Raw genomic sequence first — 41409 nt, 5'->3', positions numbered from 1 at the left:
TGCGTTCTCGGATATGAAGCGCAGACTGGAATGCCATCATGGTATGAGTAGGGGTAATAAGATAAGGTTTATTAAGGATTATTTTGCTAGAAAATGAATTTGCGGCAGTAAATTTGTTACTTAGTGCGTTGCTTCTCTGATTTAGCAGTAAATTTGTTACTTACGCCGCAGATTGTGCCTTGGCGGCAAACCGTCGGATTCGATATCCCCTCCCCTCTTCCACAGCACCCGGCAGCGCAGGCCGCGCTTTTTCAGACGGCCTGCGCCATGAAGGCCAAAAGGCCGTCTGAAAGCGGCTTTTCTGCTCTGTCTGCCGTGTTGGCGCTCCGCGCAAACGGCGGTGTGAATCTCCATTCGCTTCGGCTGCCTTTATTTGTCGGCAGGCGGCTTCCGCGTCATAAAAGACTCACGTTCCCAATGGCATCCACGCCGAGAGATGCCGTTTCGCTGCATCGGAATCACGGAGTTTGCCAAGCCCCCGCCCGCACCCTATCCGCCTGCCCCCTTTGTTCAAACAAAAGGCCGTCTGAAAACCCGAAACTGGGTTTTCAGACGGCCTTTTGCGTTCGGCGGACAGGTTTTACATATCGCCGTAGTTCGGCCCGCCGCCGCCTTCGGGGCAGATCCAGGTGATGTTCTGCGTCGGGTCTTTGATGTCGCAGGTTTTGCAGTGGATGCAGTTGGCGGCGTTGATGTGCAGGCGCGGGCTGCCGTTTTCTTCGTGGATTTCGTATACGCCTGCGGGGCAGTAGCGGGTTTCGGGTGAGGCGTATTCTTTGTAGTTGACGTCTATCATCGTCTGCGGGTCGCGCAGAAGGAGGTGGGAGGGCTGGTCTTCTTCGTGGCTGACGTTGGCGAGGAAGACGCTGCTAAGGCGGTCGAAGGTGAGGACGCCGTCGGGTTTGGGGTAGGCGATGGGGCGGCAGGCGGCGGCTTTTTTCAGGCTGCCGTGGTCGGTGCCGTGGTGTTTGAGCGTCCACGGGGCGCGGCCTTTGAGGATGTATTGTTCGAGGCCGGTGTAGGCGAAGGCCGGCCACATGCCCCATTTGAAGGAGGGGCGGATGTTGCGGGCGGCGTGGAGTTCGCGGTAGAGCCAGCTTTGTTCGAACAGGTTTTGGTAGGCGGCGGCTTCTTTGCCGTTTTGCGCGTTTTCGCCTTCGTTATCGAGCACGGGGAAGACGGCTTCGGCGGCGAGCATGGCGGATTTGATGGCGCAGTGGATGCCTTTGATGCGGGGGACGTTGAGAAAGCCTGCGGCGTCGCCGACGATGGCGGCGCCGGGGGCGGTGAGTTTGGGCAGGCTTTGCAGGCCGCCTTCGGCGAGGGCGCGCGCGCCGTAGGCGAGGCGGCGGCCGTCTGAAAAGACGGGGGCGATAGCGGGGTGGGTTTTGAAGCGTTGGAATTCTTCAAAGGGGGAGAGGTAGGGGTTTTGGTAGTCGAGGCCGACGACAAAGCCGACGGCGACGCGGTTGCCGTCGAGGTGGTAGAGGAAGGAGCCGCCGTAGGTTTTGCTGTCGAGCGGCCAGCCGGTGCTGTGGATGACGAGGCCGGGGCGGGCGTTTTCGGCTTTGATTTCCCAGATTTCTTTGATGCCGAGGCCGTAGGTGGGCGGCTGGCTGTTTTGGTCGAGGTTGAAGCGGCGGATGAGTTGTTTGGTGAGCGAGCCGCGGCAGCCTTCGGCAAACAGGGTTTGTTGTGCGTAAAGCTCCATGCCGGGTTGGAAGTTGCCGGTGGGTTGGCCGTCTTTGCCGACGCCCATGTCGCCGGTGGCGATGCCTTTGACCGAGCCGTCGGGGTGGTAGAGGATTTCGGAGGCGGCGAAGCCGGGGTAGATTTCGACGCCGAGCGCTTCGGCCTGTTCGGCCAGCCAGCGGGTGAGCAGGCCGAGGCTGATGATGTAGTTGCCTTCGTTGCGGAAGCTGGGGGCGGTGGGCAGTTTGAAGGCGCGTTTTTCGGTGAGGAAGAGGACGCGGTCTTCGCTGACGCTGCGGCTGACGGGTGCGCCGCGCTCCTGCCAGTCGGGGATGAGTTCGTTGAGGGCTTTGGGGTCGAGAACGGCGCCGGAGAGGATGTTGGCGCCGACTTCGGAGCCTTTTTCGACGATGCAGACGCCGATGTCGCGGCCGTTTTTGGCGGCAAGTTGTTTGAGGCGGATGGCGGCGGAGAGTCCGGCGGGGCCTGCGCCGACGATGAGCACGTCGTAAAACATGCTGTCGCGTTCGATGGTGTCCATGTTGTTCCTGAATATCGGTGTGTTTTGTCGTTATGGTTTGCTGCGGAAAAGATTTCAGACGGCCTGAGTCCCTCCGTAAGGGGATTGAGGCCGTCTGAAAGGGGATTGAGGCCGTCTGAAAATCAGCGTGTGTTTTTCATCAGACGCTGTTTCTCGCGTTTCCAGTCGGCTTCTTTCAGGCTTTGCCGTTTGTCGTGCTGCTTTTTGCCTTTGGCCAGGCCGATGTCCATTTTGATGTAGCCGCGTTTGTAGTGCAGGTTCAGCGGTACGAGGGTGTAGCCGCTGCGTTCGACTTTGCCGATAAGCTTGTTGATTTCGCCCTGTTTGAGCAGCAGCTTGCGCGGCCGGACGGGATCGGGTTTGACGTGGGTGGAGGCGGTGGGCAGGGCGGTGATGTGGCTGCCGACGAGGTAGAAGGCGTCTTTTTTCCAGTGGATGTAGCTCTCTTTGAGCTGGACGCGGCCGGCGCGTATGGCTTTGACTTCCCAGCCGTCGAGTACCAGTCCGGCTTCGATTTCGTCTTCGATAAAGTAGTCGTGATAGGCTTTTTTATTATTGGCAATGCTCATTTTTCCAACTCGCTTATTTTTGCAGGCGGGCATTGTAGCAGAAAGCGCTTTGCGGCACGGGTTTGCCGCTGTGTCGGATAGTGATAGACATATTCTATTATTTCGCCGTTTGCCGATTGTTTTTGCGGGATATAATGCCGTTTTTTTTTAATGGAGGCTGGTGCTGTGAACGGACAGCGCAAATGGATTACGGCCGCCGTGTTGCTGTTGGCGTTTGCCGCCGTGAAGCTGGCGGCTCTGCATTGGTGGACGCAGCGGCAGCCCGCCGCCGTGGAGGTGGCGGCCTGCGACATCGCGACGGGCTGCACGCTGCCCGGCGGCGCGGTGCTGCGTTTTGCGCCCGCCGCCGCCTTGCAAAAGCCGTTTGACATTGTGCTCGACGGGGCGGACGGCGCACGCGAAGTGTCAGTGAGCTTTTCCATGCGCGATATGGACATGGGCTTCAACCGCTACGATTTACGGCGCGACGCGGCGGGCAGATGGTCGGCCGCCGCCGTGCGCCTGCCGTTGTGCACCGAAGCGCGGCACGATTTCTCGGCCGACGTGGCGGTAGACGGCAGGGTGTACAGCGTGCCGTTTTCGGCTTACTGACCGTTGCGGATACGGCAGAAAGCCGTCTGAAAAAAGCTTTTCTGTTTTTCAGACGGCCTTATAGGGGCTGTTGACAATCAGCCTTGCGGCTGCGTTTGCTATGGAATTCATTTTTTAAATTCGGAAAGTCATGATGCAAAAATCAATATTGCCGGCTGTTTTGCTTGTTAGCGCCTGTATCCCCATACGTGTCGTCTCCGAATACAGTCCTGATGTTTATAATAATTACACGGTAATACAGGGCATTCAGAAATACGGCAGCATGGGACACACCGATATAGTCAAAAGAAAGAAAGAAAGACGTTTTAGATTGCGGAGTAAGAAAATTAAACAATGGAACCTTAGATGTAAACGTCAAATATCCCGATATGTCTGACGAGCAGGTGGATATACGAAGAAACGCTATATACAAGTGCCTAAACCAGAAAGGGTATGCAATCATCAGCCCGTCGAATTGCACTGACAAAGGCAAATCCTTAGGGCGTGTTGACATTCAACATTTTGGCAACTTTTCCGTTCTAAAACGACATCTGCTTCGTTAAAAACACTCGCCAATGGGCGGCATTGGCTCGTGTTTTCGCCTTGCATCTGCCATTTTATGCCGAAAAATCCGCTTCAAAAGTTGAATGTCAACACACCCTAGGCATTTGTAATTGACACATCATCACTGTGGGCAAGCGCAGCGCGGGTTATACGTAGGGTGTGCCGCCCCGCGTCGCACACGCTCCATGCGATACCTGCCGCGCCAAAGGCCGTCTGAATGTCCCAAACCTGCTTTTAATTGCACGGGAGTTCGTTTTCGGAAACGTCATTCCTGGGCAGGCGGGAACGGCCTTTAAGTGTCTGCCCGCACGGTTTCCCGCAAAACCCCAAACCGCGTGCGTCGCGGGGCGACTCTTTACGGTATGCGGGCTATTCTTTCCAAAGTTTGAACAAAAACACAATCAGCCACAGTAGTAACACAATCAGCCACAGTAGCAATGGAATCCAAATACTGAGCAGGAAATCAAACAGTTTCCGGCCAAGACTGTTATACCCGTATACAGCAGTAAGCGTGGCGGCATCACCCGGATGGGTGTAGGAACGAACAGGGCTGACGTAGGTTTCGCCCTCATCTCCAACCACTCTTGAGCCGTCGCCCAGCAAACGGGCGATGTCGATCATCAGAGCCAGCAACGTATCATCCGGACCGATGGCCAATAGTTCTCTGTTTCCTTCATCACACACTTCGTAAAACAAAGTACGTTCTTGATCGTCGGCACGGTAAAAATACTGTTGGCCGCTATCGTCGGTATCGGCGTAAAAATCGAAATTTTTCCGCAGCCATGCGGCCAATGCCTGAGGCCGGTTAAGCATTTTCGCTGATGCAGCAGTATCCTTTGCAGTATTAATAATTCTGACATGGTAACCCATCAATTTTCCTTCATCTGAAATTCACAGCAAACGCAACCTGCATGCAGGCCAGTTCTGTGTTAAGGCCGTCTGAAAGCCCTTGTTCGGTTTTCAGACGGCCTTCTGCCATGTGTACGGGGTTCGGCTGTGCCTTATCGTCTTGCCTTCGCGCACAAAACGGCGGTTTAAGGTTTGACGGTTTGGCCGTTGATTTTCAGGCCGGTGAGTTTGAGGTTGTAGCTTGTGCCGTTGTCGATGTAGCTGATTTTGGCGGGGATGTTGCCGAAGGCGGGGGCGAATGAATAGTTGACGGTGTCGTCGCCGCGTTTGACGGTGTAGTTTTCGACGGTGGTTTTGCCGCCGGCGAAGGCGTATTGCGCCGAGCCGGTTTTGTTCAGGCCGCCGATGTTGTAGATGCGTTTACCGTTGGTGATTTTGATGCCGGCGGGCAGTTTGCCGTCGGTGGCGGCCAGCTGCCAGGCGAGGGCGAAGAGGTCGAGGATTTGGCCGGCGGCGTTTTCGGTTTGCTGTTCGCCCGCTTTGCCGTAGGTGATTTTGCCGCCGCCGAATTTGGCTTCGGCATAGGTTTTGCCTTTGCGGATGTCTTTGTAGTAGGAGGGGTGCAGGGCGTTGCCGCTGACGGTGCCGCCGCTTTCGAAGCGGAAGTTGTAGAGAGGGACTTTGATAACGGAGACGATTTTGTAGGCGTTGCCGCTGCGGGTAAAGGTCATGGTGGCGGGCACACCGTAGGGGCCGCTGTATTGCAGCTCGGCGTTTTGCGGCAGTTCGGCGGCTTGGGCGCAGGCGGCGGCAAAAAGGACGGCGGCGGTAAGTTGTTTCGGTTTCATGTGGTTTCCTCTCGGTTGGGGCAGGCATTGTCGGCGGCGGCACGGGTTTTGTCAAAAAGGCCGTCTGAACAGTATGTTTCAGACGGCCTTTGCTTTCGGGCTGCGCTGATGGCAGACAGGGGGTGTTTTTTGTTTTGCCAAACAGGCGGGAGGCCGTCTGAAATGTTTTCTGTGTGAGCACAGGGCGTTTTCAGACGGCCTTTTTTTGTTTTCAGACGGCCTCTTGATGCCGCAGGCGTTCGGCCAGGGTTTTTGCCGCTTCGCTTCTTTCTTCGCGGCTGGCTTCGGGGGCTCCGGTGTTGAGCGACGACCAGCGCGGGCGGCTGCGGGCTTTTTGCAGCTCGGGCGGCAGTTTGCGCGGCGGCCAGGGGGTTTTGCCGCTTTTTGGGGAAACGGGTGTCTGCGCCGCGTGGCCGCGTGTTTGCAGGGCGTGCAGCAGGTCGAGGGCGCGGGCGGCGAGCAGGGTGAGGGTTTCGGGGTCGGTGTGCAGGGTTTGGCGGCCGCTGAGTTTGTCGGAGATGTCGTTCATGTTGGGCAGAACGCCGCCGAGCAGGCTGCCGATGGCGGTGCCCAGTCCGAGCGAGCCGCCGAGGGTGGCGATGTCGATGCCTAAGCCGATGGCGGCGCCTGCGGCGGCGCCCGTGCCGGTGCGGATGCCGTATTCTTTGAGCAGGGCGCTGTCGAAGGGGTCTTGGCGGAAGGCTTTGAGCGCCCAGCCGCCGCTTTCGGCTTCGCTGTGGTAGAAGCGGTAGAGGTGCAGGAGGCGCTGTTGGAATCCGCTTTCGAGGCGGCGGACGGCTTCCTGCATGGTGTGCAAAACGGGGGCGGGGTCGTCGTGTTCGCCGGTTTCCTGTTTGTAGGCGGCGGCATCGAGCAGGAATCCGGCGATTTCTTCTCTGGCTTGTTTGTCGAGGCTCTGCCATTCGCGGCGGCGCATTTGGACAAGCCGGGTGAGGATGTTGTTGTCGGGCAGCATGGTGGCGAGGCTCTGCCACAGGCGCATTTCGCCTTCAAAATCGAAGGCGACGGTATCGAAGCCGCAGGTGACGTGGAGGTTGCGGCGGGCGAGCATGTCGTTCCAGGCGGCGGTGTCGCGTTCGGCAGTGAAGTTGAAAACGGGCATCACGGGCTTGGCGCACCAGGAGAGGACGGTGAGTTCGTCTTTGTATTTGCCCAGCACGGGTTCGCGCGCGTCGATAACATAAAGCGCGGCGTCGCTGTGCAGAAGCTGGCGCAGGACTTTGGCTTCCTGTGCAAATATGTCTTCGGCTTCGGGCGAGGCGAGAAACCGTTGCAGGCGCTCGATGCCGTCGGCGCGTGCGGAGGTGTGGGTTTCCAGCCAGTCGAGCACGCCGCCCGCGTCTTCGAGGCCGGGGGTGTCGTAGAGATAGAGGAGGGTGTCGCCGCCATCGGCAACGGCGGCGCGTTCGACATGGCGGGTGGTGGCCGAGGCGTTGGCCACTTCGCCGAAGGCGCTGTCGCGCAGCAGCGTGCGCAGGAGGGAGGTTTTGCCGGTGTTGGTGTGGCCGACAACGGCAAGGGAAAGCGGAGTGTGTTCGGTCATGGCGTTTTCAGACGGCCTCAAAGGGCGGCATTGTCGGAAAAAGCGCCGCACTTGGCAACGCCCCGCCGCAGGAAGGCTTGAATAAGCGGCTTTGCGCCAAATATCGGCCGTATCGGACGGACAGGCCGTCTGAAAACACAAAACACACGGAACAAACCATGGCCGCCGCCAGAAGCCTCACCGACAACGAAATCCGCGCCGCACGCCTCTTTTTCGGCAGCCATCTCGACTATGCCGCCGTCCGCATCCGCTGCGGTTTTCCCCTGTTGCCCGACCTGTCTGCCGCCGTATCACCCGACGGCCGCATCTATTTCCCGCGCCGCCACTACCTGCCCGACTACACGCAGGCAGGCAGCGGCTATCTCTTGTGGCTGATACACGAGCTGACCCATGTCTGGCAGTGGCAGCACGGTTTCCACACCTGGCTCGGCGGCCTGATACTGTCCGCACAGGGCGGCTACTCCCGCCGCCGCGCCTACCGCTGCCCGCCACCCGAGCGCATCGCCACCTTCGCCTCCCTCAATATGGAACAACAGGCCGAAACCGCCGCCTGCTGCTTCGCCCTGCTGGCGGGAACCGCCCGCTACAGCCCGCAGGAAGAAAGCGGATACCGCCGCCTCGCCGCCGAATTTGCCGCCCAGTCCGACGCATTCCGCCCGCTGCCGCGCTATTTCTGCCGTATCGGGAAAATTAAATAACAAGACAAATTATACATTTAGCCAAATTCTGTAAAATTTCCACCGACAAGTGTTTGACAAAATCCAAACAGCCGCTATAATGCGCACTTCTTCCCCGATAGCTCAGTCGGTAGAGCGACGGACTGTTAATCCGCAGGTCCCTGGTTCGAGCCCAGGTCGGGGAGCCAAATAAAGAAAAAAGCCTGATTGAAAAATCAGGCTTTTTTCATTTCCACACCGTTATTCCGTATATTCCGTAAAACATCAGGCAGAAGGCCGTCTGAAAACAAGCGCCGCAGGCACTGCCGCTGTTTTCAGACGGCCTTCTACCGTTTTGTTTGCCGCCAAGCCAGACCAAATCCGCAACAATTTCAGTTAAGCTTTGTAAGTAAGCGCGTGCTTTGTTTTAAGTCGGCGCCGTCTGAAAGATAATGCGCGCCGCTATCATTTTATATGCCTTACAAACCGAGAAAGAAAAAATATGACAACAAATCAGAGATTAGCCGTTTTGCCGCTGATGGTGGCCGCCGCCTTTGCCTGTGCCGACGATAACGCCGTGCAGGAGCAGGAAGCGGGCGGTTTGCAGGAAGTGACCGTGCGTGCCGACGCCAACCGCGTCCGTGCCGCCAAGTCCTACTCCATCGCCAGCGACGGCGATTTGCGCGACCGTGTGAATTTGGGTTTGCTCGGCCGCGCCAATGCCTTCACCGCGCCGATTACCGTGATGAACTACGATGAAAAAGTATTGGAAAACAACGCGTCGCGCACGCTGGTGGACACCATCGCCAAAACCGACGCCTCGGTAATGCAGTTCGGCGGCGAAAGCAACACGCTGCAAGGACTGTATGTGCGCGGCCTGCAACTGGATGCCAAACAGTTCAGCATCAACGGCCTGCCCGGCCTCTATTCCTACTGGCATACGCCCACCGCCAACGTGGCCTCCGCGCAGCTGATTAAAGGCGCGTCGAGTTCCACCACGGGCATGGACCCCGAAGGCGCAACCGGCTCTTCCGTCAATATCGAAACCAAAAAAGCGTCCGACGAGGGCAACCGCAAAATCGGCTTGGGCTGGTTCGGCAAAAGCCGCCCGCAGGCTTCATTTGATTTCGGACAGCGTTTCGGCGCGAATAAAGAATGGGGCGTACGCTTTGCCGGCAAATACCGCCACGGCAACACCCCGCGCCACGGCTATAAGGAAGACAACCAGGAATTCGGCCTGAACGCCGACTATCGCGGCGAAAAACTGCGCGTGGCCTACGACTTCATGTATAACCACCGCAACACCGAAGGCAGCCGCGCCCGTTTCCAAGACATGCAAAACTACGCCTTCGCCTTCCCCAAAGCACCCGACGGCAAAATCAATCTGGTGCCGAGCTGGCAGGAGCAGACCACCCGCACCGTTACCAACATGGCCACCTTCGAGTACGACACCGACTGGAACATGCAGCTCTCCGGCGGTATCGGCTATATGGAATCGAAATACGAAGGCGGCTTCACCCAGCTTCGGATGGTCAACCCGGCCACAGGCCAATACTCCGCAGCCGCCGCCACACCGTGGGACATCCGCTCGCGCACCACCAGCGGCACGCTCAAAGCACGCGGCGAATTCGACACCGGCCCCGTCGTACACAACTGGGCAGCCTCGTTCGACTATGTTTCCCGTTCGCGCGACCACAAAAGCGGCCCGGGCAATTACGGCGACCGATTGCGCGGCCACACCATTTATGCGCCCGATTTCTCCGGCATTACGCACAATATCGTGTCTGCCACCCGCCAAACCGTCGACATGAAACAGACCACCCCGAGCATTGCCGTATCCGACACTTTGGGTTTCAACAACAACACCATCCGTCTGACTTTGGGCGGACGCTACCAGTGGGTGAAACAGGACGACTACCGTACCGGCGACAAAAACAGCAAAAAACGCTTCGGTCCGATGCTGGCGGCTTCGTGGGTGCCCTCGCCGGATTTCGTGGTGTACGGCAACTACATGGAAGACCTCGAACCGGGCGAAGTGGATGAAGAAGGCAACGCCTCCAAACCCCGCGTCAGCAAACAAATCGAACTGGGCGTGCGCAAAAACTGGGGCGACATCGTCACCTCCGCCAACATTTACCAAATCACCCGCCCGGGCTACTGGCGCGGCAACACGACAAGCGGCACGGATTACGCCCGCCTCAACGCGGCAGGCTTGGCCAAAGCCGGCGAGGAACACGGCAAAGAGCGTTACCGCGGCCTGGAACTCAACGCCTACGCCAACCTGCTGGGCAAAACCCTGCGCCCGAGTATCGGCATGAGCTTCATCCGCTCCGACCTGATCGACTTCCCCAAATGGGACGACAACATCGTCCGCAAAGGCCACCAGGTCACCAGCCCGAAATTCATTGCCAAAGCGGGCGTGGAATGGGACACCCCGTTTGCCAAAGGCCTGACGCTCAACGCCAACGTGCAGCACTACGGCAAGTCCTATCAGGATGCCGAGCAGAAATACAAACTGCCCGGCTACACGCTGGTCGACGTCGGCGCGCGCTATAAAACCAAATTCGGCGGCAACACACTCACCGTCGGCACAGCCGTGGAAAACCTGTTCAACAAAAACTACTGGCAGATCCAGCGCGGCCGCTTCGACCGCAGCTTCGCCGTCGTCGGCCTGCCGCGCACCTACTGGCTGAAAGCCGAATTGGAGTTCTAAGAGCTTCGTCCGCAGAGCGCAAGAGGCCGTCTGAAAACCCGAAAACGGATTTTCAGACGGCCTTTTCCTATACAGCGGCCTGCCCGCAACCCTTTCGGAAACGCCACTCCCGCGTCGGCGGAACGGTCTCACGCCGCGAAATGAAAAAAACGGTAAAGGCCGCGTTCTGCGCTACAATGCCGCCTGTCCATTTTCGTTTTCAGACGGCTTTTGACGATGAAAAAACTCCTCTTTTTCCTGCTGCTTTTAACCGTTGCCGCCACCGTGTTGCTGTATGCCGTGCCGCAGCACCTGATCCGACAGGAAACCGCCGCCGCGCAGGCGGATTTGTCCCTGCTTGCAGCAGAGCCGGAAACGCAGGGGAAAAACGGCATCGACGCCCTGTGGCTGCTCGCCTACCAAACCGAAAACGACGCCGAACGCGCCGCCCTGATGAAAGAACACGGCGCGGCGGTGCAAAAACACGGAGCCCTATCCACCCTGGCCGACCGCGCCCTGCCCCAACCCGAAAACGGCGAACTCAAATGCGGCAACAGCGGCCGCGAATGCCTGGCTGCCGTGCGCGAGAACACGGCGCAATACCGCGAAGCCGTGCGCAAATACGCCGCCCTGATCGGCAACATCGGCCGCCTGTCCGACTACGACACCTTCGCCCGACGCGGCTGGCCGAACGACGAAGACAATTTGGGCACTATCCCCCTGCCGCCGATGCAGCATCTCTTTCACACCGCGCCCGCCGCCGCCCTCGACTGGACGGAAGACCGCAACGGCGAAGCCATCACCCAAACCTGCCGCGGCATCCGCACCGGCCGCGCCCTGCTCACAGGCCGCCCCGGCCTGCTGTTCCCGATGATAGGCGCTGCCCTGATCCGCCAAAACACCGGCCTGGCCGCCGCCATGCTGGCAGAACAGCCCGATTGGGCAAACCGTCTGCCGCAGGAATGCGACGGCGTGTTCGCCGTGCCCGACGCGCAGCAGCAGAGTATCTGTCCCGCCGTGCGCGACGAATTCCGCTCCCTCGCCAATCTTTACCATCTAATGGAAAAATCGCCGCTGTCGGCTTCCCTGTCCACCGCAACCAATCTGTCCGAAACCGATTTGGCCGACGATGGCGAAACCGGTTGGCGCAAAATCCTGATGCCCGTGCCCACCTTCAACGCCGCCCACGCCACCGCCCGCAGCGCGGGCTACTACGCGCCCGCCTGCCGCCCCGCTGCCGCTGACACTTTGGCGCAGGATCGGGCATTGGCATGGCCTGCGCCAACACACGGCGGCGTCAAAGAAAAATGGGCGTGTCTGGCCGACGCGCAGGGCTGCATCCTCGCCGACATCGGCACACCCGACTTTTCAACCTACGCCCGCCGCATGCAGGACACCGCCATGCAGCAGCGCGCCTTCCAAGCCGCCCTCGCCCTCCACCGCCTGCCTGCCGAACGCCGCCGCGCCGCGCTGGATGAAACGCTGGCCGCGCATTCCACCCCGTCGCGCAAACTCGTCTGGCAGGAAGACACGCGGAGCATAGGTTTCGAGCGCTACGAAAAACGCCAAAACGGCATCGCGGCGGAAGACATTCCCGTTGCCATCAAATAGGCTTTCAGACGGCCTTTTATGGCCAGAGGCCGTCTGAAAGTACAGCCAAAACCACCAAAAGGAGACAATATGAAACTGCAACAACAACACTTCCTCAAACTCACCGACTACACCGCCGACGAAGTCCACGCCCTGCTGGACTTGGCCGCCGAACTGAAAGCCGCCAAAAAAGCCGGACGCGAAGAACAGCGGCTGCGCGGCAAAAACATCGCCCTGATTTTTGAAAAAACCTCCACCCGAACCCGCTGCGCCTTTGAAGTGGCGGCACGCGACCAGGGCGCGGGCGTCACCTATCTCGAACCGGGCGGCAGCCAGATCGGCCACAAAGAAAGCATCCGCGACACCGCCCGCGTCCTCGGCCGCATGTTCGACGGCATCGAATACCGAGGCTACGGCCAAAACGTTGCCGAAGAGCTGGCGCGCTACGCGGGCGTGCCCGTGTTCAACGGCCTCACCGACGAATTCCACCCCACGCAAATCCTTGCCGACCTGCTCACCATGCGCGAACATTCCGCCAAACCGCTGCGGGAAACGGCCTATGCCTACGTCGGCGACGCACGCTACAACATGGGCAATTCCCTGCTGCTCTGCGGCGCGCTGATGGGCATGGACGTACGCATCGGCGCGCCGAAAACCCTGTGGCCGTCTGAAAACGTGATCCGGCAGGCGCACGCGCTGGCAGAACAAAGCGGCGCTCGCCTGCTGCTGACGGAAGACCCGCAAGAAGCCGTTGCAGGCACCGATTTCGTCCACACCGACGTGTGGGTGAGCATGGGCGAGCCGAAAGAAATGTGGCAGGAGCGCATAGACCTGCTGTGCGGCTACCGCGTCACCTCCGAACTGATGGCCGCCTCGGGCAACCCGCAGGTGAAATTCATGCACTGCCTGCCCTCCTTCCACAACCGCGACACTAAAGTCGGCGAATGGATCTACGAAACCTTCGGCCTAGACGGCGTGGAAGTAACGGAAGAAGTGTTTGAAAGCCCGGCCAGCATCGTTTTCGATCAGGCCGAAAACCGTATGCACACCATCAAAGCCGTGCTGGTGGCGCTGCTCGCCAAATCCAAATAAGGCTGCGGCAGACAAAGGCCGTCTGAAACCGAGAAAAGGGTTTCAGACGGCCTCTGCCGTTTTATGACACAAAATCCGCTTCAAAATTTGATTGTCGGCAACCTCTACCGCCATTGCCGCAAATATCGGTTCACATCAAACCGGTGCGGTTTGCCGGGGTGTCGGCGCAGATAGTCGCGTGCTTGAAGCAGTTTGCCGCGCACCCAGCGGCGCAGCGGGGTTTTCTTAACATGATTGCCGAGCGAAAGCGCGTCGTAGCCGTTGACGGCGAAACGCTGTTTGCCGTCCGCGCTGACCAGAAAAAAAGCGTCATCGTGGGCATCACCGTCGGGGTCAAAGCCTCGCAGCACATAGTAAGACAGGGCGGCAGAGGGGCGTTCCACGATTTCAAATTTCAGTGCCAGTTTGGCGGCATCTTCTGGCGAATCAACATAATAGCGGGACAATGCCTGCAACACGGGCTGTTGGTTGAAGTAGTCTGCGATGCGCTGCTCGGCGGACGTGTAGGCAAAGGGGTTGGGGTAGTATTTGCCGCCGATTTTCACGTCGTCTGCCGCTGTTTTCAGGCTACTTCCTGTTACCGCTTCGCCGCACTGGTTGATGATTTCGCTGACGGCATCGGGCGCGGCGGGGGCGATTGTCCAATGTTCGTCGTCTGTCCATGCTTTTTGCCAGCCGCCGCGATACACGGTGGCGTAGCCGTGTTCAAACGGGGTGGCGAAATCCCACTGCGCGGGTGTGGCGCGGCTGCCGTCGCGGCGCACAAAGCCGACGCGCCCGTTTTCCACATAGCGGCGCATGCCTTCCTGCCAGTAGTCGCAGCTGTTGTCGTAGAGTAGCGGCGAGTAGAGATATTGCCCGCTGCGGCTGTACACATCGCCCGCATCGGTGGCGAGTGTGCCTTTGCGGTCTTCTTTGTGCTGCTCGGAATAGCAGAGTTCTATGGTGTGGTCGCGGATAGGTGTTTTTTGCTCGGCGAAATTTTCCACAAGCGGCGCAAACATGGGTTTGGGTGTAATCACAATGCGCCCCGATGCGGTTTTTACGCCGACTTTGCCTGCTTGGACGTAGTAATACAGTGGCTCGGCCGGGGCGGCGGTGGTGGGGGCTGTCATGGCAAGGAGTAAGGCGGGCAGGAGAGTGGGTTTGATGTTCATGGCGGTTTGTCCGTTTGCTTGGCTGAATTATAGAGGAGAGGGTTTTCAGGCGGCCTTTGTGCGGCTGGGATGGCAAGGGCTGCCGAATCGCGGATACAGATGAGGGACAGCCTGAAAACGCCTCAAAAAAAGCAGCCTGAAAGACTGCCTGCCAGTGTAAAAACGGTGGCGGTATGTCTTTCAGGCTGCTTTTGCGTCAGGCAAACACCAAACGGCCGTCTGCTGCTTTCACATGAATCGTGCTGTCGGGCGCGTATTTGCCTTCGAGCAGTGCTTTGGAAAGCGGGTTTTCGATTTCCGATTGGATGGCGCGTTTGAGCGGGCGTGCGCCGTACACGGGATCGAAACCGGCTTCGGCAATCAAATCCAAGGCGGCATCGTCCACTTTCAGGTGCAGGTGCTGCGCTTCCAAACGTTTTTCCAAGCCTTTGAGCTGGATTTTCGCAATGTTGCGGATATTCTCCTGATCCAGTCCGTGGAACACGACCACTTCGTCGATACGGTTGATCATTTCGGGGCGGAAGTAGGCTTTCACTTCTTCCATCACCGCTTCTTTCACGGCTTCGTAGTCCTGCGTACCCATTTGTTGGATGTGCTGGCTGCCGATATTGGAAGTCATGACGATGACGGTGTTTTTAAAGTCCACGGTGCGACCTTGTCCGTCGGTCAGGCGACCGTCATCCAATACTTGCAGCAGGATGTTGAACACGTCGGGATGGGCTTTTTCCACTTCGTCCAGCAGAATCACGCTGTACGGTTTGCGGCGCACTTGTTCGGTCAGGTAGCCGCCCTCTTCGTAGCCGACATAGCCCGGAGGCGCGCCGATGAGGCGGGCAACGGCGTGTTTTTCCATGTATTCGGACATGTCGATGCGGATGAGGTGGTCTTCGCTGTCAAACAAGAAGCCTGCCAAAGCTTTACACAACTCGGTTTTACCCACGCCGGTCGGGCCTAGGAACAGGAAGCTGCCGTAGGGTTTGTTCGGATCGGCAAGACCGGAGCGGCTGCGGCGGATGGCATCGGACACGGCACGCACGGCTTCGTCTTGACCGACCACTCGGCGGTGCAATACTTCTTCCATTTTCAGCAGCTTGTCGCGTTCGCCTTCCATCATTTTGGACACAGGAATGCCGGTCATGCGCGATACGATTTCGGCCACTTCGTCCGCGCCGACTTCGGTGCGGAAGAGTTTGTTTTGTTTTTTGCCGTCAGGGTTACTTTCCGCCGCCTGCAACTGCGCACCCAATTTCGGCAACTCGCCGTATTCGAGTTCGGAGGCGCGGGCGAAGTCGCCTTGGCGTTTGGCCTGCTCGATTTTGACTTTGATGTCGTCCATCTGTTTCTTGATGTCGGCGGTACTGGAAGACGCGGCTTTTTCGGCTTTCCAGATTTCGTCCAAATCGGCGTATTCTTTTTGCAAGCCGTCGATTTCTTCGTCTATCAGTTCCAAACGTTTTTTGCTGGCGTCATCGCTCTCTTTGGCAACGTGCATTTTTTCCATTTTGAGCTGGATGATTCGGCGGTCGAGTTTGTCCATCTGCTCGGGTTTGCTGTCCAGCTCCATTTTGATGCGACTGGCGGCTTCGTCAATCAAATCAATCGCTTTATCGGGCAGGAAGCGGTCGGTAATGTAGCGGTCGCTCAATTCTGCGGCGGCAACGATGGCGGGGTCAGTGATGTCGATGCCATGATGAATTTCATAGCGCTCCTGCAAACCGCGCAAGATGGCGATGGTGTCTTCCACGCTGGGTTCGCCGACCAATACTTTTTGGAAGCGGCGTTCGAGTGCCGCGTCTTTTTCGATGTATTGGCGGTATTCGTCCAAGGTGGTCGCGCCGATGCAGTGCAGTTCGCCGCGCGCCAAAGCCGGTTTCAACATATTGCCCGCGTCCATTGCGCCGTCGGTTTTGCCTGCGCCGACCAAAGTATGGATTTCGTCGATGAAAATCAGGGTGTTGCCGTCGTCTTTCGCCAAATCGTTCAACACGCCTTTCAGACGCTCTTCAAATTCGCCGCGGTATTTCGCGCCGGCAATCAATGCCGCCAAATCCAAAACCAGCAGGCGTTTGTTGCGCAGGGATTCGGGCACTTCGCCGTTGACGATGCGCTGTGCCAAGCCTTCGACGATAGCCGTTTTACCCACACCCGGTTCGCCGATCAGTACGGGGTTGTTTTTGGTGCGGCGTTGCAATACCTGAATCGCGCGGCGGATTTCGTCGTCGCGGCCGATAACGGGGTCAAGTTTGCCGTCTCGGGCGCGCTGGGTCAGGTCGAGCGTGTATTTTTTCAGCGCATCGCGTTGGTCTTCGGCATTGGCATCATTCACGTTTTGTCCTCCTCGTACCGCGTCAATCGCGGCGTTGATGTTTTGTTCGGTCGCGCCGGCTTCTTTCAGGATTTTGCCGGTGGCGTCGTTTTGCTGCACCAGCGCGAGCAGGAATAATTCGCTGGCAATGTAGGCATCGCCGCGTTTGACGGCGGCTTTGTCCATTAAATTCAACACTGCCTGCAACTCGCGGCTGGGCATGATGTCGCCGCCCTGGCCGGATACTTTGGGCAGGCTGCTTAAATATGCGTTGAGTTTTTGTTTGGCCAGCGGCACGTTCACGCCCGCGTGTGCGAGCAGCGCGGCCGCGCCGCTGTCGGCATCGTCGAGCAGGGCTTTGAGTACAAAGCCCGCTTCCAGATAGCTGCTGTCGGCAGCCAGAGCCAGGCTTTGGCCTTCTTGCAGGGCTTGTTGGAATTTGGCGGTTAATTTGTCGAATCTCATAGGGTCTCCTTGATAAAGGGCAGTTTTGTCATGGCACGCTATATAGGGCGGTCTGTGGATAAGTCAAGCGTTAAGATAGGTAAACTGTGGATAAGTAGGCCGCCTGAACAGGTTTTAAAAACTTGCCCGCCGCTTTCAGACGGCCTACCATCGCGCTTTTTCTTCCACGCGACACATCATGAAATACGACTTCACCCTGCCTTCCTCCTCCGGCCAAGACTTCCGCGCCGCCGACCATCTGCCCCTCGTCCTCTATTTCTACCCCAAAGACAGCACCCCCGGCTGCACCACCGAAGGGCTGGAATTCAACGCCCTGCTGCCCGAGTTTGCCAAACTCGGCTACACCGTCGCCGGCATCTCGCGCGACGGCGTCAAATCGCACCAAAACTTCTGCGCCAAACAGGGCTTCAATTTCGAGCTGCTGAGCGACGCCGACGAAACCGTCTGCCGCCTGTTTGACGTCATCAAACTGAAAAAGCTCTACGGCAAAGAGTCCTACGGCATCGAACGCAGCACCTTCGTACTCGACAAAAACGGCGGCATCGCACACGAATGGCGCAAAGTCAAAGCCGCAGGACACGCCGCCGAAGTGCTCGCCGCCCTGCAAGGCAAAGAGGCCGTCTGAAAGCCATGAGCGAGACCATCGAACGCCTGCTCGACCACCTCTGGCTGCAAGACCGCCTGAGCCAAAACACCCTCGCCGCCTACCGCCGCGACCTCGCCAAAGTATCGGCGCGGCTGGCAGAACAGGGGCTGGACTGGTTTAACGCACAAAGCAGCGACCTTGCCGCCGCCGTCTACCATCCCGACGAAAGCCCTCGCTCGCAAGCCCGCGCCCTCTCCGCCTGCAAACGCCTCTACGGCTGGCTGACCGACACCGGCCAAACCGCCGCCGACCCCTGCGAACACCTCACCGCCCCCAAGCGCGAAAAAAAACTGCCACCCCTGATCGGCGAAGCGCAAATCGACGCCCTGCTCGCCGCTCCCGACACCGGCACACCCCACGGCCTGCGCGACAAAGCCCTGCTCGAACTCATCTACGCCACCGGATTGCGCGTCAGCGAAGCCGTCCGCCTGACACTGAACGAAGCCGACCTGCAACGCGGCCTCGTCTCCACCCTCGGCAAAGGCGGCAAACAGCGCATCGTCCCCATGGGCGAAGAAGCCGTTTACTGGCTCGAACGCTATCTGGCCGAAGCCCGCCCGCAGCTGTTAAAAGACGCCCGCCGCGACGAAATCTTCGTCAGCCAGAAACGCGTCGGTATCAGCCGCCAGCTTGCCTGGATGATCGTCGAAAAACACGCCGCCGCCGCAGGCATCCGCCACCTCAGCCCGCACGGCCTGCGCCACGCCTTCGCCACCCACCTCGTCAACCACGGCGCCGATTTGCGCGTCGTACAGCAGCTGCTCGGCCACGCCGACATCACCACCACCGAAATCTACACCCATGTCGCCGCCGAACGCCTGAAAACCATCGTCGACGAACACCACCCGCGTTCTTCATAGCAAAAGGCCGTCTGAAAAGCCCTTTACGGCATTTTCAGACGGCCTCATTTGCCCCCGTCTGCAAACATTCCTATAATCCGCAACTTTCCAACCAAGCCGCGCCACAAGCGGCAAAACCACAAGGACACCGACCATGACCGACCTCACCGCCTGGCAGAGCGCCCCGCTTAACGACATCACCGCCCACATCGTCCCCCGCTACCACGAAACCCACCGCAGCCAGCTTGCCGACATGATCGAGCAGGGCGAACAGCTCGCCGAAAGCAACCCCGACTTCCCCGAAGACTTCGTCCCTCTCGTGCAGGCCATCCAAAACGAGCTGCTCAGCCACATGATGAAAGAAGAGCGCATCCTCTTCCCCATGATCGAAAACGGCGCGGGCAGCGGCGCGGCCATGCCCATCCGCATGATGATGCACGAACACGGCGACCACCAGGGTGCCATCGGCCAACTCGCCGCCGTCACCGGCAACTTCACCCCGCCCGAAAACGCCTCCGAAGAATGGCGGCAGCTTTTCGCCCTCGCCAAACAGTTTGCCGACGACTTGGCCGACCACATCGAACTGGAAGACAACATCCTCTTCGCCCGCACACTCGCCGCATAAACCCCAAAGGCCGTCTGAAACCCTTTCAGACGGCCTTTTTGCCAAACCTCACAGCGTGTCCCACGCGAATACGGCCCACCCCGAAAGGCCGTCTGAAAACGAAGCTTCAACGGAGTGAAAACAGCCTCCGCCCAGCCGAATGAGAAAGGAAAAACCATGCCCGCCGCCGAATCCCTGCTGAAAACCCAATGCCTAATAAACGGACAATGGCGCGACGCCGACAACGGCCGCACCATTGCCGTCACCAACCCCGCCAACGGCGCAACCATCGCCACCGTGCCCGACATGGGCGCAGCCGAAGCCCTGGTGGCCGTTGCCGCCGCCCAAGCCGCGCAAAAAGACTGGGCTGCACGCCCCGCCGCCGAACGCAGCCGCATCCTGCGCCGCTGGTTCGACCTAATGACCGAACACCAAGACGCCCTCGCCGCCATCCTCACCGCCGAACAGGGCAAGCCGCTCTCTGAAGCCAAAGGCGAAATTGCCTACGGCGCATCCTATGTCGAATGGTATGCCGAAGAAGCCAAGCGCGTGTACGGCGACACCATCCCCGCCCTCAACGCAGGCCAGCGCATCACCGTCATCCGCCAGCCCGTCGGCGTGTGTGCCGCGATTACCCCGTGGAACTTCCCCAACGCCATGATCGCCCGCAAAGCCGCGCCCGCCCTGGCCGCAGGCTGCACCTTCATCGTCCGTCCCGCCTCGCAAACCCCGCTCTCCGCCCTCGCCCTGGCCGAATTAGCGCAACGCGCGGGCATACCCACAGGCGTGTTCAACGTCATCACCGGCGATTCCCGCGCCATCGGCGGCGTGCTGACGGGCGATGCGCGCGTACGCAAATTCAGCTTCACCGGTTCGACCGAAACCGGCCGCAAACTGATGGCGCAGTGCGCCGCCACCGTCAAAAAAGTATCGCTCGAACTCGGCGGCAACGCCCCCTTCATCGTCTTTGACGACGCCGACATCGACGCCGCCGTGCAAGGCGCAATCGCCGCCAAATTCCGCAACGCCGGACAAACCTGCGTCTGCGCCAACCGCTTCTACATCGAAAGCGGCGTCTACGACGAGTTCGCCGCCAAATTCGCCGCCGCCGCAGGCCGTCTGAAAACCGGCGACGGTATGCGGCCGGACACCGACATCGGCCCCCTGATCGACGAAGCCGCCGCCGCCAACGTCCGCCGCCTGCTCGACGATGCCGCCGGCAAAGGCGGCAGACTCCTGTGCGGCGGCCTTTCAGACGGCCTCTTCTTCCCGCCCGCCGTTATCGCCGACGCCGCGCCCGACATGGCCGTGTCGCGCGAAGAAATCTTCGGCCCCCTCGCCCCGCTGTTCCGTTTCGAGCACGAAGAAGAAGCCGTGCGCCTGGCCAACGACACCGAATACGGCCTGGCCGCCTATGTCTACACCCGCGACGCCGCCCGCCTCGTGCGCGTGTCCGAAGCCCTCGAATACGGCATGGTCGCCGCCAACACCGGCATGCTCTCCAACGCCGCCGCCCCCTTCGGCGGCGTGAAACAGTCGGGCATCGGCCGCGAAGGCTCGCGCTACGGTTTGGACGAATATCTGGAAATGAAATACATCGTTGCGGGCGGCATAGAAGCGGTTTGAAAACCTGTGAGACCGTCTGAAAGCGCAGCTTCGGCGCAGCCAAAATCATGAGGCCGTCTGAAAAACTGCCAAAACAGTTTTTCAGACGGCCTCAAACCTGTGCAAAGCCTATTCGCCCTGCTCTCCTTCTTTTTTCACCGTCGGAGCGGGCCCCAAACCGAGCCGTTTTTCATAATCCGACAACTCCTTGTGATCCTTCTCTTCCATGCCGAAAGCACTCGCGTTCACCCATACCACCAACACGGCCACCACAATGGAGCACGCTGACATAATAGCCCAAAACATATTTTTCCTCTTTTGATTGTGTGTCAAACCAGCCGCGCATTTTACGCCGATAAGCGCCCGCCGCCAAACCCGCTATAATCCGCCGCTTTCCAACACCGGTACTGTTTCCATGAACCTGCAAAAAGCCCTCGTGATTTTCTCCGGCGGCCAAGATTCCACCACCTGCCTTTTCCAAGCCATCGACACCTACGGCCGCGAAAACGTCGAAACCATCACTTTCCAATACGGCCAGCGCCACGCCGTCGAACTCGAACGCGCACAATGGATCGCGCAGGATTTGGGCGTAAAACAAACCGTACTCGATTTGAGCCTGATGCAGCAGATTACCCGCAACGCGCTGATGGACGACACCGCCGACATTCAGACGGCCGAAAGCGGCGTGCCCAACACATTCGTCGACGGCCGCAACGCGCTCTTTCTGCTCTACGCCGCGATTTACGCCAAAGGGCAGGACATACGCCACATCATCGCAGGCGTGTGCGAAACTGATTTTTCCGGTTATCCCGACTGCCGCGACGTGTTCGTCAAATCCATGAACGTCACCCTCAATCTGGCGATGGATTACAGCTTCCAAATCCACACGCCGCTGATGCACCTCACCAAAGCGCAAACGTGGGCGCTGGCCGACCGCCTCGGCCGCCTCGACTACATCCGCACCCACACCCACACCTGCTACAACGGCATTATCGGCGGCTGCCACGAGTGCCCCAGCTGCGTATTGCGCGAACGCGGGCTGGCGGAGTATCTGTCAGGGAAAGAAGCCTGAAACAGACAAAAAACCAAAGAAGCAGACCGGCGGACGGGAAAATTCTGACAACTGGAAACGGAAGGCGGCGGACGGCCAAGACGGAAAAAAGGGAATAGAGAAACGGGCGTAAAGCCTGATATATCGGGCGTTTGGTTTACGGCATTAGATGGCGTTAGATGTAAAAAAACAGCCCGAAAAGTTGGGCTGTTTTCTTATGTTGGTGCCGACAGCGAGACTTGAACTCGCACGATCTAGGATCACTACCCCCTCAAGATAGCGTGTCTACCAATTTCACCATGTCGGCTGGAAAGGGAATTATTTTTTTGTTTCATCAGCATTACCCGCAGGTACTGCCGATTGTGTTTTCGCAGGTGCGCTTTGCTGCACGTTGCTGAAATCTATCTGCCGTTTTCCCGAGTGGCTGTATATATAAGTCATAGCCAAGCAGGTGGCAAAAAATACGGTTGCGGCGATGGCGGTGCTACGGCTAAGAAAGTTGCTGCTACCAGCAGAACCGAATACGCCCTGGGCACTGCCGCTGCCTCCTGAGAAAGTAGCCCCGGCATCTGCGCCTTTACCGTGCTGCATCAGAACGAGCAGGATAACGGTAAGGCCGGCAAAGCCGTTTAAAATCATAATCAGGGTTTTGAATGCTTCCATAATTTCAGGCTTGTTCGGCTGCGTGGACAATGGCGGCGAAAGATTCGTAGGAAAGCGATGCTCCGCCTACCAATGCACCGTCTACATGCGGTACACCGAATATTTCGGCGGCGTTTTTTTCGTTGACGCTGCCGCCGTAAAGAACGCGAACTATAGCATCGCTGCCGCACATTGACAACACTTCGCTGTAAATAAACGCGTGCATTTGTGCAATTTGTTCTTTACTCGCGACTTTTCCCGTGCCGATTGCCCACACGGGTTCGTAGGCGATGGCAAAATTACGGGTGTTGAGGCCTTTTAAGACGGAAAGCTGGTAGATGACCGCTTCTTTTTCGCGGCCGTCTTCGCGCTCTTTGAGGCTTTCGCCGACGCACAAGAGCGGCGTGAGGCCGGCGGCGAGGACGTTTTCGATTTTCAGGCGCTGGGTGTCGTTTTTTTCGTTGAAATAGAGGCTGCGCTCGGAGTGGCCGATTAAGACGATGTTGACGCCGATGTCTTTGAGCATTTCGGCGGACACTTCGCCGGTGTAGGCGCCGCTGCCGGGGAAGCGGCTGACATCTTGGGCGCAGGTGCGTACGGAGTTGTTGGTGACGGACTGCAAAGCCTGACGAACCTGTTGCAGGTATACGGCGGGCGGTGCAATGCCGATGCACACGTTTTGCTGCGGCGGCAGATTGCGCAGCTCGTGCAGCAGCATATCGTTGTTTTGCAGGCGGCCGTTCATTTTCCAGTTGCCGACCACCCATTTTTTGTTCCACATGTGCAAATCTCCTAATTTTGAGGGCGCGCGATTGTACCCGAATTTATTCGAAAATCCGAACAGGCCGTCTGAAAGCCTGTTTTCAGACGGCCTGTTCGGTTTTTTCAAAAAGCGCCACAAGACCGATTGCCGACGTATCCGACGCGTTCAATAAAACTCCGCTTCGCCTTCCGGCCGCGTTTTAAAACGCTTGTGCAGCCAGTAATACTGTTCGGGCTGTTCGCGCACACGCGCTTCGATAAAGTCGTTCATGCGCTGCGCGTCGGCTTCGGGGCTGTCCGTCGGGAAGTTTTCCCAAGCCGGGTAGAAGCGCAGTTCCACCGTGCCGTCGGCCTGACGCGTGGGGATGGCGGGAATGACTTTCGCGCCTGTGAGCGCGGCGATGCGGCTCAGGCCGGCGATGGTGGCCGTCTGAATGCCGAAAAAACGAACGAACACGGAATCCTTGCGGCCGAAATCCTGGTCGGGCAGATAAAGAAAGGGCGCGTCGCTTTTTTTCAACTGTTTGATGATGGCGCGCAAACCCTCGGTGCGGCCGATGAGGAACACGTTGTCGTAGCGGTGGCGGCCTTTGAGGATTTGCGCGTCGAGCATCGGGTTTTTCTGGTGCGAATACATGCTGATCAGCGGCACGTCCTGATTGAGCGCGTACACCGCCAGCTCGAAAGCCGTAAAATGCGGATAAAGCAAAATCACTTTTTCGCCTGCCGCGAGCGCGTTGTCCAAATAATGCTTGTCGCGGTAGCGCACCAGCTTTTTCAGACGGCCTGCACTGCCGTACCAATACAAACCGTATTCCGCCAGCAGTTTGCCCATCTCCATAAAATGCGCTTTCAACACCGCCTCGCGTTTGCGTTCGTCCCATTCGGGGAAACACTTTTCCAAGTTGATGCGGCCGATGCGGCGGCGCGGCGCCACCAGATAATAGGCTGCCCAACCGAAAAATCTGCCGGTTTGCTGTATGGCGCAAAAGGGCAGAAGCTGGATCAGATAAAGCAGGGCAAACAGAATTTTCATGCGGGTTTTCAGACGGCCTGACAAACGGAAGGCGGGCATTATACGGCAATTGGGCTATAATGCGCCCCGCCTGAAAACGCCGAACGATTAAGGAAAACGAATGAACAAAACCCGCAGGGGCTATGCCCGCCAAGACCGCGTCAAAGAACAAATCATGCGCGAGCTGGCCGAACTCGTGCGCACCGGCCTGAAAGACCCGCGCGCCGGTTTCATCACCATCAACGAAGTGGACGTCACCCGCGATTATAGCCACGCCACCGTCTACTACACCGTCCTCGACGACAGCACCCGCGACATCACCGAAGAAGCTCTCGAACACGCCAAAGGCCACCTGCGCAGCGAGCTGGCCAAACGCATCAAGCTGTTCAAAATCCCCGAGCTGCACTTCAAATACGACTATTCCATCGAACGCGGCAGAAGCATTTCCCACCTGATCGAACAGGTTGCCGCCGAAAAACCCGTGGAAGACTGACATGGCACACCTGATCCTGCGCCCGCTCGAAGGGCTGGAAGTCGTCGGACGCGGCCGCCTTAACTTCGGCTGCCATAAAGACGAGGCCGTCTCCCTGCTGGGCGAACCCTGCCAGCAGAACGACTACGTCCTCTATTACGACCTGCTCGACTGCCATGTCTACTTCGACCGCAGCGGCATTGTCGACTTTTTCGACATCCCCGAAGGCCCTTTCCTGCAAAGCGGCAACAGCGTCGAAATCTACGGCGAAAACCCCTTTGTCCTGCCTGCCGACGAACTCTACGCCCTGCTGGAACAGCACAACGGCGGCGGCAAAATCACCGGCGACGAACCTTATTCCTACCGTTTCTGCGCCATCAACACCGCCATCTGGCGCGACACCTACGAAGAAGAAATCCTGCGCATGATGGCCGAATACCCGCACGAAGCCGAATTGCTCGCCCTCGAACTGCCCAAAGGGCGCAACTATTGGAGCATAGGCATAGGCTCGGCCGACTGTTACAGCAAAAAGCCCAAACGCTGCCTGCCCTGAAAACACAGACTGTGAGGCCGTCTGAAAACCTTTCAGACGGCCTCCTTCTGCAACGGACAGGCTTCAAAATCCGTTCCGGAAAAACACGCACGGCCGCTCCCGCCAACCCCTTCGCGGCATAAACACAGGAATGATGTTTCCGAAAACAAAAAACGCCATGTCTTCCCACATCTTTATCCTCTACATTTGCTTCCTTGCCTATTGCGTCTATTACGCCGTCAAGCTGCGCCGTGCGCCCGTTATCGCCGACATCCCCGCAGGTTGCGGCGGCTTTCCTTTCGACATCGAACGCGGCGGCACATACTCCGTTTGGCTTTGCGCCCCGTCTGCGCCCGACAAAAATCCGCCCTTTGCCATTACCGACCGCGAAGGCAAAAAGCAAAGCCTCCTACCCAAGCTGTTCCACGCCGACTTCGCCCGCAGCAAGCGCAGACACATTATGCTGCGCTACGGCCGTCTGAAAAAAGGTGCGTACAGCTTTGAACACACGGGGGCGGATACCGCCCGCTTTCTGATTAAAAAAACCGCACCCGAATGGCCGCTGATTTTGTTTGTCCTTATCATGATTTTGGCCGATTTTCCCACATAACCACTTATCCTGTTTGCAGCCGCCTCCCTCTTAATCGCCAAACCAACACCATGAACACCAAACCTGCCAAACGCCCCGTCAACGGCGTACTCCTGCTCGACAAACCCGCAGGACTTTCCAGCAACACCGCGCTGCAAAAAGCCCGCCGCCTCTACCGCGCCGAAAAAGCCGGCCACACCGGCGTGCTCGACCCACTGGCCACCGGCCTGTTGCCCGTGTGCTTCGGCGAAGCGGCCAAGTTTGCCCAATACCTGCTCGATGCCGACAAAGCCTACACCGCCACGCTCAAACTCGGCGAGGCCAGCAGCACGGGCGATGCCGAAGGCGAAATCGTCGCCACCGGCCGCGCCGACATCAGCCAAGCCGAATTTCAGACGGCCTGCGCCGCGCTCACAGGTAATATCCGCCAAGTGCCGCCGATGTTTTCCGCACTCAAATACGAGGGCAAACCGCTTTACGAATACGCGCGCAAAGGCATCGTGATCGAACGCAAAGCGCGCGACATCACGATTTACTCGATTGACGTAACCCAGTTTGCCGCGCCCCAAGCCGTGATAGACGTGCGTTGCAGCAAGGGCACGTACATCCGCACCCTCGCCGAAGACATTGCCAAACAACTCAATACCTTTGCCCACCTCACCGCCCTGCGCCGCACCGAAACCGCCGGTTTCACCATCGCCCAAAGCCACACGCTTGACGGTTTGGCCGCGCTGGATGAGGCCGGACGCGACGCGCTGCTGTTGCCCTGCGACGTATTGGTGCAACACCTGCCCCGTTTGGTATTGAACGACACCGCCGTGAAAATGCTGCGCTGCGGCCAGCGCCCGCAGTTTTCAGACGACCTGACCGACGACACACCCTACCGCGTTTACGACAAGGGTGGCCGCTTTATCGGCCTGGTTACTTATCAAAAAGACATAGGCCGTCTGAAAGCCCTGCGGCTAATGAATACGGCGCAGACAGAGTAAGCCGAATGCGGGAGGCCGTCTGAAACCCGTTTTTCAGACGGCCTCCGACAAACGGCCAAAAAAACGTGCAGGCGGCTGCTGCTTACAGTATAATCCGCGCTCCGCCCGACGCCGGGCGGTTTTTTCGGAGTCCGCACGGTTTCGGCTGTCAGGACTTGTCTGCCGCAAGGCTTTATTTTTTGGAGTATTTCCACATGTTGTCCATCGAACAAAAAGCGCAAATCGTCAAAGATTTCCAACGCAAAGAAGGCGATACCGGTTCGTCCGAAGTACAGGTTGCCCTGCTGACCTTCCGCATCAACGACCTCACCCCGCACTTCAAAGCCAACCCGAAAGACCACCACAGCCGCCGCGGCCTGTTGAAAATGGTCAGCGCACGCCGCCGCCTCCTGGCCTACCTGCGTCGCACCAAACCCGACACCTACCGCGAGCTGATTACCCGTCTGGGTCTGCGCAAATAATCCGCGTTTTGCAAACAGAGGCCGTCTGAAAACCTTTCAGACGGCCTTTCTGCCGCCCTACGCTCTTCCATTCCGCTATAATCCGCCGCATTTTGCACAACACATCCGGAACAAAACCATGACCGACCGCCGCTACCTACCCGACACCCGCCCCTATCCCGCCGAAGCCGTCAAACGCGAGCTGCTGATGCACGCCGTGCAGGCCGCAGGCAGCGGCGCACAGGCGAAACTGGCCGCCGAAGCCCTGCGCGCACAGATTTACGGCATGCTCTCGCAAAACTTCTATCTCAACCTGTCCGTCGCCATGAGCATGACCCCCAGCGAAACCGCCTACCGCCAAATCATGGCAGCGCTCAACGACGTCTTGCAGGCCAAAACCGACGACGAAGTGCAATGGTTTGCCCTGCCCGTCGTGCTCGTTGCCGGCTGCAAAAAAGAAGCTGCCCTACCCGCCGCCGCCCCCGCGCTCGAACTCTCCGCCTGCCTGGGCAACTACCCGCACACCCGCCCCTTCGCCCGCGCCACCTGGCTGCCGCGCCTGCTCACCGCCGGACAAATGGCCGAAATCAATGCCGGACAATGGTTCAAAGCCAAGCAAAACGCCGAAGCCGCCGCCGAATTTGCCGCCGCCCTGCCGCAAACCGAAAAACTGCCGCTGGCCGAAGGTCAGTCCGTCAGCGTCGCCTTCGCCCTCGGCTACGGCGGCCGCGAGCTGGCCGAATCGTTGGGCAAAAACTTACAGGAAGCCGCCCTGCCGCTGATGCAGGTGTGGCTCGAAGCCCTGAAAACCCCCGGCGTCACCCTCTTTGCCAACCCGCTATCGCCCGACAGCCCCACCGCCGCCCTCACCGACGCCAGCCATATGCGCCTGCGCATGGCCTTGGACGTGTTCGCCGCCAACTCCATCCGCTCCATCCGCATGCAGAGCCCGCGCGTCGGCGTCGTCATGGCCGCGCAGGAAGGCGGCCGCCTCGTCTTCGGCTTCAACGCCACCGAAAGCCAGTTTGAAATCCAGCCGCAAACCTTCTCCTGGCCGCTCTCGCCGATGGACAAAATCGAAATCGTCCAGCAAAACTTCCTCGACCTGCTCGCCGAATGCCAAGTGGAAAACATCCGCCTGCTGCACGAACCCATAGGCGAAAACGAAGAGCTGCCCACCTATCCCCAAGCCCTGCGCCTCTCCGGCCACAACCCGCTTTACAGCGACGGCAGCGCGTCATGACCCGCGTCCTCTTTGTCTGCCTGGGCAACATCTGCCGCTCGCCGATGGCCGAATATGTTTTGCGCCGCCTTGCCGCCGAACGCGGCCTGTCCGACAAAATCCGCGCAGCCAGCGCGGGCACGTCGGGTTTTCACGACGGCGAAGACATGCACCGCGGCACAAAAACCGTTTTGCAGCGGCACGGCATCGACACAGGCGGCTTTACCAGCCGCAAAATCGAAGCCACCGACAAACAGCATTACGACTACATCGTCGCCATGGACGACGCCAACCTCGCCGAACTCGAACGCCTCTTCGGTCGCCATCCCGACAAACTGTTCAAACTCACCGACCTCATCCCCGAATCGGGTTACAGCCACGTTCCCGACCCCTGGTACACCGGCGATTTCGACGAAACCTACGCCCTCGCCGCAGCAGGCTGCGCCGCCCTGCTGGACAAAATCGCGGCGGAAAAGGGTTTATAAAAAACCACCGCTTCCGCCCGCGCAAACACGGCGGCGGCAACATTCAGGCCGTCTGAAAACCGAAACCAAGGCTTTCAGACGGCCTTTCCTGTTGCCGCGCAAACAGAAATACGAAGAAAGCGTGAAAAGGCATGAGGCCGTCTGAAAGCATAAAACATGCTTTTCAGACGGCCTCAAACCCGCCGCGCCGCATCGGCTATAATGCCGCCTTTTGCCGACCCGACCACGCCATGACCAAACGCCGCGCCTTTCTGCTGCTCACCCTTTCCTTTACCCTCTTCTTTATCGCTCTCATCGGCGCAGGCGGCTGGCTGCTGGCGCAACACAGCCGCCAGTTCGCCGTCGCCTGCTTCCTCTTTGCCTTTGCCGCCGCCTTCGGCCAAATCACTTCCCTCGCCCTCTTCATCCGCGAACACGCCCGCGCCCAAGCGGCGCAAAGGCCGTCTGAAAACACCGTTCAAACACCAGAAAACCGAGACCGCCATGCTTGAAAAAATCGTCCTCGCCAGCGGCAACGCAGGCAAACTCAAAGAATTCTCCCGCCTCTTTGCCGCGCACAACATCCAAATCCTGCCGCAATCGCAGTTTGACACGCCCGAATGCCCCGAGCCCTACCACACCTTTGTCGAAAACGCCCTCGCCAAAGCCCGCCACGCCTCGCGCCACAGCGGCCTGCCTGCCCTCGCCGACGACAGCGGCATCTGCGCCGACGCACTCGGCGGCGCACCCGGCGTACAGTCTGCCCGATACGCCGGCGAAAACCCCAAATCCGATGCCGCCAACAACGCCAAACTCTCCGCCGAACTGGCAGACAAAGCCGACAAAAGCTGCTACTACGTCTGCGTACTCGTTTTCGTGCGCCACCCCGACGACCCGCAGCCCGTCATCGCCGAAGGCATCTGGCGCGGCCAATGGCAGATTGACGCCAAAGGCCAAAACGGCTTCGGCTACGACCCGCATTTCTACCTGCCCGAACACGGCCTCACCGCCGCCGAACTCGCGCCCGAAACCAAAAACGCCGAAAGCCACCGCGCCCAAGCATTGCGCGAACTGCTCGACAAAATCGCCGCTTTATAAAGCCAAAGGCCGTCTGAAACCCAACAAACTTTCAGACGGCCTCGCGCCCCCAAAACCATGCCCAAACCCACCGCCGCCGACCTGGCCGCCTTTGCCGGACACACCGCCGCATTCGCCCCCATCACGCCCGAAGAGCTGGCGCACATCATCGCGCACAAACACACCGCCGTAGTTTTCTTCGCCAAAGCAAGCTGTTCCTATTGCCGCCGTTTCGCGCCGAAACTCAAAGCCGCCGCCGAACAAACCGGTACCGCCGTGCGCTTCGCCGACAGCAGCGACAAAACCGCATGGGCGGCTTTCCGCGCGCAACACGGCATCAAAACCGTGCCCGCGCTGGTGAAGATTCTTTCAGACGACGTATTAGCCGTCTACAATTCCCAATTGACCCAAGCCGAAATCGAGGATTTTCTATCATGACCCGCGAACGCCACCCTTCCTTCGTCTGCTTTTCCTGCCGCATAAGCGTTCCGCCCGCCAAATACAGCCGCCGCCCGCCCGCCTGCCCCTCATGCGGAAAACCGTGCGACCATTGGAACGGCGGCCTGATTGCCGGCTGCCCGCCGCTGCCGCCGTCCGAACAAAGCGAAAAATGGCGCGGTTTGGAACAGGACTACCGCAAACGGCAGCAGGAAATAAACGCCGAATATCTGCTGTGGAAACAACAGATCATCACAGACCTGCAACAGCATCTGGCGCAGGCCGAAGCGTTGGGTCTGGACGAAATAGCGGCCGACGACCGTTTGTGGCTGGAAAAAATCGCCGGACTCGACGAAACACCGTTTGCCTGTTCGCGTCCCATGCTGTACGGGCGGAATATGAAACGCGAAGCGGCAACGGCAAGCGACATCAGCAACGACGATCCCGAATCCCTCGTCAATGTCCTGATTGCCGAAAGCCGCAACAAACCATACAGCGAAAAGCAGCAGGTCGAACTTGACGAGCGGATTTACTGTAAAAACAGCCTGCACGTCTACGATATTTTCGGCCAAATCTGGCACCAATACGGCCGCAAGGGCGACTTTCAACGACAACGCTGCTTCCTAAACTGCCATTTCGTCGTATAAAAAACACCCATGACCCAAATCACCTTCCAAAAACCCGGCCACCTCGCCGCCCTGCCGCCCCTGTCGCTCTATATCCACATCCCGTGGTGCATTAAAAAATGCCCGTATTGCGACTTCAATTCCCACAGCCTGAAAAACGGCCTGCCCGAAGAAGCCTATATCGACGCGCTCTTGGCCGATTTGCAGACCGAATTGCCCAATATCTGGGGGCGGCCGGTGGAAACGATATTTTTCGGCGGCGGCACGCCCAGCCTGTTTCAGGCGGCCTCCATCGACCGCCTGTTGAGCGGCCTGCGCTCGCTACTTCGTTTGCAGCCCGAAGCGGAAATCACGCTCGAAGCCAACCCCGGCACGTTTGAAATCGAAAAATTCAAAGGCTTCAAAGACGCGGGCATCACGCGGCTTTCCATCGGCGTGCAGAGTTTCAACGACACCATGCTTGAGCGGCTCGGGCGCGTGCACAACGGCAGCGAAGCCCAGCGCGCCATCGATACCGCCTTGAAACTGTTTGAAAAAGTCAACATCGACTTGATGTACGCCCTGCCCGGCCAAACCGTTCAGACGGCCTTAACCGACGTGAACACCGCCATCGCCACCAGCGCGAGCCACATCAGCGCCTATCATCTGACCATGGAGCCGAACACGCCTTTCGGCCACACGCCGCCCAAAGGCCTGCCGCAAGACGAAGCCGCGCTCGACATCGAAGACGCGGTACACGACGCGCTCGACGGCGCAGGTTTCATCCACTACGAAACCTCCGCCTTCGCCCGCCCGCAAATGCAGTGCCGCCACAACCTAAACTATTGGCAGTTTGGCGACTACATCGGCATCGGCGCAGGCGCGCACGGAAAAATCTCGTTTCCCGACCGCATCGAGCGCACCGTGCGCCGCCGCCACCCCAACGACTACCTTGCCGCCATGCAGCGCAACCCTTCAGACGGCATCGACCGCAAAACCGTGTCCGCCGACGATTTGCCCTTTGAATTCATGATGAACGCCCTGCGCCTCTCCGAGGGCGTACCCGCCACCCTGTTGCAGGAGCGCACCGGCATCAGCTCCGCCCGCATCATGGCGCAAATCGAAACCGCCCGCCGCAAAGGCCTGCTCGAAAACGACCCCACCGTGTTCCGCCCCACCGCGCAAGGCAGGCTGTTTCTCAACGATTTGCTGCAATGCTTTTTGTGAAGCAGCAACGCCGTAGTTTTTTTATTTTGCTTCACTATAAAATACGAGAAAGGAAAAAACATGAACATCCCCCCCGAACAGGCGCAGCGGCGCATCGACGAAATCCAAGCCCTCTACCGCCGCTGGCTCGAACTGCTGCCCGCGCTGGAAGATGCGCAGGCGCAATGGCGGCAGGCTGCTGACATCATGGCCGAACTCGACCGTTTTTACGCAACCGAATACATGCCCTACTGCAACGCGGTTTCAGACGGCCTGCCCGTCTCGCTGCACACGCAGGGCGAATACAGCGTATTGAGCGAAGACGCGCTCTTTAACGCCTTCGGTGACCATTACCACATCGCCTGGCAGTGGCTGCGCCTAGCCACGGCCGCCCTCGACCCCGACAACCGCGCCTGAATGCCCGACACGCCACAGGCCGTTCCCGCCTACGCGGGAATGACGTTTCTGAAACCCTTTTTTCCACCAACTGCAAAGGAAGCATCATGAAAAAAACCGCCCTCGCCGCCCTGCTCGCCCTCTCTGCCGCCGCTGCGTCGGCCGCACAGCCCGACGGCCGCTGGCAGATACTCGAAGCCGCTGGCAAACCCGCAGACAGCGCCTTTATCGAGTTCGATGCCGCCGAACACCGCCTGCACGCAAGCGCGGGCTGCAACACCCTCAACGCCGCCTACCGCGTCACAAAAGGCCGTCTGAAAGCCCAAGCCGCCGCCTCCACCCTGAAAGCCTGCGAAGGCGACGCGATGGAACACGAAGCGGCCATCGCGCAAATCCTCGAACGCGGCACGGCCTACCGCGTCAAAGGCAACACGCTTACGCTCACGGGCAGACGCGGCAAGGTGCTGCTGCGCGCCAAACGCGAAAGCGAATAAACGCAAACAAAAAAGCCTGCGGAGATGCCGCAGGCTTTTTTGTTTCCGTGTGGATTGTGATGCAGACGGGAAACGGGATTTCACTCCGTTGCCGCCTAGTTTTCAGTTTCAGAAACGTCATTCCCGCGAAGGCGGGAACGGCCTCTGCCTGTCCGGCCGCAGCAGCAGAAACAGCGCCAGCGAAGTCAGCGCGCCGAGCGTGTCGGCCAGCATGTCTTTTTGCGCGTCCCAAATATCGCCCTGCGAGCCGAGCACTTCGATGCCCGCCTGCCCGCCTTCGATAACGGCATACTGCCATTCGATGATTTCATAAGCTGCCGCCACGCTCATGATGAAAAACAGCGAGAAAAACAGCGCCAGCGGCAAGCCCGCAAGGCGGCGGCGCAGCAGCCATTCGGCCATTGCAAAGGCGTAGAAGCCGATGATGTAGTGGCCGACGCGGTCGAAATGGTTGCGCCCCTCGCCCAACAGCGGCGCAAGCAGGCAGTTAGCGGCGTCGAAGGGTACGGCGGCAAAGGTATAGTGCGCGCCGACGGTGTGCATAAACAGCCACAGGCTCATCAGCAAATACGCCGCGTTGCTGAAACGGAAGCGGCGGTGCGTCAGCACCAGCGCGAAAAACACGGCCGACACGGGAATAATCTCGGCATACCACACGGCACGGTCGAGCGGGGCAATGCCCGACCATACCATCAGCGCGGCGAGCGCGAGGGCGAGTATCGTGGGAAACAGGTTTTGCGGTTTTTGCATGGGTTTCTTTCTGTTTTCAGACGGCCTCATGCCCTTTTCAACCAATCTTCACTTTTTTCAAACGCAGCGCGTTGCCGAGTACGGAAATCGAGCTGGCGGCCATCGCTGCGCCCGCAATCACGGGGCTGAGGTAGCCCAGCGCGGCCAGCGGGATGCCCAATGTGTTGTAGAAAAAGGCGAAAAACAGGTTTTGCCGGATGTTTTTCAGCGTGGCTTGTGAGATGAAGAGCGCGTCGGCAAGGCGGTTGACCGAGTGCTGCATCAGCGTGGCCGATGCGCTGTGTTCGGCGATGTCGGCGCCGCCTTTCACGGCGAAGCTGACATGGGCGGCAGCCAGCGCGGGCGCGTCGTTGATGCCGTCGCCCACCATCGCCACGGTGCGGCCTTCGGCTTTGAGCCGTTCGATTTCGGCGGCTTTGCCGCGCGGGGTCATGCCGCCGCGTGCTTCGGCGATGCCCAGTTGCGCCGCGATGTCGTCAACAGCGGCCTGCTTGTCGCCGCTGAGTACAAGCACGCGGATGCCGCGCGTTTTCAGACGGCCTACGGCTTCGGCGGCATCGGCTTTGAGCGTGTCGGAGAGTGCAAACGCGCCTGCGGGTTTGCCGCCCACCGATACGGCAACAATGCTTGCGTTGCGCCATAGGCCGTCTGAAAAGAGGGAGTCGGGCAGTTCAACGCCTGCAAAACCGGCTTGGCCTGCTTTGACTTCTGCGCCGTCAACATACGCGCTGATGCCTGCGCCGACGGCGGTGTGTGCGTTTTCAGACGGCGGAATGTCGATGCCGCGTTTGCGTGCGGCGGCGACGATGGCGGCGGCAAGCGGATGGGCGGCGTTTTGTTCGATGGCGGCGGCAAGGCGGTAGAGGCCGTTTTCGTCAACGCTGTCTGCATCGGCCAGCCATACGGCGGCCACGCGCGGGCGGCCTTCGGTGAGCGTGCCCGTTTTGTCGAGCACCACGGTATCGACCTGTGCGGCGGTTTCCATCGCGGCCGCGTCTTTAAACCAGATGCCGTGCCGCGCCGCTTTGCCCATGCCCACCATAATCGCGGCGGGCGTGGCCAGGCCGAGCGCGCACGGGCAGGCAATCACGAGCACGGCCACGGCGCGCATCAGCGCAAGCGTCCAATCGCCGCTGAAAATCCAGTTCAAAACAAAAATCAGCAAAGACACGCCCACCACGGCGGGCACAAACACCGCCGCCGCTTTGTCAGCCACGCGGGCAATCGGTGCTTTGCTGCCCTGCGCTTCGGAGAGCGCGTTCATCATGTCGCCCAACAGCGTGGCGCTGCCGAGTTTGGCGGCGCGGTAGGTAATGCTGCCGTCGCTCATCAGCGCACCGGCCAACACTTTGCTGCCCGCCTGTTTGACTTCGGGGCGCGATTCGCCGGTGAGATGGCTCTCGTCTGCCCAGCCGCTGCCGCTCTCGACGATGCCGTCTGCGGCGATGCGCTCGCCGTGGTTGGCGCGTATCAGGTCGCCGACGGCGATTTGGTCGGCCGACAGTGCAACCCACGCGCCGCCGCGCATCACGTTAACCTGCGCGGGCGTGAGTTTGATGAGCAAACTGAGGCTGTTGAGGCTGGATTTTTTCGTGCGCCGCTCCAAAAATTTGCCCAGCGACACAAAGCCCACCACCATCACGCCCGCCTCAAAATACACATGCGCGCCGTGTGCTGCGTGTGCGCCGAAAAACAGCATATAGGCCGAGTAAAGGTAAATCGACAGCGTGCCAATGGTTACCAACACATCCATATTCGCCAGCCCGCCGCGTATGCTCGCCCATGCGCTTTTGTAAAACGGCACGGCCAGCCAAAGCTGCACCACGCTGGCCAGCGCAAACTGCCACAAAGGCGGCAGCATCCAATCGTGCCGCCCCGCCATCATGCCCGCCATGCCGATAAGAAACGGAACACTCACCGCCAGCAGCAAAGCCAGCCGCCAGCCGATACGCACCGGCACATCCTGCGGCATGGCCGCTTCGGTTTTTTCCACCGCACGGAAACCCGCCTTATCGATAATCGCGGCAATCTCGGCGGCAGACACGCGGCTGCCGTCAAACACCACCTGCGCCTCTTCGCCGGCAAAATTCACGCCAGCTGATTCGACAAAGTCTTTTTTGTTCAACACCTTTTCAATGCGCGAGGCGCAGGCCTGGCAGTTCATGCCTTCGATTTGGAAACGGGCTTTTTGTTGCATGGCGGGTTCTTCCCTGGTTTTGGCGTTTCAGACGGCCTGTTTTCAGACGGCCTGCATAGAGTAGCGGAGCGAGAAGCAGGAGGCCGTCTGAAAAGGCGTTTGCCGCTTTCAGACGGCCTCGGAACGTTTGGCACGTTTACTGCCGGTAGTGTTTCAGGAAACGCGCCAGCCGCTCCATCGCTTCTTCGATTTGATAGACGTGCGGCAGGGTGACGATGCGGAAGTGGTCGGGTTTGATCCAGTTGAAGCCCGTGCCGTGCACCAGCAGCACTTTTTCCTGCACGAGAAAGTCGTAGACGAATTTCATGTCGTCGGTGATGCCGTACATTTCCGTGTCGATTTTCGGGAACATATACAGCGCGCCCTGCGGTTTGACGCAGCTGATGCCGGGAATCTGCGTTACCATTTCCCAGGCTTTGTCGCGCTGTTCGAGCAGGCGGCCGCCGGGCAGGATGAGTTCGTTGATGCTCTGGTAGCCGCCCAAGGCCGTCTGAATGGCGTGCTGCATGGGGGTGGTGGCGCACAGGCGCATGGAGGCGAGCATGTCCAGCCCTTCGATGTAGCCTTTGGCGTGCTGCTTGGGGCCGTTGAGCAGCATCCAGCCCTGGCGGAATCCGGCCACGCGGTAGGATTTGGAGAGGCCGTTGAAGGTGACGGTGAGCAAATCGGGGGCAAGGGCGGCGATGTGGTGGTGTTCGGCACCGTCGTAGAGGATTTTGTCGTAGATTTCGTCGGCGAAAATAATCAGGCCGTGGCGGCGGGCGAGTTCGGCGATTTCGAGCAAAACTTCTTTGCTGTACACCGCGCCGGTGGGGTTGTTGGGGTTGATGATAACGATGGCTTTGGTGCGGGCGTTGATTTTGGCTTCGATGTCGGCGAGGTTGGGAAACCAGTCGCGCTCTTCGTCGCACAGGTAATGGCGCACGGTGCCCCCGGCGAGGGTGGCGGCGGCCGTCCACAAGGGGTAGTCGGGCGCGGGGATGAGGATTTCGTCGCCGTCGTTCAACAGCGCCTGCATCGACATGGTGATGAGTTCGGACACGCCGTTGCCGATGTAGACGTCGTCGACGGTGACATCACGCAGGCCTTTGGTCTGGTAGTAGTGGACGATGGCTTTGCGGGCGGAATAGAGCCCTTTGGAGTCGCAGTAGCCCTGCGAGGTGGGCAGGTTGCGGATAACGTCGACGAGGATTTCGTCGGGCGCTTCAAAGCCGAAGGGGGCGGGGTTGCCGATGTTGAGTTTGAGGATTTGGTGGCCGTCTTCTTCGAGTTGGAGGGCTTTTTTGTGTACGGGGCCGCGGATGTCGTAGCAGACGTGGTCGAGTTTGGCGGATTTGGTGAATTTGTCCATGATGGCGTGTTCCGTTAAGAGAGGGTAAACAGGCGTAAATGTACTCTGTTTGCGGCTTGGGGGCAAAGGCCGTCTGAAAACGTTTCAGACGGCCTTAGGGGCTGTTGACAATTGGTTTGCGAAGCGGATTTTGCGTCAGAAAGCGGCAGATGCAAGGCGCAAACCGCAGCAAGGTTGGACACCTTGTGAGGATTTGCAACGCGGCAGATGCTGTTTTATGGCGCAAAACCCGCTTCGCAAACCAATTGTCAACAGCCCCTAGGAGCATATTCGACGAGGGTGTGGTCGCAGCCTGCCAACTCTTCGTCAATGATGGCGGCGATGGCCTGCCAGTCGCCTTTGGCCAGTCCGGCGCCGATTTTCGGGTAGGCGATGCGCTTGTCGGGATAGCGGCGTGCGATTTCGGCGAAGGCGGCGCGGATGGCGGCATAGTCGGCCAGCACGCCCGCGCCCTGCCAGTGGTCTTGCGTGTAGGCGTTGGCAACGGTGAAACGCACGCCGCCGCGTTCGATTTCGGCGGTGCTGATGGTGCCGAGTTTGCCCGCGCCTTTGGGCGTGGCGAGGTCGGCAGTGTAGGCTTCGGGGAAGGCGGCCTTGATTTGTTTGGCGATACCCGCGTCCATCGCGTGGCGGCAGTTGCAGCCGTGGACGATAACGTCGAAGCGTCCGGCCAACGCGAGGGCGATCAAATCGCCTTGTATGGTGTTCACGGCGGGTTTCCTTTTGCAGACTTGGAATCGGAGGCCGTCTGAAAGGCTTTCAGACGGCCTTCGGGCTTTTCAGACGGCCTCTTGTCCGCGTTCGTCGGCCGCTTCGTAGGCTTCGACGATTTTCTGCACGAGCGGGTGGCGGACGACGTCTTCGCTGGTGAAGGTGTGGAAATACAGCCCTTCAATGCCGCGCAGTTTTTCGCGCGCGTCTTTCAGGCCGGATTTGATGTTTTTCGGCAGGTCGATCTGGCTGATGTCGCCGGTGATAACCGCTTTTGTGCCGAAGCCGATGCGGGTGAGGAACATCTTCATCTGCTCGGGCGTGGTGTTCTGCGCTTCGTCGAGGATGACGTAGGCGCTGTTGAGGGTGCGGCCGCGCATATAGGCCAGCGGGGCGATTTCGATCAGGCCTTTTTCCAAGAGCTTGGTGACGCGGTCGAAGCCCATCAAATCGTAAAGGGCGTCGTAGAGCGGGCGCAGGTAGGGGTCGACTTTTTGTGTCAGATCGCCGGGCAGGAAGCCGAGTTTTTCGCCCGCTTCGACGGCGGGGCGCACGAGGATGATGCGCTCGATTTGGTGTTTTTCCATCGCGTCGGCGGCAGCGGCCACGGCGAGATAGGTTTTGCCCGTGCCCGCCGGGCCAAGGCCGAAGACAATGTCGTGGTTCAGGAGGGCGCGAATGTAGCCGTTTTGGCGCGGCGTGCGCCCGCCGATGCTGCCGCGCTTGGTTTGCAGGTAATACTGTTTGCCGTCGCTTTTTTCTTCGTGGGCGGCGTCGGCGGTTTTGGCTTCGACGGCGGCCAGGCTGATGTCGTTGTCGTCGAGATCGCGCGTTTGCGCGGTATCGGCAAGGGCGACGAGGGCGCAGCGACCTGCGTGGGCGAGGCCGCCGATAAAGGTGAAGTCGGCAAAACGGCGGGTGATTTGGATGTCCAAAGCCTTGCCCAACGCGGCAAGGTTGGCGTCGAAGGGGCCGGCGAGGCGTTGCAGGACGGTGTTGTCGATGTCGTCGAATGTCAGGCGGACGGTGTGGCTCATGGCTGGTTTGGCGTGAAAAGTAAAGACGGGCGCAATATGGGCTGTTTGCCCGCGAAAATCAAGCAAAGGCCGTCTGAAAGCCCTATTTCATGCTTTCAGACGGCCTCTGTGCTTGCGCGGCGTTTTACAGCTTCACCGAATGCTCGCGCGTTTCGTGGAACACGATGTCCGGCCAGCGCTCTTGGGTGAGATTCAGATTCACGCGGTTGGGGGCGAGGTAGGCGAGGTTGCCGCCTGCGTCGATGGCAAGGTTGCCCGCGTTGGCTTTTTCAAACTCGGCGAGCTTTTTCTTGTCGTCGCACGACACCCAGCGCGCCGACCAGATGGACGCGTTGTCAAACACCGCTTCCACGCCGTATTCGTTCGCCAGCCGCGAGGTAACGACTTCAAACTGCAACACGCCCACCGCGCCGAGTATCAAATCCGCGCCGCTCATCGGCTTGAACACCTGCACCGCGCCTTCTTCGCCCAGCTGCTGCAAGCCTTTTTGCAGTTGTTTGATTTTCAGCGGGTTTTTGATGCGCACGCTGCGGAACAGTTCGGGCGCGAAAAACGGAATGCCGGTAAACGCCAGCGTTTCGCCTTCGGAAAAGCTGTCGCCGATTTGGATATTGCCGTGGTTGGGAATGCCGATGATGTCGCCCGCAAACGCTTCTTCCACCAGCTCGCGGTCGTGCGACATAAACGTAACCACGCTGCTGGCGGCGATTTCGCGGTTGATGCGCAGGTGTTTCATCTTCATGCCGCGCTCGAATTTTCCCGAGCAGACGCGCAAAAAGGCGATGCGGTCGCGGTGTTTCGGGTCCATATTGGCTTGGATTTTGAACACAAATCCCGAAAACTTGGCTTCATCGGGCGCAACTTGGCGCACGGTGGCATCGCGCGGCTGCGGCGCGGGTGCCCAGTCAATCAGCGAGTTCAAAATTTCCTGAATGCCGAAATTGTTGATTGCCGAGCCGAAGAACACGGGCGTGAGTTCACCCGCCAAAAATTCATCCAAATCAAACTCGTTGGACGCCGCCTGCACCAACTCAATCTCATCGCGCAGCTGCTGGATTTCCAGCGGAAAACGCTGCGCCAACTCGGGATTGTCGATGCCTTTAATCACGTCAAACTCGTGCGGCAGCCGCTCGCCGCCCGCGTCAAACAGATACACTTCGTCATTCAGAATGTGGTACACGCCCTTGAAGTTTTTGCCCATGCCGATCGGCCAAGTTACGGGCGCGCAGCGGATTTGCAGGATGTTTTCCACTTCGTCCAGCAACTCCAAAGAATCGCGCACTTCGCGGTCGTATTTGTTCATAAAGGTTACGATGGGCGTGTTGCGCAGGCGGCAGACGTTGAGCAGTTTGATGGTTTGTGCTTCCACGCCTTTGGCGGCGTCGATCACCATCAGCGCGCTGTCCACGGCGGTGAGCACGCGGTAGGTGTCTTCCGAGAAGTCTTGGTGGCCGGGGGTGTCCAGCAGGTTGACGGTGTGGTCTTTGTAGTCAAACTGCATCACGGACGAAGCCACCGAAATGCCGCGCTGCTTCTCGATTTCCATCCAGTCGGAGGTGGCGAATTTGCCGGTTTTCTTGCCCTTTACCGTACCCGCGCTTTGGATCGCGCCCGAAAACAGCAAGAGCTTTTCGGTGAGCGTGGTTTTACCCGCGTCGGGGTGGGAGATGATGGCAAACGTGCGGCGGCGGCGCACTTGATCGAGGATTTCGGACATGGTTCTTTAAAATCAAAAATATCAGGCCGCTTTCAGACGGCCTGACGGGGTGTTGGAAAGGCGCGGATTGTACGGAAAAAACAGAGGCGCTTCAACGGAAAACGGGGCGGGTGTAGGGAGTGAGAAGAGTCGGAAGCGTTCAGACGGCCTCTGACGGCTTGAAGCCGCTGTCGAGGCCGTCTGAAACCTGTTCCCTCTTTTGCTTGCGGGAGGGCTGGGTGGAGGTTTGCGGTTTGAACGGGATTTATACGGCGGCGGACAAGCGGTTCTGTGCCCCTCCTCTGCCCTCCCCCGCGCTTGGGTGTACAGACCGGACACATAGGTAACACCTGTGCGGGGACATGGGTAACAGTTTTTCGGGCAGTTTAGCAGAAGTCGTTCAGGTCAATCCGGCCGAGGCGGTA

41 protein-coding genes and 2 tRNA genes are annotated in these 41409 nt (G+C 59.1%); 25 read left to right on the top strand and 18 right to left on the bottom strand.

The genetic code is table 11. The features are described 5' to 3' along the window. Nucleotides 1-580: 580 nt before the first annotated feature. Both ACLD9W_RS06335 and smpB read right to left on the bottom strand, forming a co-directional pair. Complete coding sequence (locus tag ACLD9W_RS06335; protein ID WP_410841230.1) at nt 581-2233, bottom strand: electron transfer flavoprotein-ubiquinone oxidoreductase; 1653 nt, start codon at nt 2231-2233, stop codon at nt 581-583. A gap of 122 nt (nt 2234-2355) precedes the next feature. After that, nucleotides 2356-2835 (bottom strand): SsrA-binding protein SmpB, encoded by a 480-nt coding sequence (gene smpB / locus ACLD9W_RS06330; RefSeq protein WP_410841229.1) that lies wholly within the window; start codon nt 2833-2835, stop codon nt 2356-2358. 132 nt (nt 2836-2967) lie between these two features. On the opposite strand from smpB, the gene ACLD9W_RS06325 reads away from it, so the two are divergent. Further along, the gene (locus ACLD9W_RS06325) at nt 2968-3393 is read left to right on the top strand and encodes a hypothetical protein (RefSeq protein WP_410841228.1); all 426 of its coding nucleotides are present in this window, start codon (nt 2968-2970) and stop codon (nt 3391-3393) included. A gap of 912 nt (nt 3394-4305) precedes the next feature. Here ACLD9W_RS06325 and ACLD9W_RS06320 read toward each other — a convergent pair. The 3 genes from ACLD9W_RS06320 to ACLD9W_RS06310 form a co-directional block, all read right to left on the bottom strand. Continuing rightward, complete coding sequence (locus ACLD9W_RS06320; RefSeq protein ID WP_410841227.1) at nt 4306-4806, bottom strand: TyrR protein; 501 nt, start codon at nt 4804-4806, stop codon at nt 4306-4308. Nucleotides 4807-4970: 164 nt separating this feature from the next. Next, complete coding sequence (locus ACLD9W_RS06315) at nt 4971-5633, bottom strand: DUF3108 domain-containing protein (protein WP_410841226.1); 663 nt, start codon at nt 5631-5633, stop codon at nt 4971-4973. A 211-nt stretch (nt 5634-5844) separates the two neighbouring features. Further along, the gene (locus ACLD9W_RS06310; protein ID WP_410841225.1) at nt 5845-7197 is read right to left on the bottom strand and encodes a DUF3482 domain-containing protein; all 1353 of its coding nucleotides are present in this window, start codon (nt 7195-7197) and stop codon (nt 5845-5847) included. A 158-nt stretch (nt 7198-7355) separates the two neighbouring features. Here ACLD9W_RS06310 and ACLD9W_RS06305 point away from each other — a divergent pair, with 158 nt between their 5' ends. The 5 genes from ACLD9W_RS06305 to argF all read left to right on the top strand — a co-directional run bounded on the left by ACLD9W_RS06305 (nt 7356) and on the right by argF (nt 13227). Further along, nucleotides 7356-7895 carry a type IV secretion protein Rhs gene (locus tag ACLD9W_RS06305; protein ID WP_410841224.1) on the top strand — a complete coding sequence of 180 codons (540 nt, stop codon included), beginning with the start codon at nt 7356-7358 and terminating at the stop codon, nt 7893-7895. Nucleotides 7896-7986: 91 nt separating this feature from the next. Further along, nucleotides 7987-8062: transfer RNA gene (locus ACLD9W_RS06300), tRNA-Asn, on the top strand. Between the two features lie 293 nt (nt 8063-8355). Then, on the top strand, nt 8356-10566 hold the full coding sequence (locus ACLD9W_RS06295; RefSeq protein ID WP_410841223.1) for a TonB-dependent siderophore receptor: 2211 nt from the start codon (nt 8356-8358) through the stop codon (nt 10564-10566). Nucleotides 10567-10782: 216 nt separating this feature from the next. Continuing rightward, nucleotides 10783-12156 carry a hypothetical protein gene (locus ACLD9W_RS06290; RefSeq protein WP_410841222.1) on the top strand — a complete coding sequence of 458 codons (1374 nt, stop codon included), beginning with the start codon at nt 10783-10785 and terminating at the stop codon, nt 12154-12156. A gap of 69 nt (nt 12157-12225) precedes the next feature. Then, nucleotides 12226-13227 carry an ornithine carbamoyltransferase gene (gene argF / locus ACLD9W_RS06285; RefSeq protein ID WP_410841221.1) on the top strand — a complete coding sequence of 334 codons (1002 nt, stop codon included), beginning with the start codon at nt 12226-12228 and terminating at the stop codon, nt 13225-13227. Between the two features lie 104 nt (nt 13228-13331). Here argF and ACLD9W_RS06280 read toward each other — a convergent pair whose 3' ends face one another. Together ACLD9W_RS06280 and clpB are read right to left on the bottom strand one after the other, a co-directional pair. Continuing rightward, entirely contained in the window at nt 13332-14384 is a 1053-nt protein-coding gene (locus ACLD9W_RS06280) for a hypothetical protein (protein ID WP_410841220.1), read from the bottom strand. A 196-nt stretch (nt 14385-14580) separates the two neighbouring features. Beyond that, entirely contained in the window at nt 14581-17154 is a 2574-nt protein-coding gene (gene clpB, locus ACLD9W_RS06275) for an ATP-dependent chaperone ClpB (RefSeq protein WP_410841219.1), read from the bottom strand. Between the two features lie 178 nt (nt 17155-17332). Between clpB and ACLD9W_RS06270 the strand changes: the two genes are divergently transcribed. From ACLD9W_RS06270 to ACLD9W_RS06255, 4 genes are all read left to right on the top strand, one after another. Then, nucleotides 17333-17779, top strand: coding sequence for a peroxiredoxin (locus ACLD9W_RS06270; RefSeq protein ID WP_410841218.1), 447 nt, complete (start codon nt 17333-17335; stop codon nt 17777-17779). Between the two features lie 5 nt (nt 17780-17784). Beyond that, complete coding sequence (gene xerD / locus ACLD9W_RS06265; protein ID WP_410841217.1) at nt 17785-18660, top strand: site-specific tyrosine recombinase XerD; 876 nt, start codon at nt 17785-17787, stop codon at nt 18658-18660. A gap of 133 nt (nt 18661-18793) precedes the next feature. Next, entirely contained in the window at nt 18794-19264 is a 471-nt protein-coding gene (locus tag ACLD9W_RS06260) for a hemerythrin domain-containing protein (protein WP_395429363.1), read from the top strand. Between the two features lie 156 nt (nt 19265-19420). Beyond that, nucleotides 19421-20869, top strand: a complete 1449-nt coding sequence (locus ACLD9W_RS06255; RefSeq protein WP_410841216.1) for an NAD-dependent succinate-semialdehyde dehydrogenase — start codon at nt 19421-19423, stop codon at nt 20867-20869. Nucleotides 20870-20977: 108 nt separating this feature from the next. Here ACLD9W_RS06255 and ACLD9W_RS06250 read toward each other — a convergent pair whose 3' ends face one another. Further along, nucleotides 20978-21139: a hypothetical protein gene (locus ACLD9W_RS06250; RefSeq protein WP_410841232.1), complete on the bottom strand. Its 162-nt coding sequence runs from the start codon at nt 21137-21139 to the stop codon at nt 20978-20980. Between the two features lie 124 nt (nt 21140-21263). On the opposite strand from ACLD9W_RS06250, the gene queC reads away from it, so the two are divergent. Further along, a complete protein-coding gene (gene queC, locus ACLD9W_RS06245; RefSeq protein ID WP_410841215.1) occupies nt 21264-21920 on the top strand; it encodes a 7-cyano-7-deazaguanine synthase QueC in 657 nt (218 codons plus the stop codon). A 200-nt stretch (nt 21921-22120) separates the two neighbouring features. Here queC and ACLD9W_RS06240 read toward each other — a convergent pair. The 4 genes from ACLD9W_RS06240 to ACLD9W_RS06225 form a co-directional block, all read right to left on the bottom strand. Then, nucleotides 22121-22206 (bottom strand) — tRNA-Leu (locus ACLD9W_RS06240). Nucleotides 22207-22217: 11 nt separating this feature from the next. Beyond that, on the bottom strand, nt 22218-22562 hold the full coding sequence (gene secG / locus ACLD9W_RS06235; protein ID WP_410841214.1) for a preprotein translocase subunit SecG: 345 nt from the start codon (nt 22560-22562) through the stop codon (nt 22218-22220). 4 nt (nt 22563-22566) lie between these two features. After that, nucleotides 22567-23322: a triose-phosphate isomerase gene (gene tpiA / locus ACLD9W_RS06230; RefSeq protein WP_410841213.1), complete on the bottom strand. Its 756-nt coding sequence runs from the start codon at nt 23320-23322 to the stop codon at nt 22567-22569. A gap of 147 nt (nt 23323-23469) precedes the next feature. Next, nucleotides 23470-24339, bottom strand: coding sequence for a lipid A biosynthesis lauroyl acyltransferase (locus ACLD9W_RS06225; RefSeq protein ID WP_410841212.1), 870 nt, complete (start codon nt 24337-24339; stop codon nt 23470-23472). A 100-nt stretch (nt 24340-24439) separates the two neighbouring features. Here ACLD9W_RS06225 and rbfA point away from each other — a divergent pair, with 100 nt between their 5' ends. The 14 genes from rbfA to ACLD9W_RS06155 all read left to right on the top strand — a co-directional run bounded on the left by rbfA (nt 24440) and on the right by ACLD9W_RS06155 (nt 33242). Next, nucleotides 24440-24811 carry a 30S ribosome-binding factor RbfA gene (gene rbfA / locus ACLD9W_RS06220; protein WP_410841211.1) on the top strand — a complete coding sequence of 124 codons (372 nt, stop codon included), beginning with the start codon at nt 24440-24442 and terminating at the stop codon, nt 24809-24811. Nucleotide 24812: 1 nt separating this feature from the next. Next, nucleotides 24813-25343 carry a hypothetical protein gene (locus ACLD9W_RS06215; protein ID WP_410841210.1) on the top strand — a complete coding sequence of 177 codons (531 nt, stop codon included), beginning with the start codon at nt 24813-24815 and terminating at the stop codon, nt 25341-25343. A gap of 157 nt (nt 25344-25500) precedes the next feature. Next, nucleotides 25501-25932, top strand: a complete 432-nt coding sequence (locus tag ACLD9W_RS06210; protein WP_410841209.1) for a hypothetical protein — start codon at nt 25501-25503, stop codon at nt 25930-25932. Nucleotides 25933-25982: 50 nt separating this feature from the next. Continuing rightward, nucleotides 25983-26900 (top strand): tRNA pseudouridine(55) synthase TruB, encoded by a 918-nt coding sequence (gene truB, locus ACLD9W_RS06205; protein WP_410841208.1) that lies wholly within the window; start codon nt 25983-25985, stop codon nt 26898-26900. A 194-nt stretch (nt 26901-27094) separates the two neighbouring features. After that, entirely contained in the window at nt 27095-27361 is a 267-nt protein-coding gene (gene rpsO / locus ACLD9W_RS06200) for a 30S ribosomal protein S15 (RefSeq protein WP_009425790.1), read from the top strand. Between the two features lie 118 nt (nt 27362-27479). Beyond that, nucleotides 27480-28583 carry a conjugal transfer protein gene (locus ACLD9W_RS06195; protein WP_410841207.1) on the top strand — a complete coding sequence of 368 codons (1104 nt, stop codon included), beginning with the start codon at nt 27480-27482 and terminating at the stop codon, nt 28581-28583. Continuing rightward, nucleotides 28580-29047, top strand: coding sequence for a low molecular weight protein-tyrosine-phosphatase (locus ACLD9W_RS06190; RefSeq protein WP_410841206.1), 468 nt, complete (start codon nt 28580-28582; stop codon nt 29045-29047). Before ACLD9W_RS06195 ends, ACLD9W_RS06190 begins: the two co-directional genes overlap by 4 nt. Nucleotides 29048-29277: 230 nt before the next feature. Then, on the top strand, nt 29278-29538 hold the full coding sequence (locus tag ACLD9W_RS06185) for an NGO_0222 family membrane protein (RefSeq protein ID WP_410841231.1): 261 nt from the start codon (nt 29278-29280) through the stop codon (nt 29536-29538). After that, the gene (gene rdgB / locus ACLD9W_RS06180) at nt 29531-30124 is read left to right on the top strand and encodes an RdgB/HAM1 family non-canonical purine NTP pyrophosphatase (RefSeq protein WP_410841205.1); all 594 of its coding nucleotides are present in this window, start codon (nt 29531-29533) and stop codon (nt 30122-30124) included. The genes ACLD9W_RS06185 and rdgB overlap by 8 nt, the downstream gene beginning before the upstream one ends. Nucleotides 30125-30181: 57 nt before the next feature. Further along, nucleotides 30182-30541, top strand: coding sequence for a thioredoxin domain-containing protein (locus ACLD9W_RS06175; RefSeq protein ID WP_410841204.1), 360 nt, complete (start codon nt 30182-30184; stop codon nt 30539-30541). Further along, nucleotides 30538-31188 (top strand): hypothetical protein, encoded by a 651-nt coding sequence (locus ACLD9W_RS06170; RefSeq protein WP_410841203.1) that lies wholly within the window; start codon nt 30538-30540, stop codon nt 31186-31188. The genes ACLD9W_RS06175 and ACLD9W_RS06170 overlap by 4 nt, the downstream gene beginning before the upstream one ends. 9 nt (nt 31189-31197) lie before the next feature. Then, nucleotides 31198-32373, top strand: a complete 1176-nt coding sequence (gene hemW, locus ACLD9W_RS06165) for a radical SAM family heme chaperone HemW (protein ID WP_410841202.1) — start codon at nt 31198-31200, stop codon at nt 32371-32373. A gap of 60 nt (nt 32374-32433) precedes the next feature. Next, nucleotides 32434-32769, top strand: coding sequence for a DUF4298 domain-containing protein (locus tag ACLD9W_RS06160; protein ID WP_410841201.1), 336 nt, complete (start codon nt 32434-32436; stop codon nt 32767-32769). Between the two features lie 86 nt (nt 32770-32855). Continuing rightward, complete coding sequence (locus tag ACLD9W_RS06155) at nt 32856-33242, top strand: META domain-containing protein (RefSeq protein ID WP_410841200.1); 387 nt, start codon at nt 32856-32858, stop codon at nt 33240-33242. 117 nt (nt 33243-33359) lie between these two features. Here ACLD9W_RS06155 and ACLD9W_RS06150 read toward each other — a convergent pair whose 3' ends face one another. The 6 genes from ACLD9W_RS06150 to ACLD9W_RS06125 form a co-directional block, all read right to left on the bottom strand. After that, the gene (locus ACLD9W_RS06150; RefSeq protein ID WP_410841199.1) at nt 33360-33992 is read right to left on the bottom strand and encodes a DUF2238 domain-containing protein; all 633 of its coding nucleotides are present in this window, start codon (nt 33990-33992) and stop codon (nt 33360-33362) included. A 37-nt stretch (nt 33993-34029) separates the two neighbouring features. Continuing rightward, entirely contained in the window at nt 34030-36189 is a 2160-nt protein-coding gene (locus tag ACLD9W_RS06145) for a heavy metal translocating P-type ATPase (RefSeq protein WP_410841198.1), read from the bottom strand. A 136-nt stretch (nt 36190-36325) separates the two neighbouring features. Beyond that, nucleotides 36326-37540, bottom strand: a complete 1215-nt coding sequence (locus ACLD9W_RS06140; RefSeq protein WP_410841197.1) for a pyridoxal phosphate-dependent aminotransferase — start codon at nt 37538-37540, stop codon at nt 36326-36328. A gap of 248 nt (nt 37541-37788) precedes the next feature. Next, nucleotides 37789-38250 carry a macro domain-containing protein gene (locus ACLD9W_RS06135; protein ID WP_410841196.1) on the bottom strand — a complete coding sequence of 154 codons (462 nt, stop codon included), beginning with the start codon at nt 38248-38250 and terminating at the stop codon, nt 37789-37791. A gap of 69 nt (nt 38251-38319) precedes the next feature. Then, complete coding sequence (locus ACLD9W_RS06130; RefSeq protein WP_410841195.1) at nt 38320-39288, bottom strand: PhoH family protein; 969 nt, start codon at nt 39286-39288, stop codon at nt 38320-38322. Between the two features lie 124 nt (nt 39289-39412). Beyond that, entirely contained in the window at nt 39413-41005 is a 1593-nt protein-coding gene (locus ACLD9W_RS06125) for a peptide chain release factor 3 (protein ID WP_410841194.1), read from the bottom strand. Nucleotides 41006-41409 lie beyond the last annotated feature (404 nt).

It is taken from the genome of Neisseria sp. WLZKY-1, assembly GCF_046546535.1.
In the GTDB taxonomy this organism is placed as follows: domain Bacteria; phylum Pseudomonadota; class Gammaproteobacteria; order Burkholderiales; family Neisseriaceae; genus Neisseria.
This window is presented reverse-complemented; position numbering and strand designations above follow the sequence as displayed.

Coding starts and splice junctions, on each gene's coding strand:
- truB (WP_410841208.1), top strand. CDS start 25,983: ATGAACACCAAACCTGCCAAACGCCCCGTCAACGGCGTACTCCTGCTC.
- ACLD9W_RS06225 (WP_410841212.1), bottom strand. CDS start 24,339: ATGAAAATTCTGTTTGCCCTGCTTTATCTGATCCAGCTTCTGCCCTTT.
- ACLD9W_RS06280 (WP_410841220.1), bottom strand. CDS start 14,384: ATGAACATCAAACCCACTCTCCTGCCCGCCTTACTCCTTGCCATGACA.
- ACLD9W_RS06160 (WP_410841201.1), top strand. CDS start 32,434: ATGAACATCCCCCCCGAACAGGCGCAGCGGCGCATCGACGAAATCCAA.
- rpsO (WP_009425790.1), top strand. CDS start 27,095: ATGTTGTCCATCGAACAAAAAGCGCAAATCGTCAAAGATTTCCAACGC.
- ACLD9W_RS06295 (WP_410841223.1), top strand. CDS start 8,356: ATGACAACAAATCAGAGATTAGCCGTTTTGCCGCTGATGGTGGCCGCC.
- ACLD9W_RS06335 (WP_410841230.1), bottom strand. CDS start 2,233: ATGGACACCATCGAACGCGACAGCATGTTTTACGACGTGCTCATCGTC.
- ACLD9W_RS06195 (WP_410841207.1), top strand. CDS start 27,480: ATGACCGACCGCCGCTACCTACCCGACACCCGCCCCTATCCCGCCGAA.
- ACLD9W_RS06290 (WP_410841222.1), top strand. CDS start 10,783: ATGAAAAAACTCCTCTTTTTCCTGCTGCTTTTAACCGTTGCCGCCACC.
- clpB (WP_410841219.1), bottom strand. CDS start 17,154: ATGAGATTCGACAAATTAACCGCCAAATTCCAACAAGCCCTGCAAGAA.
- ACLD9W_RS06305 (WP_410841224.1), top strand. CDS start 7,356: ATGGCCGCCGCCAGAAGCCTCACCGACAACGAAATCCGCGCCGCACGC.
- ACLD9W_RS06310 (WP_410841225.1), bottom strand. CDS start 7,197: ATGACCGAACACACTCCGCTTTCCCTTGCCGTTGTCGGCCACACCAAC.
- tpiA (WP_410841213.1), bottom strand. CDS start 23,322: ATGTGGAACAAAAAATGGGTGGTCGGCAACTGGAAAATGAACGGCCGC.
- ACLD9W_RS06170 (WP_410841203.1), top strand. CDS start 30,538: ATGACCCGCGAACGCCACCCTTCCTTCGTCTGCTTTTCCTGCCGCATA.
- ACLD9W_RS06185 (WP_410841231.1), top strand. CDS start 29,278: ATGACCAAACGCCGCGCCTTTCTGCTGCTCACCCTTTCCTTTACCCTC.
- ACLD9W_RS06175 (WP_410841204.1), top strand. CDS start 30,182: ATGCCCAAACCCACCGCCGCCGACCTGGCCGCCTTTGCCGGACACACC.
- secG (WP_410841214.1), bottom strand. CDS start 22,562: ATGGAAGCATTCAAAACCCTGATTATGATTTTAAACGGCTTTGCCGGC.
- hemW (WP_410841202.1), top strand. CDS start 31,198: ATGACCCAAATCACCTTCCAAAAACCCGGCCACCTCGCCGCCCTGCCG.
- ACLD9W_RS06250 (WP_410841232.1), bottom strand. CDS start 21,139: ATGTCAGCGTGCTCCATTGTGGTGGCCGTGTTGGTGGTATGGGTGAAC.
- smpB (WP_410841229.1), bottom strand. CDS start 2,835: ATGCCCGCCTGCAAAAATAAGCGAGTTGGAAAAATGAGCATTGCCAAT.
- ACLD9W_RS06155 (WP_410841200.1), top strand. CDS start 32,856: ATGAAAAAAACCGCCCTCGCCGCCCTGCTCGCCCTCTCTGCCGCCGCT.
- queC (WP_410841215.1), top strand. CDS start 21,264: ATGAACCTGCAAAAAGCCCTCGTGATTTTCTCCGGCGGCCAAGATTCC.
- argF (WP_410841221.1), top strand. CDS start 12,226: ATGAAACTGCAACAACAACACTTCCTCAAACTCACCGACTACACCGCC.
- rbfA (WP_410841211.1), top strand. CDS start 24,440: ATGAACAAAACCCGCAGGGGCTATGCCCGCCAAGACCGCGTCAAAGAA.
- ACLD9W_RS06150 (WP_410841199.1), bottom strand. CDS start 33,992: ATGCAAAAACCGCAAAACCTGTTTCCCACGATACTCGCCCTCGCGCTC.
- ACLD9W_RS06215 (WP_410841210.1), top strand. CDS start 24,813: ATGGCACACCTGATCCTGCGCCCGCTCGAAGGGCTGGAAGTCGTCGGA.
- ACLD9W_RS06190 (WP_410841206.1), top strand. CDS start 28,580: ATGACCCGCGTCCTCTTTGTCTGCCTGGGCAACATCTGCCGCTCGCCG.
- ACLD9W_RS06140 (WP_410841197.1), bottom strand. CDS start 37,540: ATGGACAAATTCACCAAATCCGCCAAACTCGACCACGTCTGCTACGAC.
- ACLD9W_RS06260 (WP_395429363.1), top strand. CDS start 18,794: ATGACCGACCTCACCGCCTGGCAGAGCGCCCCGCTTAACGACATCACC.
- rdgB (WP_410841205.1), top strand. CDS start 29,531: ATGCTTGAAAAAATCGTCCTCGCCAGCGGCAACGCAGGCAAACTCAAA.
- ACLD9W_RS06130 (WP_410841195.1), bottom strand. CDS start 39,288: ATGAGCCACACCGTCCGCCTGACATTCGACGACATCGACAACACCGTC.
- xerD (WP_410841217.1), top strand. CDS start 17,785: ATGAGCGAGACCATCGAACGCCTGCTCGACCACCTCTGGCTGCAAGAC.
- ACLD9W_RS06255 (WP_410841216.1), top strand. CDS start 19,421: ATGCCCGCCGCCGAATCCCTGCTGAAAACCCAATGCCTAATAAACGGA.
- ACLD9W_RS06270 (WP_410841218.1), top strand. CDS start 17,333: ATGAAATACGACTTCACCCTGCCTTCCTCCTCCGGCCAAGACTTCCGC.
- ACLD9W_RS06315 (WP_410841226.1), bottom strand. CDS start 5,633: ATGAAACCGAAACAACTTACCGCCGCCGTCCTTTTTGCCGCCGCCTGC.
- ACLD9W_RS06210 (WP_410841209.1), top strand. CDS start 25,501: ATGTCTTCCCACATCTTTATCCTCTACATTTGCTTCCTTGCCTATTGC.
- ACLD9W_RS06320 (WP_410841227.1), bottom strand. CDS start 4,806: ATGGGTTACCATGTCAGAATTATTAATACTGCAAAGGATACTGCTGCA.
- ACLD9W_RS06125 (WP_410841194.1), bottom strand. CDS start 41,005: ATGTCCGAAATCCTCGATCAAGTGCGCCGCCGCCGCACGTTTGCCATC.
- ACLD9W_RS06145 (WP_410841198.1), bottom strand. CDS start 36,189: ATGCAACAAAAAGCCCGTTTCCAAATCGAAGGCATGAACTGCCAGGCC.